The sequence below is a fragment of the Massilimicrobiota sp. An134 genome (assembly GCF_002160815.1).
In the GTDB taxonomy this organism is placed as follows: Bacteria; Bacillota_I; Bacilli_A; order Erysipelotrichales; family Coprobacillaceae; genus Allocoprobacillus; species Allocoprobacillus merdigallinarum.
The window spans coordinates 57,672-115,342 of sequence record NZ_NFLH01000005.1 but is presented as its reverse complement, the minus strand read 5'-3'; the positions used below and the strand labels follow the sequence as shown (position 1 = coordinate 115,342).

General features: G+C 29.5%; 60 protein-coding genes (2 of these 60 cut by a window edge). 5 read left to right on the top strand and 55 right to left on the bottom strand.

Annotation, left to right across the window (positions count from 1 at the left end; translation table 11 throughout):
- Nucleotides 1-210, top strand: partial view of a hypothetical protein gene (locus B5E79_RS03875; RefSeq protein ID WP_087297048.1) — the 3' portion only. 27 nt of this gene lie to the left of the window's left edge; 210 of the gene's 237 nt are visible here — the last part of the coding sequence; the start codon falls outside the window, past its left edge; the stop codon is at nucleotides 208-210.
- A gap of 127 nt (nucleotides 211-337) precedes the next feature.
- Here B5E79_RS03875 and deoC read toward each other — a convergent pair whose 3' ends face one another.
- The 26 genes from deoC to B5E79_RS03745 form a co-directional block, all read right to left on the bottom strand.
- A complete protein-coding gene (deoC, locus tag B5E79_RS03870) occupies nucleotides 338-1,006 on the bottom strand; it encodes a deoxyribose-phosphate aldolase (protein WP_087297047.1) in 669 nt (222 codons plus the stop codon).
- Nucleotides 975-1,646 (bottom strand): HAD family hydrolase, encoded by a 672-nt coding sequence (locus B5E79_RS03865; protein WP_087297046.1) that lies wholly within the window; start codon nucleotides 1,644-1,646, stop codon nucleotides 975-977. Before B5E79_RS03865 ends, deoC begins: the two co-directional genes overlap by 32 nt.
- Nucleotide 1,647: 1 nt before the next feature.
- Nucleotides 1,648-2,400 carry a GntR family transcriptional regulator gene (locus tag B5E79_RS03860; RefSeq protein WP_087297045.1) on the bottom strand — a complete coding sequence of 251 codons (753 nt, stop codon included), beginning with the start codon at nucleotides 2,398-2,400 and terminating at the stop codon, nucleotides 1,648-1,650.
- A gap of 119 nt (nucleotides 2,401-2,519) precedes the next feature.
- On the bottom strand, nucleotides 2,520-4,286 hold the full coding sequence (locus B5E79_RS03855; protein WP_087297044.1) for a class I mannose-6-phosphate isomerase: 1,767 nt from the start codon (nucleotides 4,284-4,286) through the stop codon (nucleotides 2,520-2,522).
- Nucleotides 4,287-4,295: 9 nt separating this feature from the next.
- Nucleotides 4,296-6,044: a class I mannose-6-phosphate isomerase gene (locus tag B5E79_RS03850; protein ID WP_087297043.1), complete on the bottom strand. Its 1,749-nt coding sequence runs from the start codon at nucleotides 6,042-6,044 to the stop codon at nucleotides 4,296-4,298.
- 24 nt (nucleotides 6,045-6,068) lie between these two features.
- Entirely contained in the window at nucleotides 6,069-7,031 is a 963-nt protein-coding gene (locus tag B5E79_RS03845; protein ID WP_087297042.1) for a class I mannose-6-phosphate isomerase, read from the bottom strand.
- Between the two features lie 14 nt (nucleotides 7,032-7,045).
- On the bottom strand, nucleotides 7,046-7,285 hold the full coding sequence (locus B5E79_RS03840) for a SemiSWEET transporter (RefSeq protein WP_087297041.1): 240 nt from the start codon (nucleotides 7,283-7,285) through the stop codon (nucleotides 7,046-7,048).
- Entirely contained in the window at nucleotides 7,282-8,091 is an 810-nt protein-coding gene (locus tag B5E79_RS03835) for a Cof-type HAD-IIB family hydrolase (protein ID WP_087297040.1), read from the bottom strand. The genes B5E79_RS03840 and B5E79_RS03835 overlap by 4 nt, the downstream gene beginning before the upstream one ends.
- Before the next feature lie 15 nt (nucleotides 8,092-8,106).
- The gene (locus B5E79_RS03830; RefSeq protein ID WP_087297039.1) at nucleotides 8,107-8,952 is read right to left on the bottom strand and encodes a PTS system mannose/fructose/sorbose family transporter subunit IID; all 846 of its coding nucleotides are present in this window, start codon (nucleotides 8,950-8,952) and stop codon (nucleotides 8,107-8,109) included.
- A complete protein-coding gene (locus B5E79_RS03825) occupies nucleotides 8,949-9,758 on the bottom strand; it encodes a PTS mannose/fructose/sorbose/N-acetylgalactosamine transporter subunit IIC (RefSeq protein WP_087297038.1) in 810 nt (269 codons plus the stop codon). The genes B5E79_RS03830 and B5E79_RS03825 overlap by 4 nt, the downstream gene beginning before the upstream one ends.
- 2 nt (nucleotides 9,759-9,760) lie before the next feature.
- Nucleotides 9,761-10,264 (bottom strand): PTS sugar transporter subunit IIB, encoded by a 504-nt coding sequence (locus tag B5E79_RS03820; protein WP_087297037.1) that lies wholly within the window; start codon nucleotides 10,262-10,264, stop codon nucleotides 9,761-9,763.
- 88 nt (nucleotides 10,265-10,352) lie between these two features.
- Nucleotides 10,353-10,745 carry a PTS sugar transporter subunit IIA gene (locus B5E79_RS03815; protein WP_087297036.1) on the bottom strand — a complete coding sequence of 131 codons (393 nt, stop codon included), beginning with the start codon at nucleotides 10,743-10,745 and terminating at the stop codon, nucleotides 10,353-10,355.
- 11 nt (nucleotides 10,746-10,756) lie between these two features.
- A complete protein-coding gene (locus B5E79_RS03810; RefSeq protein WP_087297035.1) occupies nucleotides 10,757-11,596 on the bottom strand; it encodes an aldo/keto reductase in 840 nt (279 codons plus the stop codon).
- Nucleotides 11,597-11,704: 108 nt separating this feature from the next.
- On the bottom strand, nucleotides 11,705-12,643 hold the full coding sequence (locus tag B5E79_RS03805) for a 3D domain-containing protein (RefSeq protein WP_087297034.1): 939 nt from the start codon (nucleotides 12,641-12,643) through the stop codon (nucleotides 11,705-11,707).
- Nucleotides 12,644-12,655: 12 nt separating this feature from the next.
- Nucleotides 12,656-13,414, bottom strand: coding sequence for a TatD family hydrolase (locus tag B5E79_RS03800; protein WP_087297033.1), 759 nt, complete (start codon nucleotides 13,412-13,414; stop codon nucleotides 12,656-12,658).
- A gap of 375 nt (nucleotides 13,415-13,789) precedes the next feature.
- Nucleotides 13,790-15,922, bottom strand: coding sequence for an Ig-like domain-containing protein (locus tag B5E79_RS03795; RefSeq protein WP_087297032.1), 2,133 nt, complete (start codon nucleotides 15,920-15,922; stop codon nucleotides 13,790-13,792).
- A gap of 205 nt (nucleotides 15,923-16,127) precedes the next feature.
- The gene (locus B5E79_RS13955) at nucleotides 16,128-17,315 is read right to left on the bottom strand and encodes a LuxR C-terminal-related transcriptional regulator (RefSeq protein ID WP_087297031.1); all 1,188 of its coding nucleotides are present in this window, start codon (nucleotides 17,313-17,315) and stop codon (nucleotides 16,128-16,130) included.
- Nucleotides 17,316-17,477: 162 nt separating this feature from the next.
- Nucleotides 17,478-18,434 (bottom strand): ribose-phosphate diphosphokinase, encoded by a 957-nt coding sequence (locus B5E79_RS03785; protein WP_087297030.1) that lies wholly within the window; start codon nucleotides 18,432-18,434, stop codon nucleotides 17,478-17,480.
- An 18-nt stretch (nucleotides 18,435-18,452) separates the two neighbouring features.
- On the bottom strand, nucleotides 18,453-19,853 hold the full coding sequence (gene glmU, locus B5E79_RS03780; protein ID WP_087297029.1) for a bifunctional UDP-N-acetylglucosamine diphosphorylase/glucosamine-1-phosphate N-acetyltransferase GlmU: 1,401 nt from the start codon (nucleotides 19,851-19,853) through the stop codon (nucleotides 18,453-18,455).
- Nucleotides 19,854-19,978: 125 nt separating this feature from the next.
- The gene (ispE, locus tag B5E79_RS03775; protein ID WP_087297052.1) at nucleotides 19,979-20,839 is read right to left on the bottom strand and encodes a 4-(cytidine 5'-diphospho)-2-C-methyl-D-erythritol kinase; all 861 of its coding nucleotides are present in this window, start codon (nucleotides 20,837-20,839) and stop codon (nucleotides 19,979-19,981) included.
- 5 nt (nucleotides 20,840-20,844) lie between these two features.
- The gene (locus B5E79_RS03770; protein ID WP_087297028.1) at nucleotides 20,845-21,591 is read right to left on the bottom strand and encodes a sporulation peptidase YabG; all 747 of its coding nucleotides are present in this window, start codon (nucleotides 21,589-21,591) and stop codon (nucleotides 20,845-20,847) included.
- Nucleotides 21,592-21,617: 26 nt separating this feature from the next.
- Entirely contained in the window at nucleotides 21,618-22,433 is an 816-nt protein-coding gene (rsmA, locus tag B5E79_RS03765) for a 16S rRNA (adenine(1518)-N(6)/adenine(1519)-N(6))-dimethyltransferase RsmA (RefSeq protein ID WP_087297027.1), read from the bottom strand.
- Nucleotides 22,434-22,564: 131 nt separating this feature from the next.
- Nucleotides 22,565-23,119, bottom strand: coding sequence for a DUF2812 domain-containing protein (locus B5E79_RS03760; RefSeq protein ID WP_087297026.1), 555 nt, complete (start codon nucleotides 23,117-23,119; stop codon nucleotides 22,565-22,567).
- A gap of 25 nt (nucleotides 23,120-23,144) precedes the next feature.
- Nucleotides 23,145-23,786: a LytR/AlgR family response regulator transcription factor gene (locus tag B5E79_RS03755; protein ID WP_087244639.1), complete on the bottom strand. Its 642-nt coding sequence runs from the start codon at nucleotides 23,784-23,786 to the stop codon at nucleotides 23,145-23,147.
- Nucleotides 23,783-24,370: a hypothetical protein gene (locus B5E79_RS03750; protein WP_087244640.1), complete on the bottom strand. Its 588-nt coding sequence runs from the start codon at nucleotides 24,368-24,370 to the stop codon at nucleotides 23,783-23,785. The genes B5E79_RS03755 and B5E79_RS03750 overlap by 4 nt, the downstream gene beginning before the upstream one ends.
- 26 nt (nucleotides 24,371-24,396) lie before the next feature.
- The gene (locus B5E79_RS03745) at nucleotides 24,397-24,690 is read right to left on the bottom strand and encodes a hypothetical protein (RefSeq protein WP_087297025.1); all 294 of its coding nucleotides are present in this window, start codon (nucleotides 24,688-24,690) and stop codon (nucleotides 24,397-24,399) included.
- A gap of 141 nt (nucleotides 24,691-24,831) precedes the next feature.
- Between B5E79_RS03745 and B5E79_RS03740 the strand changes: the two genes are divergently transcribed.
- Both B5E79_RS03740 and B5E79_RS03735 read left to right on the top strand, forming a co-directional pair.
- Nucleotides 24,832-25,341, top strand: coding sequence for a transcription repressor NadR (locus B5E79_RS03740; RefSeq protein WP_087297024.1), 510 nt, complete (start codon nucleotides 24,832-24,834; stop codon nucleotides 25,339-25,341).
- 93 nt (nucleotides 25,342-25,434) lie between these two features.
- Nucleotides 25,435-26,010 (top strand): hypothetical protein, encoded by a 576-nt coding sequence (locus B5E79_RS03735; protein ID WP_087297023.1) that lies wholly within the window; start codon nucleotides 25,435-25,437, stop codon nucleotides 26,008-26,010.
- A 223-nt stretch (nucleotides 26,011-26,233) separates the two neighbouring features.
- Here B5E79_RS03735 and rnmV read toward each other — a convergent pair whose 3' ends face one another.
- Entirely contained in the window at nucleotides 26,234-26,758 is a 525-nt protein-coding gene (gene rnmV / locus B5E79_RS03730; protein ID WP_087297022.1) for a ribonuclease M5, read from the bottom strand.
- 7 nt (nucleotides 26,759-26,765) lie between these two features.
- Nucleotides 26,766-27,659 (bottom strand): GGDEF domain-containing protein, encoded by an 894-nt coding sequence (locus B5E79_RS03725; protein WP_087297021.1) that lies wholly within the window; start codon nucleotides 27,657-27,659, stop codon nucleotides 26,766-26,768.
- Nucleotides 27,660-27,875: 216 nt separating this feature from the next.
- Here B5E79_RS03725 and B5E79_RS03720 point away from each other — a divergent pair, with 216 nt between their 5' ends.
- Nucleotides 27,876-28,559, top strand: a complete 684-nt coding sequence (locus tag B5E79_RS03720) for a YjjG family noncanonical pyrimidine nucleotidase (RefSeq protein WP_087297020.1) — start codon at nucleotides 27,876-27,878, stop codon at nucleotides 28,557-28,559.
- Between the two features lie 31 nt (nucleotides 28,560-28,590).
- On the opposite strand, the gene B5E79_RS03715 is transcribed toward B5E79_RS03720, so the two are convergent.
- From B5E79_RS03715 to B5E79_RS03695, 5 genes are read right to left on the bottom strand one after another with little or no spacing between them, the layout of a single operon-like run.
- On the bottom strand, nucleotides 28,591-29,376 hold the full coding sequence (locus tag B5E79_RS03715) for a CpsB/CapC family capsule biosynthesis tyrosine phosphatase (RefSeq protein ID WP_087297019.1): 786 nt from the start codon (nucleotides 29,374-29,376) through the stop codon (nucleotides 28,591-28,593).
- A 44-nt stretch (nucleotides 29,377-29,420) separates the two neighbouring features.
- Nucleotides 29,421-30,107 (bottom strand): hypothetical protein, encoded by a 687-nt coding sequence (locus B5E79_RS03710; RefSeq protein ID WP_087297018.1) that lies wholly within the window; start codon nucleotides 30,105-30,107, stop codon nucleotides 29,421-29,423.
- Nucleotides 30,104-31,078 carry an LCP family protein gene (locus tag B5E79_RS03705; RefSeq protein WP_158095463.1) on the bottom strand — a complete coding sequence of 325 codons (975 nt, stop codon included), beginning with the start codon at nucleotides 31,076-31,078 and terminating at the stop codon, nucleotides 30,104-30,106. Before B5E79_RS03705 ends, B5E79_RS03710 begins: the two co-directional genes overlap by 4 nt.
- The gene (locus B5E79_RS03700; protein ID WP_087297016.1) at nucleotides 31,062-31,736 is read right to left on the bottom strand and encodes a CpsD/CapB family tyrosine-protein kinase; all 675 of its coding nucleotides are present in this window, start codon (nucleotides 31,734-31,736) and stop codon (nucleotides 31,062-31,064) included. The genes B5E79_RS03705 and B5E79_RS03700 overlap by 17 nt, the downstream gene beginning before the upstream one ends.
- An 11-nt stretch (nucleotides 31,737-31,747) precedes the next feature.
- Nucleotides 31,748-32,470 carry a YveK family protein gene (locus tag B5E79_RS03695; protein WP_087297015.1) on the bottom strand — a complete coding sequence of 241 codons (723 nt, stop codon included), beginning with the start codon at nucleotides 32,468-32,470 and terminating at the stop codon, nucleotides 31,748-31,750.
- Between the two features lie 267 nt (nucleotides 32,471-32,737).
- Here B5E79_RS03695 and B5E79_RS03690 point away from each other — a divergent pair, with 267 nt between their 5' ends.
- A complete protein-coding gene (locus B5E79_RS03690) occupies nucleotides 32,738-34,015 on the top strand; it encodes an IS1380 family transposase (RefSeq protein WP_087297014.1) in 1,278 nt (425 codons plus the stop codon).
- Nucleotides 34,016-34,458: 443 nt separating this feature from the next.
- Here the strand turns inward: B5E79_RS03690 and B5E79_RS03685 are convergent, their stop codons facing one another.
- The 22 genes from B5E79_RS03685 to B5E79_RS03580 all read right to left on the bottom strand — a co-directional run.
- Nucleotides 34,459-35,028 (bottom strand): AbiH family protein, encoded by a 570-nt coding sequence (locus B5E79_RS03685; RefSeq protein ID WP_158095462.1) that lies wholly within the window; start codon nucleotides 35,026-35,028, stop codon nucleotides 34,459-34,461.
- Nucleotides 35,029-35,059: 31 nt separating this feature from the next.
- The gene (locus B5E79_RS03680; protein WP_087297012.1) at nucleotides 35,060-36,211 is read right to left on the bottom strand and encodes a ComEC/Rec2 family competence protein; all 1,152 of its coding nucleotides are present in this window, start codon (nucleotides 36,209-36,211) and stop codon (nucleotides 35,060-35,062) included.
- A 107-nt stretch (nucleotides 36,212-36,318) separates the two neighbouring features.
- Complete coding sequence (gene wecB, locus B5E79_RS03675) at nucleotides 36,319-37,503, bottom strand: non-hydrolyzing UDP-N-acetylglucosamine 2-epimerase (protein ID WP_087297011.1); 1,185 nt, start codon at nucleotides 37,501-37,503, stop codon at nucleotides 36,319-36,321.
- 1 nt (nucleotide 37,504) lies between these two features.
- Nucleotides 37,505-37,909 (bottom strand): hypothetical protein, encoded by a 405-nt coding sequence (locus tag B5E79_RS03670; RefSeq protein ID WP_087297010.1) that lies wholly within the window; start codon nucleotides 37,907-37,909, stop codon nucleotides 37,505-37,507.
- A gap of 3 nt (nucleotides 37,910-37,912) precedes the next feature.
- The gene (locus B5E79_RS03665) at nucleotides 37,913-39,058 is read right to left on the bottom strand and encodes a polysaccharide biosynthesis C-terminal domain-containing protein (protein ID WP_087297009.1); all 1,146 of its coding nucleotides are present in this window, start codon (nucleotides 39,056-39,058) and stop codon (nucleotides 37,913-37,915) included.
- Entirely contained in the window at nucleotides 39,055-39,693 is a 639-nt protein-coding gene (locus B5E79_RS03660; RefSeq protein ID WP_158095461.1) for a CatB-related O-acetyltransferase, read from the bottom strand. The genes B5E79_RS03665 and B5E79_RS03660 overlap by 4 nt, the downstream gene beginning before the upstream one ends.
- Nucleotides 39,686-40,864: a UDP-N-acetylglucosamine 2-epimerase gene (gene neuC / locus B5E79_RS03655; RefSeq protein ID WP_206393120.1), complete on the bottom strand. Its 1,179-nt coding sequence runs from the start codon at nucleotides 40,862-40,864 to the stop codon at nucleotides 39,686-39,688. The genes B5E79_RS03660 and neuC overlap by 8 nt, the downstream gene beginning before the upstream one ends.
- Entirely contained in the window at nucleotides 40,861-41,550 is a 690-nt protein-coding gene (locus B5E79_RS03650; RefSeq protein WP_087297007.1) for an acylneuraminate cytidylyltransferase family protein, read from the bottom strand. The genes neuC and B5E79_RS03650 overlap by 4 nt, the downstream gene beginning before the upstream one ends.
- Before the next feature lie 128 nt (nucleotides 41,551-41,678).
- Complete coding sequence (locus tag B5E79_RS03645; RefSeq protein WP_087297006.1) at nucleotides 41,679-42,662, bottom strand: hypothetical protein; 984 nt, start codon at nucleotides 42,660-42,662, stop codon at nucleotides 41,679-41,681.
- Nucleotides 42,663-42,665: 3 nt separating this feature from the next.
- On the bottom strand, nucleotides 42,666-43,646 hold the full coding sequence (locus tag B5E79_RS03640; RefSeq protein ID WP_087297005.1) for a GDSL-type esterase/lipase family protein: 981 nt from the start codon (nucleotides 43,644-43,646) through the stop codon (nucleotides 42,666-42,668).
- Between the two features lies 1 nt (nucleotide 43,647).
- Nucleotides 43,648-44,688, bottom strand: coding sequence for an N-acetylneuraminate synthase (gene neuB / locus B5E79_RS03635; protein WP_087297004.1), 1,041 nt, complete (start codon nucleotides 44,686-44,688; stop codon nucleotides 43,648-43,650).
- Nucleotides 44,685-45,317 carry an acetyltransferase gene (locus B5E79_RS03630; protein WP_087297003.1) on the bottom strand — a complete coding sequence of 211 codons (633 nt, stop codon included), beginning with the start codon at nucleotides 45,315-45,317 and terminating at the stop codon, nucleotides 44,685-44,687. Before B5E79_RS03630 ends, neuB begins: the two co-directional genes overlap by 4 nt.
- Nucleotides 45,314-46,717 carry a hypothetical protein gene (locus B5E79_RS03625; protein WP_087297002.1) on the bottom strand — a complete coding sequence of 468 codons (1,404 nt, stop codon included), beginning with the start codon at nucleotides 46,715-46,717 and terminating at the stop codon, nucleotides 45,314-45,316. The genes B5E79_RS03630 and B5E79_RS03625 overlap by 4 nt, the downstream gene beginning before the upstream one ends.
- Before the next feature lie 554 nt (nucleotides 46,718-47,271).
- Nucleotides 47,272-48,321 carry a glycosyltransferase gene (locus B5E79_RS03620; RefSeq protein ID WP_087297001.1) on the bottom strand — a complete coding sequence of 350 codons (1,050 nt, stop codon included), beginning with the start codon at nucleotides 48,319-48,321 and terminating at the stop codon, nucleotides 47,272-47,274.
- Between the two features lie 24 nt (nucleotides 48,322-48,345).
- The gene (locus B5E79_RS03615) at nucleotides 48,346-49,797 is read right to left on the bottom strand and encodes a flippase (protein ID WP_087297000.1); all 1,452 of its coding nucleotides are present in this window, start codon (nucleotides 49,795-49,797) and stop codon (nucleotides 48,346-48,348) included.
- On the bottom strand, nucleotides 49,794-50,984 hold the full coding sequence (locus B5E79_RS03610; RefSeq protein ID WP_087296999.1) for an O-antigen ligase family protein: 1,191 nt from the start codon (nucleotides 50,982-50,984) through the stop codon (nucleotides 49,794-49,796). Before B5E79_RS03610 ends, B5E79_RS03615 begins: the two co-directional genes overlap by 4 nt.
- Entirely contained in the window at nucleotides 50,977-52,074 is a 1,098-nt protein-coding gene (locus tag B5E79_RS03605; protein ID WP_158095460.1) for a glycosyltransferase family 4 protein, read from the bottom strand. The genes B5E79_RS03610 and B5E79_RS03605 overlap by 8 nt, the downstream gene beginning before the upstream one ends.
- 156 nt (nucleotides 52,075-52,230) lie before the next feature.
- Entirely contained in the window at nucleotides 52,231-53,301 is a 1,071-nt protein-coding gene (locus tag B5E79_RS03600) for a GNAT family N-acetyltransferase (RefSeq protein WP_087296997.1), read from the bottom strand.
- Nucleotides 53,301-54,449 carry a glycosyltransferase gene (locus B5E79_RS03595; RefSeq protein WP_087296996.1) on the bottom strand — a complete coding sequence of 383 codons (1,149 nt, stop codon included), beginning with the start codon at nucleotides 54,447-54,449 and terminating at the stop codon, nucleotides 53,301-53,303. Before B5E79_RS03595 ends, B5E79_RS03600 begins: the two co-directional genes overlap by 1 nt.
- A 13-nt stretch (nucleotides 54,450-54,462) precedes the next feature.
- Nucleotides 54,463-55,209 (bottom strand): polysaccharide deacetylase family protein, encoded by a 747-nt coding sequence (locus B5E79_RS03590; protein WP_087296995.1) that lies wholly within the window; start codon nucleotides 55,207-55,209, stop codon nucleotides 54,463-54,465.
- Complete coding sequence (locus B5E79_RS03585; RefSeq protein ID WP_087296994.1) at nucleotides 55,206-56,243, bottom strand: glycosyltransferase; 1,038 nt, start codon at nucleotides 56,241-56,243, stop codon at nucleotides 55,206-55,208. The genes B5E79_RS03590 and B5E79_RS03585 overlap by 4 nt, the downstream gene beginning before the upstream one ends.
- A gap of 925 nt (nucleotides 56,244-57,168) precedes the next feature.
- Nucleotides 57,169-57,671, bottom strand: partial view of a glycosyltransferase family 2 protein gene (locus tag B5E79_RS03580; RefSeq protein WP_087296993.1) — the 3' portion only. Its footprint extends 328 nt past the window's final position; the window shows 503 of its 831 coding nt (coding positions 329-831); the start codon falls outside the window, past its right edge — the gene reads right to left on this strand; the stop codon is at nucleotides 57,169-57,171.

Here is a 57,671-nt window from a genome sequence, read left to right as displayed (position 1 = left end):
CTGATTGTGGACAATCATGATGTAAGCATTATCAGCAGACAACGTCTGCTGGAAGACATACTATACAGACTCAATATGATATACGAATATGCAGATGAACTGGATGACTTGACTCAGGAAATCAATCTGAAGTTAGATAAACTGATAGAAAAAGCAGAAAAAAAGAACCATGACCCATCATCAGATTATGATTCTCCTATACAGTTTTAAAATTGTGGGAAGAACAGCCTTCCCACAATTTCTTATAATCCAAAACCCCACAACCCCGTGTTATTTTAGATTACCGAAAAAAATAAAAAAATGATTTCAAAATTGATTTGAAACCATCTTTTATACCTTACTCCTGTTGAAATTCTTCCAATATTTTTAATGAACTGCTTGTTCCTATACGACTGGCTCCTGCTTCAATCATAGCTTGACAAGTTTTCCAATCACGTATTCCTCCAGCAGCTTTGACTTTCACTTCATTACCTACTGTTTCTTTCATTAAACGCACATCTTCTACAGTTGCTCCTGAAGTGCCAAAACCTGTACTTGTTTTGATATAGTCTGGTTTAACCTCTTTAGCAATTTCAGCTATTTTTACAATCTCTTCTTTTGTTAAATAACAATTTTCAAAAATAACCTTACAAATCACCTGACTTTCATGACACAGTTCAACAATGCTTCTCATTTCCTGTTCAATATAATTCCAATCATGCATCTTTGCTTTACCTATGTTTATCACATAATCTATCTCATCTGCACCATCATCAATAGCCTGCTTTGTTTCAGCCAATTTGATATCTAGTGTTGTTTGTCCTAAAGGAAAAGAAATAGCTGCTCCCACATGAATATTTGTTCCTTGTAATAACTCTTTACATAACTTTACAGGTTCACTATTAATGGCTACCATTGCCGCCCCAATACTTTTTGCTTCATTACATAATTGAATAAAATCATCTCTTGAGGCATAAGCCTTTAAAAATGTATGATCAAATATACGCGCAAGTTCTTCTTTTGTCATGATTTTTTCCTCCCATTATGATATCTATAATTTGCAAATGATTCGTTATAATAAGATCACTTTCACTTTGATCATTTTGAAATTTTCCTGAATAATACGCTACTACTTTTAATCCTGCCTGCTTTGCAGCCTGTATTCCATAAGTACTATCTTCAACAACAAATAATGGTTTTTCCCCATTTTGATGTTTTAGAATAGATAAATAAATTTCTGGATTAGGTTTTGAATATTGAACATCTTCTCTTCCTACAAAATAAGATATATATGCATAAAGGTTTAATTCAATAAGCACTTTTTCTATAATTTCTCGAGGTGATGATGATGCAATAATTATATCAATATCTTTTTGAAAGATATTCTCAATACACTCTTGGACATGAGGGAATATAATTTGCTGATAATTTGGAATCTGTATTTGTGAAAGATACTTTTCAAAAAGATATTGAATTTTATCTTGATTTACAATATATTTTTCTAATTTCTTAAATGTATCTTTGGCATCTAAGCCCATCATTTCAATCAAATGGCTTTTTGGTATATCGTATCCTTGAGAATGTAGAAATTCTTTTAATTGATCCATATACCAACTTTCACTATCAATAATAACTCCATCCATATCAAAAATAATATATGGCTTCATTCTATCCTCTTTTAAAAGTTGCTGTCATATTAATAAAGGTCACATCTAAAGAAGAAATAGAATATTCTATAACTGTTCCATCTTCTGCATATCCAATATCTTGAACAAGCATTATTGGATTTTTTGAGCTAACCTCTAAAATTTTTCTGACTTCACTATCTGGTAAACTTGGAATTAATGTTTCACGAATAATAGATACTTTTAATCCTTTACTATCTAAATACTGATAAAAATGTTGTGCAGCTTCTTTTGCATCTTTATCAAAATCATCTAATAGTTTTTTATGAATATATGAACGTGAAAATGATGCTGCCTTTATCCCAGCATATCTGACTCTATCCATATACCATACTTGTTCACCTACATCTATTGATAAACGTTTAGCAATATCTGGAGTAGCTTCAACAGTCCCAACATTCATAAACTTCGTTTTACAAACATATCCATTTCTATTAATAACTTTATCTAATTTATATATTGTTGAGTTTATAATATCTTGTTGATCATTTATTTTCTTCGTTGATGAAACGAATGTTCCAACTCCTTTTCTTTTATATAAATATCCTTCCGTCACTAATTCATTTAATGCTTGTCTAACAGTTGTTCTACTTAATTGATATTTTTCAATTAATTCATGTTCTGTTGGAATAGTTTCATCTTCCTTATAAACACCATCATCAATTAAATTGATTATAATTTGTTTTAATTGATAATATAGTGGTAAAGGTATATTCTTATCAATAATATATTTCATTTTATTTCAACCCCTTCTGTTTTATTGTAACATTTTTTCCAAATCTTACCCATTTAATATTCTTATAAATTTGAAAAAAATAGGGTTAAATGCCCTATTTTTTTCAAAAAAGGGAGGTTTTATTGATAAGCATTTCCCATATCCATATAAATCTCTAAAACTGCTAAATCTTCATCACTTCTATTTTTAGGTTTAATTACATACTGACCTATACTAGCTGGAATAAAGACAGCTTCAGCATAATGCATTTCAATAGGTTCAAACTCATTGTTTGGACTTACAATCATAGCTTCTTCTCCTTCAACTAAAACATGAAGTTTTACATGATCTTTCGTTTCAAAAAAGATAGGTTTATTAAACCAATAACGATCGACTTTTAATAATTCATATTCCATCGTTCCACTATGTTCTTTTCTCCAACCTGTTCCTCTAGCAATTTCAGCTTTCTTTGAAATAAGGTGATCTTTTACAAATTGTGTTTGATATCTCTCTTGGATAACCTTTTCACCATGATCTATATTAATCGGTCTAGGTTTACCATCAGCATCAATACGTCCCCAATCCCACAACTTGAATGTTTGGAATCCAATCGGGTTAATTTCTAATACCAAAGTATCTTTACCAGATGCATGAATTGTTCCACTTGGTATATAAATATGATCATGGTTTTTCATAGGAAAATGATTAATCCATTTTTCATCATCAAATTTACCTGTTATTTGTGCATCTTTAAAAGCTTTTACTAAATCATCTTTTTTTACACCTTCTTTAATTCCTAGATAAACTTGTGAATTTTCAGATGTATCTAACATATAATAACTTTCATAATGTCCAAATGGGAAGTTAAATTCTTCTTGAGCATAGCTAATATCTGGATGAACCTGCAAACTAAGATTGCCACCACCCCAAGTATCTAAAAAGTCACATCCTACTGGACAATTATATCCAAACCAGAAATAATTTTGATTTCCTAGAAATTCAATAGGTTTGTATTGAACAATATCTCTACCAACAATTCTAAATTCATGATTTCCTAATTTTGCTAATGCATTTTGAAAATTCATCCATCCTGTCATACCCCAAGCAGTATTTTCTTTATCTAATCCTCCTTTCAAAACATCTTTACACCAATGTCCACCCCATACGCCTCTGTTAAAGAATGGCTCTAATTTGAAAGGATGTGAAGCAAAATAATTTAAAGTTTTTCTAAAATCATCTCCAGTTACCATAACAGGATTATCTATATCATCTCCATCAATGACATAATCCATATCATTAAAAAGATGTCGTTTATGATTATCAAAATATTTAGCTTCAACAAAATTGAAAATTTTTTCTTTTGTAAGTGGATCTTCATGAGGATTGTTCATTCCCCAATTTGACAATGATGAAAGATATCCATCTTTAACTCTTTGAATAGTTATATTATTATAAACAAGAATATCGCCTTTTGTAACCAATGCAGCTCCAATGCCATATACGACAATCATTCCTTGTGTAGTATTATGAATCAATTCTTGTGCTGTCTTTATTTTTTCACTATCAAAATATTCATCAATTTGTCCAATAGCAAATACACCATTAATGCGATCATTAGTGATGAACTTATCTAATCTCTCATGTAGTATATCATCATCTGCTCTCAGATCATCTGTACAAATAACTAATTGAGGTTTAATGTTATCTATGAAATACTCTCTTAATTCTTTATGATTAATATGATAATATGAGTCAATAACCAAAACACACTTCGATTCATATTTTTGCATTTCATGATCAATAATTTTGCTAATTTCTTGATATCCTTTCCATGATTGTGTTCCATCTATTGTAAAAACAGGATGTAAATCAAAGTTCGGTATTCTTTCATTTATTTTTTCGTACATAATAACCTCCTATATATCCATATAAATTTCTAATACTGCACATTCTTGAGATTTAGATTTTCCATATGGTTTAATAGTATATTGTCCTGCAGCTGGTGGTACAAACACTGCTTCTGCATAATGAATGACAACTGGTTCAAAACTATCATCTAAACTTTCAATAATAGCTTCTTCTCCTTCAACTAACACATGAATTACAATGCAATCATTAGGATCAAAATGTACTGATTTACTAAACCAGTATCTATTGACTTCCATAGGAGCTTCAAATGGCATTGTTCCACTTCTTTCTTTACGCCATCCATATCCTCTATCTACTTCTTGTTTTTTAGAAATAAATTGATCTTTAATCATTTGAGTTTGGAATTCTTCCTGAATAACATGTTTTCCATGATCTATATTAATTGGTCGTGGTTTTCCATCAAAATCTACACGTCCCCAATCCCATAACTTGAACGTCGTAAAACAAAACATATCAATTTCAAGTGTTAATGTATTTTTTCCAGCCGAATGAATTGTTCCACCTGGAATAAAGACATGATCATGTTTTTTCATTGGGAAATGATTTATCCATTTCTCATCATCAAATTCACCAGTTTCTTGTGCTGTTTCAAAAGCTTCTACTAAATCATCAAGTTTGACACCATCTTTTGTTCCTAAATAAACAGAACTTTCATCACAAGCATCTAACATATAATAGCTTTCATAATGTCCCCATGATGAATTAAATACTTCTTGAGCATATGCAAGTGTTGGGTGAACTTGTAAACTAAGATTTCCTCCACCCCAAGTATCCAAGAAATTGACATGTAAAGGACATCGGTTTCCATAAAGATACCAAATTTTTCTTCCTAATACTTCTTTAGGATTACATAAAATCAAATCAGTTGATGGAAACTCAAAAACTGCATTATTTAATTGTGCTGCTACAGCTTGACAATCCAAAAATCCAGTGATTCCCCAAGCAGTATTTTCTAAATCTTTTCCCGCATTTAAAACTTTTTGACACCAGTGACCACCCCATACTCCTTTCATAAAGATAGGAATAGGTTTAAATGGACTTGTTGAAAATTGAGATACAATCTTATCAAAGTCATTTTTTGTAACCATAACAAATTGATCATCTTTATTACAATCAATAACATAATCACATTTTTTATAAATCTCTCTTTTATGCTTGTCTTGAACTCTACTTTCTAAGAAATTAAATCTCTTTTCTTTTCTCAAATATTCTTCATCTTCATTATGTGCACCCCAATTTCCTAAACCTTGGTTATATCTATCTTTAATTGTTTGATAGCTAATTGAACCAGAAATAAGAATATCAGGATTACAAACAACTTGAGATGCAACACCATAAACTATAACTAAACCTTTGGTTCCTTGAATTTTATTTTGTATGTCTTTGATTTTATCAACATCAAAGAATTCTTCAATATTACCTACACTAAATACCCCATTAACACGATCTTCAGTAATAAACTTTCCAAACTTATTTTGAATCATTGATTCATCATATTTAGCAATATCAGAATGAATAATCAATTGTGGTTGTAGTGCTTTAGCAATATCTTCAAATAATATTTCATTAACACCATGATAATAATCAAAACAAACAACAATACAATCTTTTTGAATTGATTTTATCTTGTTATTAATTTCATCAATAATGTCTAAGATTCCTACTTTAGCATTAATATCTATTTTTTTCTTTGGATATAAATCAAAATTCGGTATTCTATTTTCTACTTCATACATATAATATATCTAACAATTTTAGAATTACCCATAATATGCTAAAACTGTCATTTCTCCTTTCCACATTAATTTTTTTACATTGGCACTAATTAAGAAAGAATCACCCGCTTGGAGTTTAACATCTTCTATTTGTCCTTGACCTTCAATGACAAAGGCTCCCAAATAAGGTTTAGGCATCGTTAATTCTCCGCTTCCATTTATAACATATTTATAAACCGAAAAATTCTTATTATCAGTTAATTTGATTTCTGTCACACCTTGATGATTTCGATAAGAATAATGTGTATCCTGACATTCAAATGGGACTAATATGTTATCTTTAGCCTTTTCAACATCAAGCTGTCTTGGTTTTCCTTGCTTATCTAATCGATCATAATCATAAAAACGGTATGTAACAGGACAAGGATTACACACTTCCATAAAAGTCGTTCCTTTTTGTATTGCATGTAATGTACCAGCTTGAATATTATAAAAAGCACCTGGAAAAATTGGATATCGTTTTAATAAACCATTCCAATCTTTATTTTGAATATACTCATCTAATTCCTGAATGGTTTTTGCATTATGTCCCATTACAATATCAGCATTGTGTGGACAATTGACAATATACCAACTCTCGCTTTTTCCATGACATCCTAAATTCTTTAATGCATACTCTTCAGTTGGATGAACTTGTATACTTAAATCAGTACATGCATGAGCTATTCCCATAGATACAGAGATATGCTCCCATCTTAAAGTGGATGGTGTTCCAAACATTTCTGGATGTTCATCATAAAGTTCATTGAGTTTTCGTCCTTTATATTTTCCATTCATAATTTCATTAGCGTCTTGTGGTAACCCACAAAATGCTCCTAAACCAGTAATTTCATCTATATTCATATCTTTTGGTACATATTTTTCAACATGATAATGATGAACTAATGAGCCATCACCCCAAATTGCAGTTGAAAATGTTGGTTTTAAAAATATATACTTTTCATCCATATCATTTATCACCTCTACTTATATTTCACTTTATAACACAATATAATTGAAGCTAATATAAACGTAATACAATTAGCCACTATAACTGCATAATCACCTATATATATTCCATGTATAAACCATAAGAAAACACCTATAACAAACATAGAATACATAATCAAAGAAATTCCTGATGTATCTTTTGTTTTAATAACCTGTATAGCTTGTGGTACAAAAGATAATGTTGTTAAACAAGCAGCTATCATTCCTATCATTCTTCTATCCTACTTTCTAAAATATCAATAGCTTCTTTTATGTTATCAACGACATATGTTGCTTTTTGTTTTGCTTCTTCATAACCATGTGTCATACAGAAACTTGTATGACAAAATTCAAACATTCCTATATCATTTAAACTATCACCAATAGCAATTGTATTATTTTTAGGTATATTATTGAGTTTTAAATATTGATTGATGCCTTGCTCTTTTGTAGCTTGTTTTTGAGTAATATCATAACTATAATCTGATGTTACTTTACATTGATATAGTTTTTCATGATCCAGAATATTTTTTTGATAATCTTCATAAAACTCTTTATGCAATTGTTGATTTGGAAAAATATAATTTATATGAATGATTGGTTTATAATCTGTGAGAATATACTCATTTATTGTTTGATGAATAACTTTGTTTGGATCTTTCTTAAACATATTTGCTGTATAAGATGATAATTTTCCATATATATATACATTATCTATATTTGTGACCTTAGCATAATCTTTATATTTATACATGCCTTTATATATATCTAAAAATTGTATGTTAGAAAAAGGATATAGACAAACAACTTTATGATCCATATATATTTCTGCACCATTCCAACCGATACAGTCAAAATCGTATTGTTTTAACTTTTGCGTTATATTATTTAAAAAAGTATGATGTCGGGCAGTACATAACACAAAACTATTCTTTTTAGCAATCCAATATTGAATTGCTTGAACATCTTCATTCAATATTTCTTTTGTTTCTGGTCTTAATAATGTATCATCTAAATCACAAAATATAACCTTATCCATACCCTTTACCTCATTTTATACAATACCTAAAACTCCTAAAACAATTGCAATAACTAAATAAACTCCAATAAGTTTAACAGCACTCATCTTTTTCTTTTTCAATAAGTAATATCCCAATAAAACTAAACACATTGGAATTAATTTTGGGAAAATACCATCTAAAATCTCTTGGAAATTAATCGTACTATATTCACTGACATATTGAGTTGTAATTGTTAAATTAACATAACTTGCAGTAATTGCTCCAACAACTGTTAATCCTAATACAGACATTGCATCTTGTATTTTAGTCATCTGCTTACCTAACAATTTTGAAACAGCTTCTCTACCAGATTTATATCCTTGCATATAGAACAATCGTGATAAAGCCATTTGTGATAAGTATAAACCTAAAACTGCAAATACTGCTCCTAATGGACTACCACCTGATGACAATCCAATTGCAATACTTAAAATAATTGGTGGGAGCGTTGCCTGTGTAACAGCATCTCCAATTCCAGCTAATGGACCCATTAAACCAACTTTTATACTGTTAATAAATTCATCAGTAATTTTAGCTCCATTTCCTCTTTCTACTTCCATTGAAGCGACAATTCCATTAACCATAGCACCAAATACAGGATTTGTATTATAGAAAACTGAATGACATTTCAAACGTGCAACCATCTTATCTGGATCTTTTGAATAAAATTTTTTCAAGATTGGTAACATAGATAAAGTAAATCCTGGAGCCTGTAATCTTTCATATCCAAATACAGTTAAGCAATATTTAAACCATATCCACCAGCTCTTATTAACTTCTTGCTTAGTTAACGTCACTTTATTATCTTCAGCTTTTACTGTTTCTACTTTTTCACTCATAACAATTCATCCTCCTCTACGTCATCATCATTTTGTTGAGTGGTCGATTCATTTTGACCACCAATAAACATATAATACATAACTGCTAAACACATACCCACTACTGCAGTGGCAACCATATTAAGTTCCAAGAAGGTAATACATACAATACCAATTAAGAAATAAATAATAAATTTAAAATCTTTTAATGTATAAGTGACAAGAATAGAAATACCTACTGCTGGTAAAATTCCTCCTAAAACACTTGCTATATGTAAAACTATCTCTGGAATTGCTGCTAATAAATCTGCTGCATACGCACTTCCAAGCATAACAATTGAGAAAGTGATACCAAATCTGATTACAAAACTTGTAAGAGGTGGTAAAACCATATATGTTAGTTTCATTTTCTTAATATCATTATTTGCAATGAATTTATCACCTAATGAATAGAAAACAGAACATAAAATTTCATATCCAGTGAAAACTGCTGCTCCTAAGACACCTACTGTTGCAGCCAATGTTACTGCTACTGTTGCATCCGCTCCCGCTAACATCGCTAATGCAATTGATGGATAAGATACAAATGCCATATCTGCTGTAGCAACTCCACCAATTAAAACTTGCCCTAGATACATAGCTTGAACTGCTGCTCCAATAGTAATACCTGTGGCTACATCACCTAAGATAAATCCTACAATCGTTCCACCTACGATTGGTCTTGATAATGCATCTGAAAAACCGATTCCTAATGGTTGTGCATTTTCACAACTTCCTAACCAACAAGCAATACCTATCAGTATAGCTTGCATAACTGTAATTTCCATAATTATTCTCCCTTCTTCAAATTATTTTTTACGGTTTCCCAACTTAATCCTTGTTCATCAGGAATAAGTTTAAATTGAATTTTTATTCCTTTTTGTGTCAACTCATCACAGTGTTGAATATCATCTTCTGATAAGTAAATATTATTGTAAACTTTTCTCGTTCCTTCGGCTTTACTAGCTGTACCAAAAATAATTTCATCTCCAAAATCAATACCATGTTTATTCAATTGATAAAGTTGTTCAATTTTCTTTGAAATAACATAGTAGTGTTTCTTTCCTGCTACTGCTTTTGGTATTTTCTCTAAAGCTTGATCCACTGTAAAAATATAAACTTTTTTTCCAATTGCATTCCCTGCATTTAAAAAGACTTCTTTTAAAAATGGATCACTTCCTAAAGCATCATCTACCAAAAGAATAATAGCGTCTCCCTGTCTTACCTTTGACCACATCAATACAACCTGACCGTGAATCAAACGATCATCTACTCTTACCAAACTTAATGACATAATTCCCTCGCCTCTCTTTGTTATGTTATCGTGTTGTCATGACATCTTTACATTAATATAATAGCATTACTTTAATAAAAATGCAATGCTATAAACTACAAATAGAAATTTTTCCTGTTTCTATTACTTGATCAACTAATTGTTTCATTTCCATATCCAAAGAACTCATCATTCCTAACTCTATGACCATCGCGAGATTCATGCCAGAAATCAGACATAAATGAGAGTCTTTATGACTTAATATATATCTGTAACATTCATTATATGGCGTAGCATTTGGGATGTCAGTTACAATAATAACTTCTTTATATTCTTTTTCTAATTTTTCTATAATTGCTGCTAAATGAACTCTAAAATTATCCACTCCTTCTTCTGTTAAAGAGCATGTATATAAATTTTCCTTTTGTCCTATAATCATTTCGCAACTTGCTTTTACTCCTTCACACATAGTAGAGTGTGTCACTAATAAAATAGCTTTCATGTTTTCCTCCTTTAAAAATCTGCCATATCTGGATGAGAACCAATCTTTCCATGATCATGACTAAGATTTTTTATTTCTTGAATATCCTTGGCTGTTAATTGAAAATCAAAAACTTCATGATTACTTTTTATTCTTTCAATAGTTATAGATTTTGGTAAAGGAATAATTTCATTATCTATGGCATAACGAATACAAATTTGTGCTGGTGTCTTATTATATTTGTTTGCTATTCTTTTGATGATAGGATCATTTAACACTTGACCTCTTCCCAATGGACTATACGCCTCTAAAACAATGTTGTGTTTTTGACAATATGCTATCGTCTCTTCATCATAATAATAAGGATGGAATTCTATTTGATTGACCATAATTGGAATTTCTATTTGACTGCTTAACTCCTCTAAATGATGCTTCAAAAAATTACTTACCCCAATAGCTTTTATCTTTCCATCTTTATACAATTTTTCCATTGCACGATAAATTTCGATATTTCTTTTTTGATAAAACGATCTACAATCTTTAGGGGCTGGCCAATGGATTAAATACAAATCAACATAATCAAGTTTTAATTTCTCTAAACTTTTGTTAAAGGCCTCTATAGCTTCTTCATAAGAACACGCTGTATTCCACAATTTCGTTGTTATAAATAGTTTATCTCTGGCTATATGACTTTGTTTTATAGCTTCACCAACAGCATCTTCATTACCATAGATACTTGCTGTATCAATATGTCTATATCCACATAAAATAGCAGATTTTACTGATTCAACAGCAATTTCATAATCATTCATTTTCCATGTTCCAAAACCAATGCAAGGTATATTTACACCATTATTTAATTTTAAATCCATTATCTCCCTCCTTTTGTTATAATGATGTCATGTCATCATTATATTAACACTTACATATTTTTTTGTCAACACAGTCATCATAAAATAAAAAAAGAGATAGTTTCATTCCTATCTCCAAAAATTAGCATTTCCACTACCAAGAGAAACAACTTCAAATTTGGTATTATATGAAGTTCCTCCACCAAAATATTTATTTCCAGAACCTTCACTACCATTAAAAATATCTATTTTATTTCCCTTAATAGCTCCACCACGATCCACAACAATTCCATAAATAGTTCCTTCTGTATTCAAATTATGATTTGAAATTTTAATCACAGTTCCAAATGGAATAGAACGATCTGCCGCTAAACAATAATATTTCTTTCCATTATAATATAAATATGGCGAATTTGTATTATTGACACCACTTGTAGGTGATAGCTTAACCCCTGATGACGAAGTACCTCCACATCCTGTACAATCTCCACCATATAGAGTTAAACGACCAGTAAATGTTGTTCCTTCAAGGATACCACCATATTGAATAATTTTATCCACTGGCTTTTCAATAATTTCTTCTTTAATCATTTGTTTATTTGTTTCTTTTCCATTGGCATAAGTGAAAAGATAAGTTCTTTTTGCTTTTCCATCTTTTCCTTCTTGAACAACTGTTTTTGTCCAGCTTCCACTACCTTTTGTTTTTGTTGAGTATGGTATTTTCTCTATTTTTTCTACTGTTTTTGTTTCAACTCTTGTGATTTCAATATAATCATCTTGTTGAACAATCTCTTCTTTATCTTTATTTAAAGTATCTTTTGTATCTAACTCAACATTCAATTCATTTAAGACATTTGATACTGTATCCTGCTTGACCAAATAATCCTTTTCTTCCTGCAATCCATCTTTTAATGTAATGTCTACAGTTGGAATAAAATTCGTAATCTGATTGACGGCTCCAGATGATACAGTTGCTAACATAATAACAACGTATACAACCGCCATTGCTAAAATTCCTTTTGTTCGGCTATCAGCCGAGACAATCGCCTCTTTAGCTTTGTTTAACATAAAATATCCTCCTTATTTAATCCCAAACATTTTTTTGGCATTAAATGTTGTGATTCTAGCAACGTCTTCTATCTCCATGTTCTTTAGCTTTGCTATTTCCTGGGCAATATACACAACATTTGCTGGCTCATTCAACTTTCCTCGAAATGGGTGAGGTGTTAAATAAGGGCAGTCCGTTTCAATCATCAAATGATTTATATCAATTGATTTCGCAACTTCCTTAGGGACTTTTGCATTCTTAAATGTCACGGGTCCAGCTAACGATATTTCAAAACCTATATCAACATATCGTTTTGCCATTTCAGCCGATCCACTATAACAATGCATAATGCCATAATGTGCAGTTTGTTTTAAGATATTGTAAGTATCTTCATAGGCATCTCTAGCATGAATCACAATGGGCTTTTGATATTTTTTAGCAATTTCAATTTGCTTTACAAAAATATCTTTTTGCTTTTCATGAGGGACTTCTTCCCAATAATAATCTAAACCTATTTCTCCTAAAGCCACTACACATGGGTCTTGAAGCAATTTTTCAATTTCATTTAAATCTTCATCAGTTGTATCCTTACAATCATTAGGACTTATTCCGACTGCTGCATAAATAAATGAATACTCATGAGCTATCTCAACAGCCTTCTTTGATGACTCTAAATCATATCCTACAACAACCATATTTTCGACTTGATGATCTAAAGCATTTTGAATAAATTGATCTCTATCAGGATACAATTGTTCACTATTTAAATGTGTATGTGTATTGAAATACATCTCCATCACCCTGAGGCATAATAACAAATATTTAAAGCTTTGTCAAATTTCTAAAAACACAAATATACAATTATTCCCATTTTATCGACATTTTTCTTATTTTAAAGTATCCTCATTTGTTAATATAACAAATAGATAAAACTTTACTTTTGAAATATTCCAAGTTATCAATTATGCTCTTATCATGTCAAAAAACGTTAAAATCACAGACATCATATTTATAGTATGTCTATTTCTCAATCATTTAATCATATTTTCATTATCATACAACATCTATTAAAAAAACAAAAAAAGCAGTCTTGATTTTGATGATGATATAAGACTGCTTCTTACCAATACTATAACTGGCAAATGATTCACTTCTATTAAAAATATCTATTCAGTTTTCTTTTTCTTATAAAATACAATTGCACCTATAAATGCTGAAACACTTAATAAGAAAAACCATCCTGTTAAATAAGTCATATCTCCTGTCTTTACTGACTTTATGGTATCATTATTGACAGTCGTCGTTGTCTGACTATCTTTATCATCAGATTGCATATTATCATCAATTGGTTTTGTGGTCCTTTGATAATTTGGATCTTCAGCTCCACACATTACACAACGACCATCACTATAATGATGAGCAAGCATATTTTGATCTGTAACTTCTTTAATATTCGTATAAGTTTGACCATCAAACACTACTGTTGCCTTGTACTGTGTGACTCCCATATTTGTGCATGTTGCTGGTACTTTTACGATAGAAGAAACAACTGCTTTTGCTGTTATACTATGAGATTTATCATTTGTACAAATCAAGGTTGCTGTACAGTTTTCATTATCCATCCAGTTCCATTTGACTTCTTTATAAGAATGTCCTAATGCAGTAACCACAGTATCCTCTAATTGTATCTCTGTTGTCCCATTGACATCACTAAAATACTGACCACAACTTTCACAAGTCCAATATTCTGTATTTCCATCTGCTGTGCAAGTAGGAGCATTTGCTGCAGTATAAGTCATATTGCCATGCATCACTGTTACTTCACAAGTATCCATAAAGTTACCATCTTCCGTTTTAACCGTAATTGTAGCCTTGCCTGCCTTCTTAGCAGTCACATTTCCACTCTTATCTACTGTAACAACATTTGAATCACTACTTTCCCATATCACATTTTTATTGGTAGCATTATCTGGTTTCACTGTGGCGATAAGAGTTTCATTTTTGCCTTCAGTAAGATTCAAAGTTTTCTTATCCAATGATACTCCAATAACAGCTATTTTACCAATAGTCAAGCTCAATTCTTTATCATCACTACCCCAATGATTGGTTGCTGTTATGGTAAATGTACTTGTACCTTCTGCAATAGGTGTTCCTGATATCTCACCAGTATTTTCATTCAATGTCAAACCATTTGGTAACTTACTACCATTAGCAAGACTCCAAGTAATCGAATCAGTCCCAGTAGCACTGAGAGTAACACTATAAGGTTGCCCTACAATACCATTTGACAGACTTGTAGTTATTATCGTTGGCGTATACTTCACACTGTCGCCCAAACTGTTCTTGATACTATCATCTACCGTGCCGCCGTCCACGATTACATTATGGTTATTTGCGTCCAACCTCGCATTATTATCAGCTAACTTTAGACTCTCACCATCACCAATAATCAAATCTTCCTGCAAGGTCACATCGCCGTACACAATACCTTCTTTACCGTCAAAGACGGTGCCGTCACCGGAAGGGAGCACTGGCTGGAGATTTGTAGTACTTCCGGCACCGATCCCACCCCCTCTTGCGTCCACGATGGCGCTGTCGCTGATGGTTAAGGCCGTAGTTTTAGGAACGGTACCACTGCCGATAGAATCATATAGAATCCCTGGAGACCCGCTGGCAGTCAGGCTGCCGCCATCCACAGTCAGAGCGGCGGTCGAACTATTGCTGGATTGCACATTAACACCATAGCCGGCGGTATTGGTCCCCGTTGTTTCAACCTTGGCGTTCTGGATAAACAAAGTGCCATTGCCGTTGTTGCTCTGAACCCAGATGCCAGTCTGACTGGCGCTGGCATCCAGACTGCCGTCGCCCGTGATGGTCAGGGTGGCGCCGCCAGTAGAATTGGCCAACACATAGATCCCCTTGCCGACCTCTGCGATTGTATTGGTGCCCTCCAATGTGATTGTCAACTCCGCAGCGCCGTTCTGATTGTGCACGCCAATGGCAGCGCCAGCGACATAAGTGCTGGTATTATAGGGTACTTCCTCTTTAATCGTGGCGTTGTGCAGGGTCAGAGTATTGGTGTCTGCGTCATAATGGATATAGTTGTCCGACGGTGTGCCTTCGCCTGTGTATGCGGTGACATTCCCTTCGCTGTCTGTTGTCCAGTAGCCGGTAGAAGAGATTTGCACACCACCTACATAAAGCACCTGTCCGTCTGGCGCGGCCGCCAGCGCTGTGGCGGGCAGCAAGCTTAAGCACAGGACCAAGATCATGCACAGGCTTAAAATTCTTTTTTTCATCTTGTTTCCTCCTTGTTTTATTGATGATTTTGCAATTATAAAAATGATACTAAACACTATGAATTATGTTTTTATTATTTGTGTTAGTTAGGAAATATTTTATGTATATCTTATACTTTTATTATACAAAAATAGATAAGATATATCTATCACCCGTTTATAGGGCTAAAACGGGTAATGCTCACCTGAATATAGGTGAGCATTTTTATTTAAGCATATATTGTTTTAGATCTTTTCTGTTTTCTACATGTAGCTTTTTTATAGCCTGTGAGATATGAGTTTTAACAGTGTTGGCTGAAATATTTAAATGTTTAGCTATTTCTGAATTTGTCCATCCTCTAGCAGCAAGCATTGCGACTGCAAATTCAGTGGTACTTAAATCATCTGCTACTTCATGACCCGTTACAGGGTTATGAATCTTTCTCCACCCAGCAGAAAATTCATAGGTAATAGAGATAATACGTTTAAAATCTTCTGGCCATTTTGGCTTAATGACGGCTTCTAGCATACCCCCTAAAAGTCCATGATGTTCACCGAATCCTTCAATCAAATCATCTGGGCGTGCGAGTTTCCAAGCAATCAAGAGATGGTTTTCTGCTTTTTCTAACTGCTTGAGGCTCATATAATCCATAACAGCTGCCAAATGCAGATAAATAGCAGGGATTGGATATTGATTGGCTCCCATTGCTAGTGCAGCTTCTATCATTCCGATACTTTTTTCATAGTTTTTTTGCAAATAAAGATAATGTGCTTCCACATATAGTGCAAATGATCTTAATCCAAATGGTAAAATCGGTATAAATTCTTGCATGGATGGTATATCTTCTGGAAGTGGTAAATGCAAAAGAACTGCTGCTGCCATCGCAATAAAAGCATCAATGACTTTGATTTGTTGAGCTCTCTCTTTATCCTCTTTTAATGTACTTTTAATCTTTTCTAACACTTGTTTGGCTTGTTCAATTTGTCCTATGGACAAATTTGAAAACGCATAAATCAGACAAGCTGATAGACGTAACTCTGTATTTGAACAAGTCAAATATTGCTTAGCCATTTGTGCTGCCATTTGAGGATTTCCACGAAAATAATAATATTCAGCATATGCAATATCTTTTCTAGCTCCTTCTTTCATACTATTCAGTCTTTTTTTACACTCCCCTGGTTGAAAAGGCGTATTCATGAGTGGCATGAGATTTTGAAAAGATGGTTTTTTATCAGTTTCATTGTCTTCTTCTTTTCTTCTTGGATCTGTTGGTTTTATTGCATGACATGGAATTTCCCAAACATTTCCTGATTTTCTTGCTCCTTTAATACGCCCATTTGAACAATATCTTTGAATGAGTCGTATTGATACATTCCATTTTTTAGCTGCTTCTTTTGCAGTCATATACACCATCTTTAATCATCTCCCTTACGACGAACAGTTTTATTTCTGTTCGCTTCCTTATATTCATTTATACGTCATTTTTTCTTGATTGACAAGTCCATTATTCTTTATAAATACATCTTTTATTTCTGTTAAATTCCACTTTTTAACAAAAAAAGAGGCTTATGCCTCTTATCCTTTAAAATCAAAATGTTGGAATACATCACTAACAGGTAAATCATTTTCAATACTTTCAATTGTATATGCTAATAATTCAGCTACACTGATTTGTACTAATTTATCAAAACGTTTTTCTTCTGGAATAGCAATTGTATCTGTAATAATAACTTCTTTTGCGACACAATCTTTTAATCTATCTACTGCTGGTCCTGATAATACACCATGAGTACAAGCAATATAAACATCTTTAGCACCTTTTTCTTTTAAGACTTGTGCTCCAGCCACAATTGTACCAGCTGTATCAATCATATCATCAATTAAGACACAGTTTTTACCTGCAACATCCCCAATAATACCCATAACTTCAGCAACGTTTGGTTTAGGACGTCTTTTGTCAATAATTGCAATTGGACAATCCAATGCTTCTGACATTTTTCTAGCACGCGTTGCTCCTCCATGATCTGGTGATACAACACATAAATCTTCAATATTTTTATTTTTAATATATCTACAAATAAGAGGTAAAGCTTCCATTTCATCAACTGGAATATCAAAGAATCCCTGAATTTGACGTGCATGTAAGTCTACTGTCACAACTCTATCAACCCCAGCTACTGTTAATAAGTCAGCAACTAAACGTGATGTAATTGGTTGTCTTGGCTTTGCCTTACGATCTTGTCTAGCATAACCAAAATATGGTATAACTGCTGTAATTTCTTTTGCTGATGCACGTTTTAAAGCATCAGTTAAAACCAAAATTTCCATTAAGTTTTCAGTCACTGGATTTGATGTTGATTGTACAATAAAGACATCTTTTCCACGTACTGATTCTTCAATTTCAACTAAGATTTCACCATCTGCAAAATGATGAACTTTACTTTTCCCAACTTCTGTCCCTAAAATATCAGCCATTGAATGTGCTAATTCCTGATTAGATGATAAAGCAAATATTGTTATGTTATTTTTCATTTTTACCCCATATTCTCCTTATTTTTTATTTTTATTTCGTCTTTCGTATTCTTTTTCACGTATTTCTTTTAATATCTTACTATAACCTTGTTTATTTTCTTGTCTAGCTCTCGCAATTGCCATCGCATCTTCATCAACTTCTTTAGTAATTGTTGATCCTGCTGCAATATAAGCATTCTTTCTCACTGTGACAGGAGCCACTAAATTGGTATTACATCCAATAAAGACATTATCTTCAATCTTTGTGAGTGATTTATTTTTACCATCATAGTTAGATGTAATTGTTCCACAACCAAAGTTAACATCTTGACCAACCTGGGCATCTCCTACATAAGTTAAATGTGAAGCCTTGCTTCCTGCACCAAAGTCAGCTTTTTTCATTTCTACAAAGTTACCTAAATGTGCATTCTCATGAATATGACAATTTGTTCTCAATCTTGCATATGGTCCAATATCTACACCACTTTCAATAATTGAATCACTTAAAACAGAGAATTTAATTTCAACATTATCTTTAATTTCCATATTTGTAAATTCACAATATGGTCCAATATGACAATGACTTCCAATCACTGTTTTCCCTTTAATAATACATCCTGGTTCAATAATTGTATCGTGTCCAATCACAACATCTCTACCAATATACGTATTAGATGGATCAACAATCGTCACTCCATTTAAAAGATGTTCACGATTAATACGATCTCTTAAAAACTGTGTTGACTGAGCTAATGCTACGCGATCATTAATACCACCAACTTCATCAAAATCATCAATCTTATAAGCATCTACTTTTAAACCTTGATGATTCATGATTCCAATAACATCAGTCAAATAATACTCATTTTGCGCATTATCATTTGTCACTTGACTTAATGCTTCAAATAATGCTTTATTGTCAAAACAATATTCTCCAGTATTCATTTCAGTAATATCTTTTTGACTTTCTAATAAATCTTTAAATTCCACAATTCCTGTGACTTGACCATTTTCTTTAATAATTCTTCCATAATGCGTACTTGGATCACAATCAGCACTCATAATTGTTGCCTGATTATGACATTCTTGATGATACGCAATAAATTCTTTTAATGTTTCTTTACGAATCAATGGTGCATCACCACATAAAACAAGAGTCATTCCATCTCGATTAGCCAAAATATCTTTAGCCTGCAATACAGCATGACCTGTACCAAGTTGTTCTGTTTGATCAACAAAAGTGACATCATCCACAATTGCTTTGACTTGATCAGCTTCGTGACCAACAATCACAATTGTTTCATCTACACCTAAAGCTTTTAATTCATCTACAACATGATTAATCATTGGCTTATATAATACTTCATGTACTACTTTTGGTTTATCAGACTTCATTCTTGTGCCTTTACCAGCAGCCAATACAATAGCATATACTTTCATTTTTTTCTCTCCTTATCGCCACTATTCTAACAAAAAAATATATAAAAAAAAAGAGGAAACAGGGAAATACTTTCGTTCATACCCATATTTTTCCATACTTTTTTACAAAAACAAAAGTTAGTTATTTATAACTTCAGTGAATCCTTATTTAAAATCTCTGTTTTTCTGACAAAAGCATATCTATTCAAAAAGAACTGATACCCTTTTTCTAACAACTCCTGATCTTGAGTTAAACCAAATACACAAGAACCACTTCCAGACATTAAAGCGCCATCAAACCCTAATTCTTTCATTTCTTCTTTAATTTTTAATATATCAGGGACTATCTTTAAAGATGGTTCTTCTAGAGTGTTTCCTAAACAATTGACAACCCCCTGATAGTCATTATTTTCAATAGCTTCTTTCATATCCATGATTGGAGGATGCTCAGCATTTTTTAAGTCTAACATACCAAATGATTTTTTTGTGGATACTCCTTTTTTAGGTTTAACCAATAGTACATAACAATGAAAATCCTTTGAAATAAATTCAAGCTTTTCTCCAATTCCTTTCACTAAAGCTGTTTTTTCATAAATACAAAATGGTATATCTGCTCCTACTTCTTTACCAATATCAGCCAATGTTTCCAATGATAGATTTAATTGAAAGATTTGGTTCATCGCTTTTAAAACAGCTGCACCATCCGCACTTCCTCCAGCGAGTCCTGCTTGTGTAGGAATATGTTTATAAATATGAATCTTGACTCCATAAGGAATTTGATAACGTTCTATGAGTAACTGTGCAACTTTATACATGATATTTCTTTGATCTGTTGGCATACGATTGGTATTTGCAGTGATTTGAATACCATGATCAATCTTTTCAATATAAATTAAATCATGTAATGTAATAGGTGCCATGATCATCTCTAAATCATGATACCCATCTTCTCTTTTTCTGACAACATCTAATGCTAAATTGACCTTTGCATAAGCTCTTATTTTCATTTCTCTCATCCTCTCGTTGGATATATTTTTCTTGCGACACCTCTTGTATCAATACCACCCATACCACTTTGTTTATGCGATGTATGATTGATAATATCTTCAATATCACAATAATTTCTCACACTCTCATTAGCAACCAGACTGGCAATATAAACAGGATCTAAAGCATGAATATTCATACGTTTAGGACTGGAAGCAAAGTTAGCTCCACTCGCCAGTAACATTTCATAATACGATTGACATGCTCCAGCAATAATAATTAAGGCATCTTTATCTCCCTGATACTGTCGTGCTTTTTTCACTGCTGCCATATAATCTAATGAATGTTGATAATTCTGTCCAATACTTTTATCAGCATTTTTTCTTAACGCATCATGTCCAGTAATGACTAAAATCTGAGGCTTGTGTTTTTCTAATAATTCTATCACTCGATCAGGCATCTCACTTTCTTTCATATAATAACAATCAGCCCTAATCTTTAATTCCTCATATTTCTTTTGACACATCTTCAAATATTTTTCATCACCATCAAGATGTAAAACTTTTCCTCTGATCACAGGATGTCTTTCCATCACAAAACCATCTTCTAGCTGTGGCTGAACTTCACTCAACTCTAAATCATCCAACTCACTATCTGCAATCAACCTCAGTTCTACACCTCTTAAATAATAAATATTATCTTTAATATCAAAAATCTCAAATAATATATCGCGATTATATTTTTTCCTGACAACATAATCTCCAATTTTCATAAACCTCACCCATATATCATATGAATTTATAAATAATGTGTGAGTTTTATATAATCTTCAATCGTTAATTGTTCTGGTCTTGTTTTTAAATCAATACCACATTCATTTAATATTTTTTCTGTATCCTCTAAAAACAAATCTTTTAAATTATTATAGATTGTTTTTCTTTTTTGTGTAAAAGCCTGTTTTAAAATCTGTGTTAAAAGTGGGTTATATGTCTTTTCCATCATAATAGATAAAATTGCACTATCTACTCTTGGAGCAGGTGAAAATACATTTTTAGAAACTGTCATATCTAAAGAAGCTTGACCAATACTTTCTATCATAAAAGTCAATGGACTATGATAAGAAGCATCTGTTAATTTCAGTGCCACTTCTTTTTGAACCATAACATGTACACTATCAATATCTGCCTGAGAAGTGATAATATGTTCTAAAATATCTGATGTAATATAGTATGGTAGATTTGCTACAATACAAATCTTTGAATATTGTTGTCTATAATGATTAACTATTTGTTTTAAATCAACTGTTAAAAAATCTTGAAAAATAATCTCTACATTTAAACATTCATTTAATGATTCTTCTAAAACAGCTTTTAATCTTGTATCAATTTCATAGCTCACAACATGAACAGCCTGATAAGACAATTGTTCTGTTAAAGCTCCTATTCCTGGACCAATTTCAATAACACAAGTTTGTTGATCAATAGGCGTACAAGCCACAATTTTTTGAATGACATTTAAATCTATTAAGAAATTTTGTCCAAACTTCTTTGTGGCTTTCATATTGTATTTTTCTAATAAATACATTGTATTCGCTTTTTTTGCAATATCTTTCATTCTCTCACCTAAAACTTATTATAATCTAATTTCATCCAAAAGAAAAGCAACCTGTTTCAGGCAATAAAAAAAGTATCAATCTTAACCCAAAGTTTTGAATGATACTTTTTGAAACTGACCTCAACTCCACATTATTTGAGGACTGATTTTTTGATTAAAATATATTTAATAGATGCATATAGGATTGTCGCTAATGCTATAATCAAAAAGAAATAATGAGATACAAATCCTAGAAAAGTATTTGTATAATTTGAAAGGGGAAAGATTGAAAAAAAGATAACAAATAAACAAGCTAAAATACAACCATGTTGAAATTGTAATTGTGCATCTCTTATCAAATCTTCTCTTGTGACTTTGATCTGTGATATTAATGAAGCTTGATCTGTATAAAAAATAAATTCACCGTTATTTCTAAAACTGACAGGCACATTTGTAAATAATGTCCATCCCTGATCTTTCATATCTTGAATATATGTCTTTTCTAAAGAATCATCTTCGAATCTTTGATATTCAACAAGATATCCAATCTGTTTTTTATCTGATTTTTTAAAAGTAAACACCAGAAAATGTAATGGTGGAAATAATATAAATGGAACGATTGATTTTAAACAATAGCCTTTTGTCGCTTTTTTATTGATATATCTTTGAATGGCAGTCATGCCCATATCACTCTTTACACTTAGCATAATAACGCCTCCCTGTCTTTATGATTTATAATAATTGAATATGACTTTTATAAGCTCTACCAATTTGTAATGTTTCAGCATTCTTTAATAAAACATGATCAGAAAAAATATTTTGGATCCATTGTTTATTGACAATAAATGATTTATGAATTTGGATAAACTGTGATGATTGAATTGTATCTAGAAAAGCTTTTAAGTTTTTTCTTTCTACCATTGTCCCATTAATAGAATGAATGATAATCTGATGTCTTAATGATTCTACATAATAGATATGCGATAAACGAATCTGAGATACAATACCATTTCTCTGGTATTGATAGTATTGAAATTTATCCTGAATATCATGAAGCATAGTCACTTCATACTTTTTGAAGTCTTCTGTTAATGACTCTTTTGAAAAATAAAGATTCACTTTTAATCTCATACATTCACTAATCAAATCATAGTCTTTAGGACCAATGACATAGTACAATGCATAATCAAAATGTGGTTGTTCTTCAATCAGTTTTAAATCTTCCCTTTGGTGGATTTCAAAAATGTAAATATCCTGATGCGTATTTTTTGAATAAGAAACAATTTGATATTCTAACTGTTCTTTTTGAAAGAACTTTTCAAATAATTGTTGAATCACTTGATTATTTTTTGAAGAAATGCTAACTCTAATCATTTTGACTGCTCCTTATCTATTCTTTCTAAGTAATAAGAAAGATGTTCATGAGAATGTAATGCATCCAAGATATGATAACCATCTTTAAAATGAATACCTTGTTCCTTCATGAAATCAACAGCCTGATTAAAATCTTTTCTGCCTGATAATGTTAAAGCTATAAAACTATATATAGAGCCATCATACATATGCACATGAAACCAGACATCATAACCAATGGCTCCATAAGGTAAACGTGGAACTTTCGCATATGTGATGGCAATATAATCAATCTGACTGAGTTCTATTGTCATTTGATATTCTATACGATGTGTATGCAAAAGATGTTTAAAGAAAGACGAAATCTTCATCAGCATATTATCATGATAAGTGTATTGTAAAACATTTTGATCAACTTTCCACATCAACTCACAATAACTGATACCTGGAAAAACAATCAATATTCCTACCAAAATAATCAGTATACCTACAATTTGCATTCCTTCCCATGCATCAGCAATAAATATACTGACTCCAAAAGCACAAATAAACAAAACATATGTGAAAGCTGTTTTGATTTTAGGTCTACCTACAATATATTTCATTAATGATTCCTCCTTTTTATATAACTTTAAAATCTCATTCTAAATAATTCATTATGAGCATTGAAAACTTCAAATTCATCATCTTTACAGTTCAAATGCTCCACAACAAATGCTTTGATTTGTTCTTTAGATAAAGAGGACCACCCTCTCACTGATTTTTGACCATAATGAGTCCATCTTCCCATTTGATTGAATACTTTCAAAGAAATATTATCTGCATTTTTAAAAACAATAAAATAATCGAATTCTGTGTTTTCATCTAAATGCAATTGAAAAGTGCCAAGAAACGGTTTTAATTTGGATAGAAATGTTTTTTTCATATTTCCTCTCTCCTTTCACTTTTTCATTTTATGCCTTTTTATACCATTGTAAATAGATATGACACCAACGACATCTTATAGACTTATTCTACTTTATTTTATGGTTGAAATCATTTATAATTTGTTGTGAGGTAAAACATTATGGATAGAAAAGAAAAAATTATTGAAGAAATCAAAAAAAGCGATAAGCCTGTATCAGCATCTACACTGGCAAAAAAACTTGGCGTTTCCAGACAAATCATTGTCGGTGATGTGGCATTAATACGTGCCAGTGGAACCAATATTATTGCGACACCAAGAGGTTATATATTAGATTCTAAACAACAAAATCAAACTTATACCATTGCGGTCAATCACTCTCAAGAACAAATGGCTGATGAATTATATACGATTGTGGATTTGGGTGGATGTGCTATTGATGTTATTGTGGATCATCCTGTCTATGGACAACTCACTGGTAAATTACATTTATCATCTCGTTATGATGTTGATCAATTTATAAAAAAAGTCAATAACAATCAGGCTAAACCTTTAAGTCAATTAACTGATGGTTTGCATTTACACACGATTCAATGTCCAAATGAAGACACATATCAACGTATTGTCAGTGCATTAGATGAAAAAGGATATTTATTTAAGAAGGAGATTTAATTCTTCTTTTTTTTATTGACACATTTTCTTTTTTGAATATAATAAGTCATAACATGTGTCTTGACACATTAATTGACAAGGAGATGTAGAAATATGAAATCACATAAACATATGCAAATACTCGTTTTAGCTTCATTATTAATTGCTGTAGGAACAGTCATTCCTATGTTAATGCCCAAAATTATTGTTGGACCAATGTCTTTTACCTTAGCTTCACATGTTGCTGTCATGATAGCCATCTTTATTAGTCCAGCTGTAGCCATTGCTGTTGCTTTAGGAACAACACTTGGTTTCTTTATGGCAGGTTTCCCATTTGTTGTTGTCATGAGAGCTCTTACTCATGTCATTTGGGCTTATCTAGGAGCAAAATACGCTCAGAAAAAACCTCAAATTTTTGAAAAGCCTCTTAAAACATTACAATTCAATCTTATGATTGCGCTTATTCATGCATTAAGTGAAATGATCATTGTCATTCCATTCTATTATGGCAACGGTATGGATTTACAGACATTTGTTTATATGGTCTTTGGTCTTGTAGGTTTAGGAACAATGATCCATAGCTCTATTGATTTTTGTATTACTCTTCCTGTATGGAAAGCCTTGAGTCAAAGCAGAGTCATAAATGGTATTTCTCAAATCAAGAAAATCAATTTAATTAAAAATGCTTAACTGCTTATACAAAATTTAAACTATACAACAAAATCGCCACTGTCTACTTGACTTAGGCGATTTTTTTAAACATGTATCATTTAAGTACAATGATGATAAAAAGCTTGTTTGATCATTTCATAAATAATTTAGCTATTAATATCGATTATAAAAAACGATATTAATAAGGTGTATCTTAAAAGTAACATTCATGTCTTCTTATCAACAAAGTATAAAAACGATTTTATTTATTTAATTTTTCTAAAATATCCTTTTTTTCAATTCCAGCCATATTTAATCTTTTAAATAATGTTTTCGCATTTCCATAACCTAGATGAAACAAATCATAGATAGCTAATCTTTTTTGTTTATCACCAATAATATCTAAAGAAATAAATTCTTCCCATGTCAATGACTGACTTTCTTTAGAAAAGCTCACAACATTTTCTAATGCCTGTATAATGGCTTCTTCTCTTGCTTCAGCAATCCCCAATTTCTTTTTCCCAATAGCATCTTTTTTATCTACAAAAGCCTGCTTAACATGAGGAACTCTTTCCATAATCATATTTCGAATACGCATACCAGGATAATCAGGATCGGTCAAGATAATAACTCCTCTTGTTTTTTCTAATTCCTCAATCAAGTCCAATGTTGCTTCATCTAAAGCTAAACCATGTGTTTCTATTGTATCTGCATCAAATAATTTTTGAATCACTGCTGTGTCTGTTTTTCCTTCTACAACAATAACTTCTTTTAATTTCTTTTTCATTTTTACTCTACATGTCCTTACAATCACCATAAAGCTTAAAACAAATTGATTCTTTATCATGTTTTACTTTATAAAGCAATTTATCAAGATTTTCTATAAGGCTTTTTTGTGGTTGTTTTTGACAATAAATACTACCAATACTGATTGACAAATCAATATCAGGATAGTTTTCTATCTTAATTTGTTTTACAGCATCTCGAATCTGATATAAACGTTTTTTAAATGCTGTTTCACTAATATCTCTAAAAACAACTAAAAATTCATCCCCACCATAACGAACAACTGAATCACATTTTCTTGTCATTGACAATACAACTTTTGTTAATTCTTTTAAAACAACATCTCCAGCTAAATGACCATATGTATCATTAATCATTTTAAATTTATCTACATCAAACATCATAACACCATCATATTGTGATAAAATTCCTTTTGCTTGTTCATCATAATAGGCACGATTATAGACTTTTGTAAGAGAATCTGTATATATTCTTGAATTTAACTTCGTTATTATTTTGGCCATTTTATTTTGACCTTGTGCAGCATAAAAAGTTTCATCATTAGATTGAGAAATCATTTCCAATATAAACGCTTTTTCTTCTACTTCAATATATTTTGAAATAATAAAATATATATGGCTGTCAATAAATTCATATTTACATACTTGACCTTTGGTTGTAAAAGCTTTAGCTGAACTACAATTCTGACATTTTTTTTCTTTATTCCAAAATTCAAAACACTGGTGTGGTTCAACACATAAGACCTTTTCTTCATCCAAGTAATAAATTTGGTTTGTTTTAACGTCTACAAGTCTTACCTGATCAAATATTTTCTCCTGCAATGTAATAAATCTTTTTAACTCCTCTTTTGTTAAAAAAATCATTACTTCCTGGTTATTCATCTCCGTTCCTCCTCTATTATCAAAACTACATTTTAGATATAAAATTAAAGGTACTTAGCAATTTTCATTTTAATCATAATTTCATAGAAAATCAAGAATAAATAGATATTAAACATTATATCATTTAAATTAAATCAATTTTACACATATTCATCTATATTTTAATATCATTTTTTATATTTTTCAGTATAATAAATTAGCAAGGAGTTGAATATAATGAAAAAATATAAATATTTGTTATTTGATGTTGATGGAACCTTATTAGATTTTGATAAAGCAGAACAACATGCCCTCGAATACACTTTTCGCCATTATGATATACCACTCACTTATGAAATCAATCAAAGATATGAAGAAATAAACAAAAAATTATGGAAAGATTTTGAAAATGGTTTAATTGATAAAAAAACAGTTGTTTATTCACGTTTTGTACTTTTGTTTAAAGAATTTAATATTCCTGTAGATGGTATTGCTTTTGAAGATGATTATCAAAAGGCATTAGGTCAAGGATATTTTGTTTTACCTCATACAATTGAAGTCTTAAGCGCACTTTATCAAAAATATCCACTTTATGTAGTGACTAATGGTGTTTCACAAACACAATATAGTCGATTAGAAGGAACAGATATCAAAAAATATTTTCAGAATATATTTGTTTCTGAAGATATTGGACACCAGAAACCTTCTAAAGAATATTTTGATTATTGTTTTAAAAATATAGATAAAATTGATTTAAGTAAAACACTCATTATAGGTGATTCTTTATCAAGTGATATCCAAGGTGGTATCAATGCTGGTATTAATACTTGCTGGTTTAATCCAAATCATCTTGATAAACCTGAAGCAATGCCTATCAATTATGAAATTCACGACTTAAGAGAGTTATTACAATTATTATAATAGAAAAAAATATCTCATTTCATGAGATATTTTACTTTAAAAACGAAAATAATTTTTTTGTACTATGAAAATGAGGTGTAAGCAATGTACGGTTATTAACAACACGTTTTGGATTTTCGTTCATCAATAAATGAATATATCTTTCCTGATAACCTTTTTTCAATAAGTAATCATAACATTCTTTCATATTAGGTACACGAGTTCCTTCGGCTTGATGTGTATCAGTAGCGATGATATGAATCAATTGAGAATCAATCAGTTTTAATGCATTTTTATGGTGCTGAGCATGAGATAATCCTAAGATACTTGTTGTATTCACTTGAATATAACATCCCATGTCTATTAAATATCTTATAAACTCTAGATCAATATCATCATGGAAATAGCGTTCAACATGCGCGACAATTGGCTTATATCCAGCGTATATAACTTCTTTAAGATAGATATCAAATACTTCTATAAAATCCGGTTCCTTTTTTCTGACATCGTCTTCACAAAGAAGATAAGGTGTTTTTCCTATAGGAATAAATAAATCTTCTGCCAATGTGTCCTTAATCTTTTGATTTAACATGAGTTCACAACCAAAAGTAACATCGATAGAATAACGCTGAGCCAATTTTTTAAAACTTTCCATCCTTTTCATTAAAATTGCTCGATTATCTTGATCTATTTTTCCACAGCACATATGTGGGGTTGCTACTATATGACTGATGCCTTGCTGTGAAGCAATTCTTAGTGCTTTCACTGTTTCTGGCATTGTTTGGATCCCATCATCAATATCCCAAGCATAATGACCATGTATATCTGTAAATTTCATAAATTCTCTCCATATAAAAAAGAGGGGAAATCCCCCTTTTTATCTTATTTTTGTTTTTTAGTTCTATATGTTAAACCAACAATTGCAACTAATGCAACCACTGCAACACCAGCATATAATGCGATATTTGATTGGTCAGATGTTTGTACACTAGAACTATCATCTTTATCTCCAGCTGGTTGTGAAGTAGATGGTACATAAACTACACCAACAGGTGATAAGTCAGCAAAAGTCGCAGTAATTGTTTTGTTAGAGAAATCTACTTGATCTGGTTTAATGATTTCCCATACATTTCTTACTGTACTATAATGAATAACATAAACATCACCTAATCCACTTGTTAAATTAGGAACTTCCCATGTTACTTTTACATTTTTGGCATCTTTCACTAAATTTCCATTTGCATCTTTAACTACTAAATCCTGAATTTGTGTTAATAACTTCAATGAGCTAACATCTAATCCTTCAGGTGCTTGAACAGAAGCAGTATCTAATACTTCAGTGATAGCTGTACCTGCATTTAATTGTGAAATTTTTGTTTGTTCACTTTGTGAAACATCTTCATATGAAGATTCAAATAAAACCTTTGTTCCTTCAATCACTTCTCCATTAATTGTCACTTCACCAACGACACCACCATTAGCAGTAGCACTTGGTAAAGCAAATGTTGTAGAAAGTGTTAAAGCAAATACAGCACTAGCCGCTAATAAAATACTCATTAATTTTTTCATTGTTTTTCCTCCTCAATATAAAACAACTTTTTGACCAGAGCAAGCAATGCTTCCTGATCAACATTGTACTCATCATGATAATTCCCTACAATATTTTTCCCTTCTAATGTATAGCAATTTGAATTTGCATCAAAATGATATTCGAGAACCATATTTGCAAAATCTTCCATATCTGAAAAAGAGATATTGCTTGTTAAATTATTAATTATATCATACACCTTCGTCACAGTGTTGTCAAAATCTTTTTCTAATTCTTTTTTAAAGGCTTCAAAGTAAGCAATAAGGTATGCTTTTTGTCTTTCCATTCGATCTTGATTTGAAAAATCCTGATCTGTATCTCGAGCTCTTAAAAATGTTTCCACATTATCTGAAGTTAACGTAATCGTTTGTCCTTCTCTCCAACTTGAATGATAAGAAACTAGAGAATTGTTAGGAACTTTTACATCTAATTTTCCTACAACATTGTGTACTCTTTCTAACATTGAAATACTAAGTGCTGCATATCTTGTAATAGGTACGTTTTTCAATAAACGAGAAACAGCCTGTGATGTATACATGCACCCAGATTCAGGAGTGCTGCCATATGCATAAGCTAAATTTAAATGTTGTTCTTGCCAGCCCAAATCATTGCCTTCCACATCAAATAATCGAATATCTGTCATTGTATCACGTGGAATTGACAACAAATAAATTTCTTTGTGCTCTCTATCCAACAATAATAATTCGATAGCGTCTGCCTGTCCTCTTTCATCAATGTTTTCAACATCTAATCCCAATAATAGAATGGACACGATAGATGTATTATATTCATAAGATTTTCCATCTACAACAAGTGTATGATAATCTTGGCTTTCTGTGTTATCAACATCTTTGATAAACATTTTTTGCGAAAAGACTATGGTTATGATCAAAACAATAACCAGCCCAATAATTGTGACCAATATTGCTTTAGACTTAGTAGTATTTTTCATAACCATAACCACTATATTCTATCTGATTTTTCTTAACACGATTTAAAACAGCACCAACAATACGTACACCATTTCTTTCTAATTCTTGTTTTGCGCGTTTTAATAATTTTTTCTTAATAAATTCATTACGAATGACCATCAGTGTTCCATCACAAACTCTTCCTACAATCACTGCATCCATTGCGACCGTTGTAGGTGGTGTATCAATAATAATGTAATCAAAACTTTCTTTTAATTGTTCAATAAGTTTTTCAAAAGAAGGACTTGATAAAAGTTCTGATGGATTTGGTGGTCTTTTTCCAGCCAATATGACGAATAAATTATCAATATTTGTTGGTTTAATATATTGGCGAGACTGTTTTGTTAAACCCTCTGTTAAACCTATTGATTTACGTGAAATAACCAAATAGTCATTTAAAGAACTTCTTCTTAAATCGCAGTCAATAAGTAATACTTTTTTATCCATTTGTGCAAAACTGTTAGCCAACTGAAAAGCAACGACAGTTTTTCCTTCATCAGGAACAGTACTAGTCACGGAAATAACCTGAAGATTCTCAGTATACATTAAATTTGTTCTTAATGTTTTAAATGATTCCATTAAACCAAATTTTTTATTTATATTTTTTATTTCTATAACATCTCTTGTGTCTTTTTCCATCGAGTTTCCTCCTATTTCCCTGTCGAATACTTTTTCTTAGTATAATTTAAAGCTTTGTCTTCTACGACTACAGCTAAAACAGGAACACCAATTGTATTTTCGATATCGTCAACAGACTGTACGTTATCACTTAAGACAAATTTAATAAAAATTGCTCCCATTGCTATAACTAGGCCAGCCAACGCTCCTAAAACCGTCATCTTTAATGTTGAACTTCCATTTGGATATGAACTTGCAATTGCTTTTTCAACCATATAAGGTTCCTGAGAATCAATCTCACGAATATCATCCATACCTTGTTCAACAGCACTGTTGGCTATATCTCTTGAAAGTTCAGGATCAGTAGAAGTGACTGAAACTTGCAAGATACGAGTATCAGAAATATTACTGATGTTTATCATTCCTTTGAGTTGTTCTGGTGTCATTTCTAAATTGAGTTCATTGATAACTTTTTGCATATTATCTCTTCTTTTAAAAAGTACAAGATAATCATTAGATAAAGCTGTACTTAATTGTAAATCTGAAACAGAAACACTTTTAGAACTTCCACGCAAATAAATTTGTGCAGTTGATGTATATGTTGGTGTTTTTAAAAAGACTGAATATAAAGTCATAACGATAGCTCCGATCAGAACTCCCATGACTAAAATATACCATAAAGCCTTCATTTTTAAAAATAGGGCCTTTAAATCTATCTCAACTTCCTGATCTTCATTTATTATTTCTTTATTCAACCAAAAAACCTCCTTTATCACTATGAAATCCACTTTAATATATCACAATGAATATACAAAATTCAACAGTTTTATAAAGTATTTCTATTAAAACCTTAATTATTCATGAGATTATAATATAATCATGAAATATCCTTATTTCATAGGCATTTTCTGCTTTTATTTATTCTTTTTCTATTCACCCGTTGGGTGAATAGTTTTTCTTTATATATAATAAAAGCTCCTGTATAATGTAAGTGACCAAACTACAATACAAGGAGCACTTATATGATACAATCTATTTTCAATTTTGACAACATAAATTTTAACGGTGGCAACATTTCCTGTGATGGTGGCAGCATCTTGCTTCTTTCATTTCTTAAAAAGTACAATCTGCTATCTTCATTAGATGACATTCCTTTCAATGATACAAGAAGATTGCCTAAGTATTCCAATTCTGACATTGTCACTCAAATTGTTTTACGTAACCTTTTAGGCTACTTCAATCAGGCTGATCAAATGACACTTATTGATGATCCACTTTTATCACAATGCATCAATGCCTGTTCACAGCCTACTTTATCAAGATTCTTTGATAGAATCAACATGAAAACCAACATGACCATTAAGGAACATATTCAAAGATTAGATTGCGACTATGTCAATAGGCATGTTGAGAATATCATTCTTGACGTCGATTCAACAAAAACACAAACTCATGGACATCAGGAAGCTTCTGCATATATCTACCATTATGGTGTCAATGGATACCATCCAATGATGATTAATGAATATAATACCAAACTGTTGTTAAGTTCCAACTTTAGAACAGGAGCAGCATACTCATCTAATGGATTCATCAATGAACTCAAGGAAGTACTGGCACATCTTGATAGAAAAGGCAAGACTGTTTCCATGAGGGGTGACAGTGCATTCTACAATACTGAATTCATGGATTATATGCATCATGAAGATATTCAATACTACATTAGAGCCAAAAGCTATGAAAAGATTCAAAATATGATCATTGAACATCTGGAAGACAATGGAATTGATTATTTGAATTACACAAATCAGGAACCCTATTATGGAGAGATAGAATACTCACCTAAAAGTCTATCCACACCATGCCGATATGTTTTTAAGGTATTTCCAGCACAGGACAAACAGTTGACAATGTTCCCAGTTATCTATTGCATCATAACAAATGACATGAAAAGATCATGCGAAGACATCTGTGACTTCTATGAGGAGAGAGGAAACTCAGAGAACTTCACAAAGGAACTGAAAGATGATTTCGATGGAGATAATGTAGGACATCATGATTTTGAAAAGAACTGTTTCCAGTTCATGATATCATCACTGTGTTATAACTTCTATCATCTATTTAGGATTCTTGTATTAGAAGGCAAAGATCAGAAGATACGAATGAATACATTTAGAAACAAGTATCAAAAGATAGCAGTAAAGGTCATACGACATGCAAGAAGAATCATATTGTCATTTAGCAGTGCATATAGATATAAGAAGAAATTCTTAAAATACTATCAAAAACTGCAGAATTAAAACATAAAATCCATAGTTTATTGAAAGTAGTTGAAAAACTACACTTTTTTAGCTACGGTTATTCACAATTTTACGGTGGATAACATTTTTTAAGCTAGAAAATAGACATGATTTATAAATTTTTCATCACAAATTTGCTTTCATGAATAATTTGGGTATTATTTATCATATTATATCATTAAAACAAAAAAGAGTGTGTAATCTATTAAGAAATATTATAATCAAAAAAGTTAGATATATTTAAAATACATCAATAGGATTATTGTAAATGTGAACATTAAGTTTTTAAATATTGTTATAGTTATTATATATAACAGATGAAAAAACTGATACTATACGTAAATATAAAGAATAACTTTCTATAAATAAATTCGTTATTTCAAAGTGATGCTTAAACTATAAAAATAATTGATTTTAATTAGGGTATGCCATTGTATGATTGTTTAAATTCTTTTTGTTTTTGTATGATTTAAAAACTTTGATAAATAACAACCAAGCAACCATGTTAAATCATGAAGATCCAATAATAATTTATCTTTTATTTCACCAATAGCTAATCGTAAACTGTCTTTTTTTGAATGATTAACAATATAAAAAAACATATCTACAATTTCATTATTCTCTTCTTGACGCTCTATAGAACTCATACGTCTATTTTTATAATGTTTAGATATATACACTATTTTTGCAATTTCCTGGGCAATAATTCCTTCAATATCACACCAATGAGGATCCTTTAAAGACTGCCTATTTTGAATACAATTTAACCAATAATTATTCTTACAAATATCAATCATTTTTCTCAATAATTCATCCCTAATAATATTTTCTTTTAAAATCACATTCACTGCAGATTTTTTAAATCCACAATCAATAAATTCATGATAAATACGTTTTCTAAAAGATCCATCAATATCCTCAACATCTTTGTTATGAAATACCATACAAAAATTATAAAAATCAATATACTTTGTATATAATCCATGTGCCATATCAAACCCATTACCAATCATTAATATCCTCTTCATCTTTATTCCCTATCCATTATTTTATTTCTATATAACTATCACTGCAATGATTTTTCCTTTTCATGATTATTTTTCCATTCTTTATCACATCATTTGTAATAAGTATCTTTGTATTTCTTTTCATCAACATATCCAATATTTCTTGATTTGGAAGAGAGTCTTTCGCTTTACCAAAGCGACCATTATTATGTGAAATAATAGCAACCTTCGGATTAATATATGATAATATTTTATTCGTAAGATTTTTCTTACTGCCATGATGAGGAACTTTTAAATACTGAGAATATATTAGTTCATCGCTACATATCAAACGCTTGAATACTTTCTCACTGGCATCCCCCGTTAATAAGAAACTAAAATTCTTTTCTTCATATCGAAGCACAAGACATGTATCATGACAAGTTTTCATATATTGACGATATATCTTAGACAAACGTTTTCTTGTTGGTTTATGATCAAAAGCCATTAATAACTTTCTGTTTCTCATAATAAAATCGACTACATAATTTCTTCTTGATATATGATTATTTTTATCCTTATTATATCTATTCTCATACATCATTCGATCTTCTTCATTGTCTATATGAGAATATCTATAAACATATTCAATCAATTCTTCTGCAAACTCACTTTCAAATAAAGTATTAAACAACTCTTTCATTTCATTTTCATCACATTCTTCAATCCATTTATATACATCAAGATATTGAGGGGGATTTAAACATTTCATACTACCGTAAAAAGTATCACCTTGATGACAAACCTGTATATGTCTACTTTCTGATAAACTTTCCAAAAAATTATAGTTATCAACAATATCATTTAATTCATTAATAAATTCTAAACAGTCTTTTGCGCTCTTAATTCCTTTTAAATTCAAAATAGCTTTTGCGATGAAAGTCAGTTCATTTAGATAATCAGGAACATAGATATTTTTAATACGATAAAACTTGTTACCAATAAAATATCTTAAACCACCCATATGATCATGATGATGATGAGTTAAAAATATATCAATTTCATCATCCTTTGCTTCTTTTGTTATATCTACATTTCCAGGACCTAAATCAACATATACAGTCTTTTGTTTCCCTACACATTTATCATACAAATCATTAAAAACAACACAATCTCCCTGTCCAACATTCAACACTTTAATATTACTCATATTATCACTCCAATCCCATAAAACATTATGTATACGCTTACATTATACTATAAAAAATATATGTATCAAAGAGTATTATTTTGATACATATATTTAGTATTTTCAATTTAATATTTTCTCCAAACCATTTTATTGACTACACCAGTATAAGATTGAATTAACTTAACAACCTTAGTACTTACATTTTCATCAACATAATCAGGTACTGGAATACCAAAATCTTGATCTAATGTCATTTGTACTGCTGTATCCACAGCTTGTAACAATGAATTTTCATCGATACCAGCAAGTACAAAGCACGCTTTATCTAATGCTTCAGGTCTTTCTGTACTTGTACGAATACATACAGCTGGGAACGATAAACCTCTCGATGTAAAGAAACTACTTTCTTCTGGTAAAGTACCACTGTCACTGACTACAGCAAATGCATTCATTTGTAAATTATTGTAGTCATGGAAACCTAGAGGCTCATGCATAACTACTCGAGGATCTAATTTAAAATTCGATGTTTCTAATCTCTTCTTACTTCTTGGGTGACATGAGTATAAAATAGGCATATCATATTTTTCTGCCATTTTATTGATTGCTGTAAATAAAGAAATAAAGTTTTTATCAGTATCAATATTTTCTTCTCTATGTGCGCTTAATAAAATATATCCTTTTGATTTTAGATTTAATTTTTCTAAAATATGAGATGCTTTGATTTCATCTAAATTGTTATTTAAAACTTCTGCCATAGGGCTTCCTGTAACATATACACGTTCTTTAGGTAAACCACATTCATGTAGATATTTTCTTGCATGTTCACTATATGCTAGATTGACATCAGAAATAATATCTACAATTCTTCTATTTGTTTCTTCTGGTAAACATTCATCTTTACATCTATTTCCTGCTTCCATATGGAAAATAGGAATATGTAATCTTTTTGCACTAATTGCACTCAAACAGCTGTTTGTATCACCTAAGATTAATAATGCATCTGGTTTAATCTGATTCATTAATTTATATGAACAATTAATAATATTACCAACTGTAGCACCTAAATCATCACCTACAGCATTCATATATATTTCAGGATCATCTAATTTTAAATCATGAAAAAAGATACCGTTTAGATTATAATCATAATTTTGTCCAGTATGTGCTAATATACAATCAAAGTATTTTCTACATTTTGTAATAACTGCCGACAAGCGAATAATCTCAGGACGTGTACCTACAATAATTAATAATTTTAATTTCCCATTATTTTTCCATTGAACATTTGAATAATCAGTTGTAATTTCCACTTTAATTCTCCTTATCAAATTCTATATTAAATATTCTCTCTAATGATTTTCTTTTACCATTAGGCAACTCATTGGTTAAAGCTCTAAACTTATTTTTTGATGTAAAAGAACTTTTTAATGAAATTCTCTGTCTACATACATACTCCAATTCAATTCTAAAACAACTTTTAGGCGTTTTAAATAAACAGTCGTCTTTCTTTTCAGATAATTCGTAGGATACAACTTTACATTTTATAACACTTAATAGCTTGTCTGTTTTATCAAATGGATAATATGTACATAAAAAAAGATAATCACCCACCTTAATGTCCTGATACAAATATGAAATAAAAAATCTTTCACCTATATTTATATGAGTAAAGATGTCTTTACTATTATTTTTATTTAATACTACAGCATAATTCACTACTTACACCTCTTCGTAATATGTATCAGGATGTTCAGGATCAAATGCTTCATTAGCCCACATGATTGTTACCATATCATTGTCACCAGTATTGATGATATTATGAGTGTATCCTGTTGGAATATCAATGACTTCCAGTTTATCACCACTGACTTTGTATTCAATAACTTCATCACTGTAAATATTTCTAAACTGAATCAGGCCCTGTCCACTGACAACTATGAATTTTTCATTTTTGCTGTGATGCCAATGTTGCCCTTTTGTAATCCCTGGTTTAGAAATATTGATACTGACCTGTCCATATTCCTTTGTCTTTAGAAATTCTGTAAACGATCCTCTTTGATCAATATTCATCTTTAATGGATAAGAAAACTGATCTTTTGGCAGATAACTTAGGTATGTACTATACAGTTTCTTTTCCAAAGAATCAGGTTCCATTTTAGGAGTCATTAGCGTTGCTCTTGATTCCTTGAAAGACTGAATTAAGTCAGCCAATTTTCCCAACGTAATATCATGAATGGGATGAACTTCGTAGATTCCTTCAACACATTTTGTAGGATGCCCAATAAGAGCATTTAAAAATTCATCAACAACATCATCAATATAGCATAATGGCAGTTCTACACTAGAATCGCTGATTTGAATGTCTAGACCATGAGCAATATTGTAACACCATGTCGCAACCACACTGTTGTAGTTAGGACGACACCATTTACCAAACAGATTAACAAGGCGATAAATATAGATTTTTGAATTCATGGTCTTACCATGATTTAAAAGATAATCTTCACCTTCTTTTTTGCTTTTACCATAGTCATTGTCTCTTCCTACCTGAATAGAAGAACTAATCAGAATTGGACAATGATTATCATATTCTTTTAATAATGAACACAATGTTTCAGTAAACGAAGCATTACCTTCATAAAACTCACTGGCTTCTTTTGGACGGTTGACACCAGCCAGATGAAACACAAAATCACAAACTTGTGTATATTTCATTAAATCTTCAATAGTACTATCAATATCATAAGTATATATATCTTCAATATAAATATTACGTGTTCTATCTTTACCAGTTTTAATATTTTTTAATGTACTAACTAAGTTTTTTCCAATAAAACCATTAGCACCAGTTACTAAGATTTTCATCTAAACTGTTCTCCCAACTTATAAAAATTTTTTTCATCGTACATGTGACACAACTGCATTTTTATTTTTTCCTTATCCCAACTACACCAATCAATACTAAGTAAAAAATCAATAGTATCATTATCAAATCTTTTTTTTATTTGTTTTGCAGGAATACCACCCCAAACAGTATATGGTGGCACATTTTTAGTTACAACAGCTCCTGCAGCAATGACCGAGCCTTTTCCCACTGTGATTCCTGGAAGTATAATTGCATTACTTCCAATCCAAACATCATCTTGTATAATAACTTTAGGAATATTTACAAATTCATCAATATTTTTATTTATAAATCCTCTGTTCTTGTAATATAGAAATGGATGAGTTGATAAATAATTTAATGGATGATTCATTAATCCTATTTTTACTCCAGGTGCTATTGAACAAAATTTACCAATTTTTGTACCAGATTGAATTAGTGTATTCTTACTATCAAAACCATATGTATATTTTCCAATCTCAATATTAAAACATTTTTTGTAGTATTCTCTTAACAAAAATGATTCATCATTATCAAAACGTAATACAATTTTCCAAAATATTTTTCGTTTATAAAAAATACTTATCGCTTTTTCTAACAAAATATTTTTATTCATAGTATTCCTCCCCAAAATCATTTTTAATTATGTCAAAAAAAACTTTTGGATACTTTGTATCTTTTTCAATATTTGTAATAACTGTCTTTGTTTTTTCATAATAACATAATGCAGTATTTTCCTTATAGTATGGATTTGTTATTTTCTGATTGCCATCTATATTTAAAACCATATTTACAGCTTTTACAATTTCTTCTTCAAAACATTTTACATCAATAACACTATTACCACGAACCCGTCCTTTTTGACGATCACCAATATTAACTGTTAAAATATCCAAGCTTGGTGCCTCGATGATTCCTGAAGAAGAATTACCAATTAAACAAATACTATTTTTTAATAAATAGTGGTATGCATTAGTGTGTAAATTTTCAAAATATACAACATTTTCATTTTCTTCTACAAATTTCTTGACTTTACTTCTAATCACATTTGAATCAGTATCAGCGTTACTTCCAAGAAATACAATGCTATAGTTATTAAAACAAGAAATAGCCGCTAACAATTCATTTATTTGATTCAATGTACTTTGTTTGGTAAGCGTTTCTGGATGAAAAAGTACAACAAAATAGTTTTTTTGGGGTAATTTTTTTACTGTCTCAGGAACATTTCCATCATTAATATACATGCAATTTTCAGCACCAAGGGCACCTAGATAAAAAACCTTGTTTGGATCTTCACCAAGTTGTATTACTCTTCGTCTGTATTCCTCTGTTGCAGTAAAATGATATAAACTCATTTTAGTAATTGCATGTCTAATAAATTCATCATAGTTTCCATAAGTGGCTTCTCCACCATGAATATGCAAAATTGGAATTCGATGCATTGCTGCTGCTGTCGCTACTGATAACATTTCATATCTGTCTCCTAAAATAATGAGAAGATCATATCTATTTTTTGAAAAATGTTCAGCAAAGTCATCTAAAGTTTCAGCCATAGTATGCAGAACTGCCCTATTAGACGATGAATCTAAATCAACTTTTATTTCCGCTGCAATATCAAAACCATCTTGATATATCAATTTAACCTGATTCCCATATTCCTCACTAAGAAGGGCTCCCGTAACTAATATTTTTAAATTAATATCTTCATCATTATTTAATAATTCAAGATACCTACGCATAATTCCGTAATCAGCTCTTGATCCTGTTACAAAGGCTATTTTTTTCATATCGTATTCTCCTGTAATTTTTTTTTCATACAAAAACATGCAAATTCATAGTCTAATGCAGTATCAATATCAATCGAATCAAAATTCTTCATTTTATAGGCTATACTTTTAGCACCAAAAAAATGTTTTTTCTTTAAATATTCATCAGGTTTTCCAATAAAAATTGCACCATTTGGTGAATATTCTTTATATACTTGCCTACGATAATTTGAAAAATCTGTATCAAAATACTTTAAACTTTGATCATCATCAATAGGTTTTACAAGAATCCCACTATGTTCAGCTTCCTTTACTGAAACAAGAAAATCATATTTATTTATAACATTTTCAAAAATATTACAAGCTTCTTTTATATGAGCTTCATCTCTCATTGGTGATGTAGGTTGTAATAATACAAAATAATCAACTTTATCTATTCTTGATAATAAATCTTCTATTACCATATATGTTGTTGCATTATCGTCAGATAATGATTCCCCACGATAAAATACCTCAGCACCATATTCTTCAGCAATACTACCATATAATTTAGAATCAGTAGAAACAATAATTCTAGAAAAAATTTTACTTTTTACTGCTGCTTCTATCGAATATGCTATTAGTGGCTTACCACAGATATCAATTATATTTTTATCCTTGAGCCCCTTTGAACCAGCTCTTGCTGGAATTATTGCAATTTTTTCCACTACATAGCTACCTCCTCTTCAATAATATTTTTAAATATCTCATATCCTTTTTTTGATAAATGCAATCCATCTGTTGTATACTCTGCTTTTAAATTTCCAAATTCATCGTCCAAATCACTCATATCAATTCAATTAATTGTTTTTAAATTCAATTTTAAATAGTCATTCAAATAATCAATATATTTGTTGCTTCGATCAAGTCTACCATTTACATGCAAGCATTTCAAAAAGTATATTTTACTATTTGGTTTTATATTTCTTATGTATTCTATTGTATTATTAATACTTACAAATATTTGCTCGAAAGTATAATCATACACAATATCGTTAGTACCATGCATTACAATATAAATATCTTCCACACATGATAATAGCTTACTTTTTAAAATGTATTCTGTATATTCAAAACTAGAAATCCCACAAATACCACAGTTTCGAACCTTATAAGAATTAATATTATTAATGTCCCAATTATCAATTTGTGAATGTCCTATTAAACAAATTCCATTTTCTATTCCTTCATTTTGAAAAGTTTTTTCTTTTTCTTTTATTCGTTCTAAAATCTTTTTCTTTAATAAAACAAGATTATTCTCTTTTTTCTTTAAAACCAATGCAAGTTCGAAATCTTGCCTAGTATTGATAACCAATGATTCTTTTAAAGAAAGATTAAATGTCCGTTTTATTGAATCTCGACCGTCAGTAACTAAAAACGTGTTTACAGTCTCCATTTCACATCCTTGTAAAAAAGATATATTTTCTTTAAAATTAAGAAAATCAATAGTATTTCGTTTCGTTGTAGAATATAAATTTCCTTTTTCATAATAATTGATAACTGTTTCTATAGTAGCACTTGTTAAAAATACTGCTCTTCCTGACAATAGAAAAATAGGGTATTCAGTAGGAATTATATCCACTATCTTTATTTCATAACATAATTTACTACATAATTTCCTAATTTCATCAGAATTCGTCACTACATAAACAGATTTACATTGTCTTACTTTAAAAAGTTCTTCTATTACATATAAAAAGACGGGTTTTCCCCATAAATTTAAAGTTAAAAAATTATTTTCTAATTTTTCGTCTACCCTACAATCTACACAATAAAGCATTTTTTACTCCTTTAATTTTTCTTCCAATAACTTTTTAAGCACTAAATAACCAGTTTCATTTAAATGCAAACCATCACTTGTATATTTATAATCAAGATTTCCAAATGGATCATCAAATTTTTTTGTATTAATCCATATAATATTTTTTCGTATATTACACTTGACAAGACTATTTAACATATCAATTTGTTCATTACTTCGATCTAATCTGCCATTTACGTGTAATGTCTCAATATAATATATAGGTACATTAAATTTCATGCTTATTTTATCAATAAGATTAGTAATAGAATTGGCTATATCTTTAATTGCTAAAGGTAACATAATATCATTTGCGCCAATTAAAATAAATATTCTTCCTCTAATATTTTTTATCAATTGCTTTTCAAAAATATCTTCCAAATATTCTTTTGCTGTAATGCCACTGATACCAAAATTATAAACTGAACATCCCATTAATGATGAAATATTCCATTGATCAAATTGTGAATGTCCAATTAAACACACTTCATTTTCTTCTACAACATGAGAAAATAAACTCATTTTTATTTGAATACGTTCTAAAATTTTTTTTCGTAACCAAATATGTTTTTCTCTTTTTCTAATTAAAGCAAGAGATAATTCAAAACTATTAACATCTTTAACAATAATACTCTCTTCAGGATTTAAAATAGTATTCTCTAGACTAAACATCAATGACTCATTCATATTTTTTGCAATTTCTTCCAGTGTATTAGTAGAAATATTAACAGCTTCCCCATTTATTAATAAACCATTTTTAGGAAAAATATTTGTAATGATTATCTCATTCTCAAATAACTCTATAACAATATATCGAACATACTCACTCTCCGTAACAACAATGATATTTAAAAAAAGTTTACTGTCTAGGGCGGTACGAATTGGATAATAAACTACTGGTTTTCCCCATAAACCTAAAGTTAAATATTTTTCATCCTTTGTTGCATCAATAATGCAATTCATTTTATATTTCCTGCCAATCAAAACCAGACACAGTTATTAATTCATCTTCATCAAAATCATGTTCTGCCGTTTTTCCTAAAACATCAAACCAGTATAAAGGACTAATACCATTACCAGGACGTTTGCAAGTTATATTATTTTCAGTAAAAACTTCCCCAGCTGATATTTTAGTTAGTGCAACTATTGATTTTCTAGCTACAACTTTATTTTTTCTTTCCGATTCTGTTACAATTTTTGCACCATTTCCTGCCATTTTTTCAATCCTACGAACATTTTCAACTAGAGCTTTTAATTCTTCGGGATTTGCAGATGCTTTATGATCAGGCCCTTCATAATTTTTGTTAAGAGTAAAATGTTTCTCAATAAGCTCAATTCCCAAAACAGTTGCACCAACGGCAGCAATATATCCCACAGAGTGATCAGAAAAACCAGTTTTTACGTTTGGGAAATTTTTTTTCAAATCATTTATTGCCAGAATATTTACATCGCGGTCAGGTGTAGGATATTCTGTATTGCAGTGAAGAAGAATAATATCTTTTTCATCTGTACCAGCATCTACTAAGATTTTAATACAATTTTTAATTTCATCAATAGTTGCCATCCCTGAAGAAAGTATTATTTTCTTTCCTTCTCTTTTAATAGATCCTATTTTCATCAGATAAGGAAGATTTGTAATTTCTCCTGATGGTATTTTCCAGAAACTTTGACCTATTGAATCTAAAAATTCAACAGATCCTATGTCAAATGGTGTAGAAAACACTATCAATCCTAAACTTTCTGCATACTTTTTTAATTCGATAAAATCATCATGAGAAAGTTCAAGTTTTGCAGTCATTTCTAATTGTGAATCATCTGTACCAGTTGTAGCTTTTTGATAATCTGCTTTAGGCGCATAACACGAAATTAAATCTTTTGCTTTAAATGTTTGGAATTTAACAGCATCCACACCACATTTTTTTGCTTCTTCCACCATTTTTCTCGCTAACTCTTTGTTTCCATTATGATTGCACCCAATCTCAGCAACAATAAATACCTTTTTCATCCTAACATAGCTCCTTTATTAATTTCTTTAGCAGGAACACCAGCTACAGTCGTTCCATTTCCAACATTTCTTATTACAACAGCACCTGCTCCAATGGTAGACCATTTACCAATACTTAATTGACCAATGGTCACAGAACACGAGCCTATAAAACTTCCTTCTCCAATAGAAACATCTCCATTAATCACACTATTTGTTGACATATTTACATGATTACCCAAAGAACAGCCATGTTCTATCAGTGCTTTTGTATTAACAATACAATTATCTCCTATACTAGAATTACTATTAATAATTGCCATTTTACCAACAAAACAACCTTTCCCTATCTTAGCTTTAGTAGATATAATTGCAGTTGAATCAATAATATTTATTATTTCTAAATGATATTTTTCTAATTGTTTATACCATCTTAATCTGTTAAGGTTATTTCCCACTGTTATAAAATAAACATATTTATTTTTATCTTTTATTTGTTCTAAAGATTGCGCTACTATCGGATAACCTAAATGTTTTTTTTCTTTCTTAAATTCATCAATAAACCCCACAATATTATATATTTCGAAATCAATTGAATCTATAACAGATTTTGCATATCCACCTGCTCCTATTAATATTAATTGTTTCATATTCCCATAAACTCCTTAGTAATTTTTTGTAATTCAATTAAATAATCATCATATTTTGTTTCTAGGCTATTAAAACATTCCTTTAATTCTTCAATATTAGATACTTCAATTACTTGTTGACCAAATATTTCTTTATTTTTAAATTCTCCATATTTTATTGTGATTGTGGGACACTTAAATTGTGTTGCTTCGTACAAACAAGTAGAATTAACTGTTATATGTAAATATGATTTAGCCAACAAATCATACAATTCTGCATCATTTCCATAATAAACAACATCTTTTCCAAGATGCTGTTTATAGAGATTGATAATATCATTTCCTTCTCTAGGATGTAATTTGACTCCCAACTTATATTTTATATAAAATTTATTCTTGTTTAAAATATTTAATATTTCATTAAGATATGGAATTATACTATTATAATAGTTATTGCAAATACCATCTTGTTCAAATGGTTGTGATGTAAACAATATTAAACTTTTATTTTCTATTTTCATATATTTAGAATTCAGGTACATCTTAATTCTAGGATTCCCTATAATTTGAATTTGAGAATCTTCAAAAACTGAATAATTACATAAGATATTTTTCGAAGATTCTCCATAAACCAATATTTTTCTATCAAATAAATAACATGAATTTTTTTTAACAAACTCTGGATAGATATAGCCTGTATGTTCCTTTGTTAATATTCCATGTTGTAATTCGATTAACTTAGGATTATTCATGAAAACTGGATAAATATTTTCTCGAGCCGATCCAAAAAAATCAACAATCATATTGGGATAATAGTTTTTAAATATCTTAGAAAATATAATATGAGATATTCCTGTGTTTGCGTAAGAATTACACATATTTTTTTTCAAATAATCTATCCAATTAAAAAAATCATTGTCCTTTTTTTTAAAAATATCTTCTAATAAATTCAAACAGTCATTATGCAAACGATTATATTCTTTTCTGTAAACAAAAGAATATAATTTTGATAGCACAAGATAATAGTCAATAGGTATTATATCTCTTTCTTTTTCATATTCCAAATCTTGTCTTCTATTATGATTTGGCCATTCAAATACAATACTATCGGGATACATCTCTTGTAAATATTCAACACCAAAATTATGCAAATAATCCCTTCTATATGACGAAGAAGAAAAAATTAAAACTTTCGCACTCCTATGCTTGTGTATTCCTATAAAAGAATCTACAATTCTTCGAAAAGATATATATTTTTTGTTTTGATTAATATTTATTACTTCATTTATATCTATTTTACAAGCATCTATACCATATAATGCCTGTCTCATAACAGTATATACCGGGAATCCATTTATTTCTATATCATAAAGACCTGGGTATTTTTTTTCAAATTCAATTAATTTATCAAATTGACTCATATTTTTCTGTCCTTTTCATATTTTTATAAACTGAGATAAAATAAATCTCCTAATCTTTTATAAGATTTATCCAATAGTATTTGTATATAGTATATGTGTAAAAAGTATTCTTTGATAATGATAGATATTTCTTATTATTAGTTACTAGAAAACAAATTTTTTAATTTGTTACTTTCTACTACGTACAATAAAGATCACAAAAGTATTTACTTGAATTTAGTTCCATTTCTATCTTCTCAGAACTCGTAAAATTCCTTGTATCTATTAAATTTATAATATTCAGATAAGTAAATTTCTCATAAGCTGTGATAATTGAAGAATGCAATTACAATACAAACATGAAACTCATATTTATAATCATAAACATGACTATTATCTTAAATTCAAAACAACCATGTATTCCGGTAAAACAAAAAATTTCTCACTAAAAATACTAATAAAAATCATTATATATAGTCTGTTCATACTTGAAAGCTTATCCTTATTTCCTTTTTCTCTATATTTAGCTTAACATCTAACTACTGCATTACTATATTATGATTTACTTATATTTATCAATAAAATTTATTAATTTTATATACCTTTTCAAAATATTCTTCATAACGTTTAATTATTTTTTCCCATGTGTATAGCTGAATACTTTTATAAGCTGCATTTGACATTTTTATATATATATTTGGATTATCTAATAGAAATTGTAATTTCTTCTGCATAGTTTCTAAATCTGAAACTGCATATCCATTGATCCCATTTTCAATAAAATCAACAGTATAATTTTCATTAATATAAATACATGGTAATCTCATCTGTGCCGCTTCTTGTATGACTTTGGGAAGGCCCTCATACTTAGATGTCATCACTAACAAATCACATTCTTCCATTTCTTGATACACCTGACTATTGGGAATGCGACCACAGAATTCTATATTGTTTATATTTTTATTTACACAAATATTTTTTATTTCCTTTAACATATCTCCATCCCCTATCATTTTAAATTGTAGTTTAGGAAATGTTTTGGCAATTTGTATTAGATATTGTGGCCTTTTATTTGATTTTATGTTTCCTACCCAAATTACCTTTTTTACTTTATTTTTTTTTTTAATTTGACAGCTAATAGGAACTGTACCTAGTGGAATCACATCGCTGTTTATACCCCAATATTTATTTATACTATTTGCAATACAATGGCTAATTGAAAAAAAGCTAGACATATTTTTTATATAATAAGATTTAAATTCTTCTGTATTGTTAGTTTGTTGAGTGATTACTCCCTCAACTGACGCAACACATATTTTACTTTTGTTTTTTTTCGCAAATATTCTGTCAACACCCTCCATTTTTGGCAAATAATAAATATCATAATTTCCAATCAACATTACCAAATACTTTGACCACCACCATATAAAACGATGATGAATCAACTTGTGTAAATGAATTCCCATATCTTGATACATTTTTTTATCGATTTTCATTTTACTCGTATACATTGTATGTACTTCAAATTTATCTTTATCCAAATATTTTGCAATATTATCGCAATTAACATTTTGTGCATTTGGAAAATTCACATATGCTCCTAAAAATATTTTTATTTTTTTCACTTTCTATTCATACCTCTCAATTTGTTATCTAAATTTTTTTATCATTTCGATATATTCTAAAGCAATCTCATTCTTACCAATCACTAGAAATATAATATAAATAAAACCACCACCTATAACTTTCAATAGTAATTTAAGAACAAAGATTGTTATACTTTTTTCTATTATTAAACAGAATACAGACATTGCTATACATGATACAAATACAGACAAAATAACATTACTTATTTTTTCCAATTTTACTAACCCTTTACATTGTCTCCCGTTAATAATCAGTACTACAAGTTCTGCTACAACAATTGCTAATGCAGTACCATCCTGTTTCATAAATGGTATACATAATAAATTAACTATAACATTAATTATTGCTGCAGAAATTGTTCCAAACAAAACTTTCTTTTCTTGTTTTGATGTTATTAATATACATCCAGCAATTGATGCTAAAATCGACCATAATATACCTATAGATAAATAACGCAATGCACTGACAGATTGCATAAATCCGCTACCAGCTACGATTATGATAACTTCTTCTGCAACTAGATTAATTCCAATCACAACAGGAAATAACATTACAATTATTGTTTTAATTAACTTTGAGACGGTATGATTATATTCATCTTGCATGTTATTGTATTTATAATACGCAAGTCTAGCTGTTGTGACATTTAATACCGCTATAATCAAACTTTTAATCATTACATAAATTTTTATTGCAACAGCAAGAAGTCCAACTGCTACATCTCCAGACATTAATCCAAGCAGTGTATTTCCAATATTACTATATATTGATGATGCTATACTGCTAGCAAAAAACACAATTGAATATCTTAAATGAATAAAAATATTTTTGTTAAATTTTAATTTCAAACTTATATATTTTCTAACATGAATAAAATTGAATATATTCCCTCCAACACTAGCAATAACATTAATTGCTGCATACCAATAAAAATCATTTATATCTCGCACAAATATAAACATTAAAATTAATGATAAAATTTGCATTGCAATACTTCTTAATGTGATATATAGATAATCTTCAAATATGGTGTAAACCCATTCCATGCCTAAAGTAGAAAAAATAATAGTAATACTGTAAATGATTAAAAGACCTGTATATGGATGCAAACTTGGCACCATTACTAAAATGATTCCAAATATAATATAAGCAAAAACTGTTGTACAAAGATTTAGTGATAATAATTCTGCACAAAAATTACTTAACTTAATTTTATCATTTCTAAATCCTGCACCTTCTCTTGCCGCATAACTTGTTAATCCTAATACTGCTATAAGAGAGAAGTAACTTAGTATAGAACTTGCAAAATTTACTTTTCCCAAATTTTCTGCCATTAAAACACGTGTAACATAAGGATATGTAATCATTGGAAAAATAATAGACATAACACTTCTAATAGAGTTCAATATTGCATTTAAACGGATATTAGGTTTTTTTTGATTTAATAATCTCATATATTTTCTCCTAAACTATCTCCATAATATACATATACATAAAGCCACATCAATAATCCCCAAAACAGAAATCCTTCTGTACTTCCTAAAGATGTCATTGCAGAACTACCTATAAAGCAGAAAAACATATTGATACAAATCCAAATTACAGTAAATATAGTAATATTTTTTGTTTTTATATAATTTTTTAATCCCTTTAACATAATAAGAACATAGTGCATCAATACAATAAATAAACCTACAATTCCAATTTCTATGATTGTAGACAAATAAGAATTATGAAATGAAAATCCATAGTCAGTATATCCTGGAATATAACCAAGATATTCAATAGAATTTAACTCCTGATTAACTCCATATCCCCATCCAAATATTGGTTTTTGTTTCCATAATGATATCCCTGCTTCCCAAATCGCACCTCTACTTCCACCTTGTTCAATAAGTCTTTCAACTCCGGGTAAGTGATACAATAAATCTAAAACCGATGTTATGTCAATACATATGAATAAAATTACAGCTATCAGTACTAAATATTTTATTTTACTTTGAAACATTACTATAAAAAAAATTGAGATATTTAATAAAATACATATCGTATATGTTCGAGATCCAGATGCTATAGCTGTATACACTGACATCAGTGCTATAGCAACATATAGATACTTTATTTTTAAATTTTTTTCTTTTTTTATATAGTAAACAGAAAAAATAAATGCTACATTTGACCATATTCCTAATGAATTTGCATTTCCTGTTATGCCTGTTGCTCTAACCCCTCCGCCTATAATCGTTGAAATAAAATTAGCCACTTCATAAACAATAAATCCTTTTCCCAAATAATACGGTATATTTATAAGAGTATGGTTATTACTTTGATATCGATAAAACATAAAAAAGAAAAGTGTCATAATCAAATAAGAATATACTCTTCCAAATGAGTAACTAACATTAATACTATATAATGATGAAACTATAAACATCACAGCTATAGCCACCCATAATGAACCTTTTGGATATAAAATCTTCTTCGTTTTTTTTAAAATAAGTAACATCAAGAATACTGGATATATCCATCTTAAAATATGGGCATATGGAATATTAAAAAATGCAGAATCTAACGATATAAAAATAAGTACGAGAAAAATAAAATGGATTTTATATGCGATTCCTTTTTTTACATTAATCACTGCACACCTCCTGCAATACTTGTTCCCAAATTTTCATATAAGTACGATGATTCCATCTTTCATTAATATCAAAATCTTTTTCACATGTTCTATGGTTTAACCAAAATTCTAATTTTTCTATTAATTCTTGAACATTGCCTGCCTCAAATACTTCACCATTTAATCCATTTTGTATTAAATCATCAACAGAACCTACTTTATCACTAGCAATAACTGGGGTAAAACAGGCTAGTGATTCATTTACAACTAACCCCCATGGCTCAAAATCAGATGGAAGTACAAACACATCCGCTAAACAATAATATTCAGCCAAGTCTGGCAATAGTTTATAATTTTCAAAATAAACATTATTTATTCTTTTTTCTTCACATTGTTGTTGCAACTTAGATTGTAATGTTCCTTTTCCAATTAATAAGCAAGAAACATCAGAATTTTTTTTACTTATTTCATGAAAAGCTGATAGTAAAAGTTGTACATTCTTAACACTTTCAAATCTCCCAACATAAAGAATCACTCTTTTATTTTCAAAACCATATTTTTCTTTATAATAACTTTTATCATGTTTTTTTGCTACAGATAAAAATTGTTGCAAATCTACTGTCATAGGCAAAACATGTATATTATCTTTCAACATTCCATAATATTCAAATAAATATTTTTGCCTTGTTCCACCAGCAAAACCATATGCGTGTTTGCCATGAAATATATATTTAAGGTACATATATTTTAATAATCTTTTTATCAAATTATTTGGTATTAATAATTGAGTATCGGTTTCAATTGCATATGCAATTTTATTAAGTTTGGCATATTGTATTAAAAAAAACCTAAGGCTGTCAGCATATCCATTTATTTCAATAAAATCATATTTTTTTGATCGAAGTATCGATACCAGTTGCCTTAATTTATTTACCGTATTTCCAGATAAAATTCTAGCATTCACCGGTAATGTTTCTCTAGTTTTATGTCCACTAATACTCTCATTACAGTACACATAATCGCAAGAAATGTCTTCGTGTTTTTCATAGACATTTCTGATTCGTGCTATATTATAAGAAGTAATTTCAACAAATAAAATAAGTACTTTCATTTTTCCCTCCATTCCCATCCGTCTTCATTATCCAAACACAGACATGTATTGTGATTTTATTTTATTATTAATTAAAAAAACTGAATATTAATATACATTTTATTATAAATGATACAATATATAACTTCTTTATCATCTAATCGATTACTTATATTTTTATTTACTATGTCGTCTATAAAATCTATGAAGAATATCGTTGTTATACACTACATCTCTTATCGTCTTTCTTACTTTTTTGTATGTTATATACTTCATTTTTCTATACTGTGACATAAAGACTCTTACTTCGTAATTTCTTGAAACATTACAATCCCATTGTTTCTTATAATCATAAGCACCACGCATCATATCAACCACATCTATTCCTTCTTTATAAGCCCTTTTAATGAGACAATACCTCACATAGTGACCTAATTGTAATTTCTTAGTTTTCTTAAATGCAGTCAACCAAATATAGTTATTATTATTGAATTCAAAGAAAATTAAGAATGCTACCCTTTTGTTTTCATACATAAGAGTACTAATTTTTAATATTCCTCTTTCATGTAACTCTTTTACTATTGATTTTGCCCATTCTAAAGTAGAAACTCCTATTCTATCACCTTGCCTATCATCATATATATCACTAATATCTTTCCACAAATCATCACTATAATTTTCGATTTGAAAAACAATATTTGCCTTTAAACAAGGTTTTATAGCTTTTTTTCGTAGACTACTACTTATTGCTTTGAAATACCCCTCAAAATTTTTATATTCGAATAAATTTAAATTCGCTGTATCAACCTGTTCTCTAACTAAAGAATTAGGGATATCTTTTAAAATTTCTCTAATTATACCCAATTGATCTCCTTTTTCTGAAAAACAATTTAAAGTAATACCTAATCTACTTTCTTGAGAGATTTTATATATATATTTAATAAACAATTGAATTATTTCTCTTTTTCTTTCTGCGCATATAAAAGATCCATAATCAAAATGCTTGTCTCCAATAAACTCAATAGAATTATTTTTTATTACAAGAGGCGCGTATCCAAATATTTCTCTATCTTCAAAGGCTTCTAAAATCAATAAGTTACACTCTTTATTTTCAACCAACAACCACCAATTGTAATTCCAATCCCAACTTTGAAATGGTGTCTTTATTTTCATATTATTTACAATCTTATTCCAATTTTCTCTTGCGTCATAAAATTTTTCTTCTTTATCTATTAATCTAATTTCCATTAACAATTCCTCACTACATCCTGATAAATATCATATAATTTTCTTGCAGAATCCAGCCATGTATACTGTTTTTCTACTGTTTTTCTTGCATTTTTTGACACCTCAGAATAAATATTATGTTCAATCATTAATAATTTATTGTAAATTTCACAATAATGTTTTCCATGTACCAAAAATCCATTTACACCATCTGTTATTATTTCATCAATACCATTATCATAACAACCTATAGTTGGTATTCCGCAAGCCATTGCTTCTAAATATACACATCCCAATGCTTCATACCAAGATGGCAAACAAAATAAAAATGCATTTCTCATTAATTCTGCAATTTTTTCATATGGCACATATCCTAAAAAATCCACATATTTAGAAATACCAAGTTCCACAGTTAATCTTTTAAGTTCTAATTCTAATGGACCCCTACCTGCAATTTTTAGTCGTATATTTGTCACTCCACTATTTACTAATTTAGCAAAAGCATTAATAGTATCATCATGACCCTTTATTGATATTAAATTACCTACTGCTAAAATGTACTTTTCTTTTGTAATTTTATCAGTTGGATAAAATTTATTTACATCAACCCCATTAAAAACAACATAACTTTTTTTTTGGATATCCATACGTTCTTGAATACAATTTATTACTTTTTGACTAACTCCAACAATTGCATCTGCTCCTTCATATACTTTCATGCAACATTCAATAATTTTCTGACAATTAGGAGCGTTTTTATAACTGACATCAAAAAAAACATCAAGACCGTGACCATGTACTATAAATGGTATTTGATACTTTTTAGATAATCTTAATGCAGCATCACCTGCTGGTAATGGTGCATCTGCATGAATAACATCATATTTCTTAAAATTAATTCCAGATAATATTAATGAAAAGTATAAGAATTTACCAATATTTTCATATCTTTTTACTCCGGGTAATTTAAAAAAACGAATATATTTAATTTTTACTCCTTCATAATCCCAAACTTTTTGTTTAACCTCTTTATCATAAATTGTTATTGGAACAATAACATCGACATCTACATTTACCTGTTTTAAAGCTTTTACCTGCTCATGACAAAAAATACCTTTTTGAGGATATACTGGTGTTGGATACATCCCCGAAATATATAATACTTTCATATATTAATATTAATCAATCAATGTCATATTGATTAATCCTTTCTCCTTTCCAATTTTCGATTTCAAGTCTTAGCTTTTGAATAATTCCTTTCCAATTTAATTTTCCTTGTAATTTTTTTTCAAAAACTTCTAAAGTATCATCATTTGAAATTCCTATTCTAGGTAGTAATTTATTATCTAAATTTCTTACCTTAGCATGCCCATAAAAAGAAGCAAAAATAAATTTATATTTTTTATTTTTTTTCAATTTTTTTATACTTTTATAATCATATTTACCATAAGGCATACAAAAGGCATTTACATGAACATTTAATCTTTTTTCAAATAAATACTCACTTTTTATTATTTCTTCATTCATTGATTTATCGTCCAAAGTTCGTATGTCCACATGTTCATGTGTATGTGCTGCAACGGAAAAATTTTTAGTATCACATAATTTTTTTATTACATCCCATGACATAAAATATGGATTTTTCTCCTCTAGATACTTTGTAGGTAAAAATATATTACCTTTAATATTATATTTTTCCATGATTGGTACGGCATTTTCATAAACCGACTTAAATCCATCATCAAATGTAACTAAAACGGCTTTATTTGGTAAAGGTTTTTCCATATCTTCAAATAATATGGATTGATACCCATTATCATTCAAATATTTCATTTGACTTTCAAAATGTTCTTTTTCTACTTTTTGATAACTATATCCTTTTCCACTTTCTACAATATCATGATAATATATAATAATTAGTTTTTTCATCTATTCCCTCTCAATTCAAAAATATCTCTATATCCAGTATTCTCTTTTGATTGTTTAACTTTATCTTTAGCTAATTTTATTGCTTCATCTATGATTTTATTTTTCTCTTTGTCACTTAAATTCATATAATCTAATAAAGCTAATTCAAATGACTCTATTGTACGTGATACAACATAACCAGCATCTTTAGTTTTTATAATATTCCAAGGAGTTTTATCACTAATAATAGGAATACATCCTACTGATAATGCTTCAAATATTACATGTCCATAGTTCTCACTTTTTGTAGGAAGCATTAAAACATCTTGAGTAGAAAGTATATTTTGGACATTATCAGATTGGACATCACCTTTATATGCCCATATAAGATTTAAATGATTTAATTTTTTCAGACAATCATTCCAATAATTTGAATCTTGAATTGGACCAAAAATTGAAAATTCTATATTTTTGTCTTCAATTCTAGAAAGTACCTCTATGACAATATCTAACCCTTTATGTTCACAAATTCTTGACAGAAAGCAAACTTTTAAAACTTTATCATTTTTTTTTATTCTTCCAGGAACACTGGTTCTTGGAAGATCTTCTGCTATAATATATATAGACTTCTTTCCTATAATTTTTTTTAAATCTTCCGCTTCTAACACAGATGTTACTGACCATGTAATATTTTTAAACAGCCTCAATAGTTTACATCCTGTAATAAATATTTTCTTTTTTAAAGATTTATGAGCAAGTGCTTCTTTAGAGAAAATTCCCATAGATGCAATAACTACCGGACATGAAATTTTATTTAGTTTTTTTAAATATAGTGTTTTATATCCATATTCTTCATAAAAACTTGTCAAATAAATAAGATTTTTATCTTTCGATAAGCTTAAAATCATCTTATTCGTAAACTTATTTGGTTGAACATACCAAACCTTTGCCTTTCCAACACTATTCCATTCATTGTTAATTATATTTTTATATGGCTCTATATCTCCATGATCTCTATCATAACACGCTATATAAAATTCATAATCATCGCCCAAAGCATTGGTTAAATTTATTAAAGTTCTTAATGGTCCACCATCTTTATGTCCTGGTAAATAACGTCCTGTTAGAATTAAAATTTTTCTTTTTTCGATTTTAATCGCCTCCCACTATAATCAAACTTGTTACTATATTTTCTATAAAACTAAAAAAATAAAATAAATAATAATGTAAGAATAACCTTCAAGATTAATCTAAAATTATCCCGTTCCAAACAAGCTTATTAAAACTTTATAATGTACCAAATAGATAAAAAAACAAATTTTGCCTACATACTTAATTATACTATTTTCTATTTTTAGAAAAACATCCAAGTATATCAATATTATGATAAAAAAATGCTAGCAAAAATTCTCATTATTATTTGATAAAATCTCGGATCTTTTCTACCCTGTACTCCATATATAAAAGTAAAAAAACAATATTAATATGGTATAATTATTTTTTTATTTTTAGACCAAAAATAGCCTTTTCTTTTTTATAAAAAATAAATACTATTAGTAAAAGTATTTTATTATTAGTAGCAGTATATTTAAATATAAAATAAAATACTATGTATTAAACTATATATACCACATTGTTGTATCAAATGCTAATATATCTATAATATGTAATAAGTTAAAATTTTGTAGTATCTTAACACCAATTAACAAATATAAGATGTCTACTAACCAAAATAGAATTAAAATTTTAACCAATGTTAAAAAAATCATTTAAATAATTTACTTTTTTGATACAATTCTGTTAAACCATATCCTGATAAAAACATAAAAATTAGCACATCTATAAAACCTAAACAAAAATATTCAATCCATTTAAAACTTAAGAATAATGATAAAAAAAATAGCTAAAGCTTTTAATATTAATATCTCTTCCTTAGATATATATAGATTTTTATATGAAGTTATATTATTTATAAGTCTATTAGTCAATTTTTTTCTCCTGTTCTAAAATTTTTGCATCTACTAAAAATCTATACCAATACGCTTGCATAAAAGCAAAGATTTTACCTTCTTTTCCATCTAGAAATCCTAATTTAAAGTAATATCTATATAAAAAATATAAATGTGCTCTTGTTCCTAATGGCAATTTATAATAGATACTCATTTTCACAAATCTTTTAATTTTTGCTGATTTGTTAAGCTTTTTGCTTTCAATATTGTTATTATTAAAGTAATCCTCAACTTCTCTAGATGAATATTTATTATGTTTATCAATCCATGAAAACAAATCTTTATAATCTTTATGAAATGAATCGTTTTTTAATTCAATCGATTTGCCCTCACTAAGAATGATATGTTCATCCATAGCTCTATCTTCCATATATCCTTTATCTTTTTTATAAACAATCATTTTTTTAAATGGATATATACCACCATGTTTTAGAGACTTCCCTAAAAAATTAACCTCAAATCTAACAACTATCC

Bases quoted from the DNA above. Each gene is read 5' to 3' on its own strand.
- B5E79_RS03760 (WP_087297026.1), bottom strand. From the start codon at position 23,119: ATGCTAAGTGTAAAGAGTGATATGGGCATGACTGCCATTCAAAGATAT.
- B5E79_RS03600 (WP_087296997.1), bottom strand. From the start codon at position 53,301: ATGGAAATTAGATTAATAGATAAAGAAGAAAAATTTTATGACGCAAGA.
- B5E79_RS03685 (WP_158095462.1), bottom strand. From the start codon at position 35,028: ATGATTGGTAATGGGTTTGATATGGCACATGGATTATATACAAAGTAT.
- B5E79_RS03705 (WP_158095463.1), bottom strand. From the start codon at position 31,078: ATGAAAAATACTACTAAGTCTAAAGCAATATTGGTCACAATTATTGGG.
- B5E79_RS03660 (WP_158095461.1), bottom strand. From the start codon at position 39,693: ATGAATAAAAATATTTTGTTAGAAAAAGCGATAAGTATTTTTTATAAA.
- B5E79_RS03810 (WP_087297035.1), bottom strand. From the start codon at position 11,596: ATGGATTTAAAATTAAATAATGGTGTAAATATACCTTGCATTGGTTTT.
- B5E79_RS03755 (WP_087244639.1), bottom strand. From the start codon at position 23,786: ATGATTAGAGTTAGCATTTCTTCAAAAAATAATCAAGTGATTCAACAA.
- B5E79_RS03835 (WP_087297040.1), bottom strand. From the start codon at position 8,091: ATGGATAAGGTTATATTTTGTGATTTAGATGATACATTATTAAGACCA.
- B5E79_RS03700 (WP_087297016.1), bottom strand. From the start codon at position 31,736: ATGGAAAAAGACACAAGAGATGTTATAGAAATAAAAAATATAAATAAA.
- B5E79_RS03720 (WP_087297020.1), top strand. From the start codon at position 27,876: ATGAAAAAATATAAATATTTGTTATTTGATGTTGATGGAACCTTATTA.
- B5E79_RS03595 (WP_087296996.1), bottom strand. From the start codon at position 54,449: ATGAAAGTATTATATATTTCGGGGATGTATCCAACACCAGTATATCCT.
- B5E79_RS03815 (WP_087297036.1), bottom strand. From the start codon at position 10,745: ATGAAAGCTATTTTATTAGTGACACACTCTACTATGTGTGAAGGAGTA.
- B5E79_RS03630 (WP_087297003.1), bottom strand. From the start codon at position 45,317: ATGAAACAATTAATATTAATAGGAGCAGGTGGATATGCAAAATCTGTT.
- B5E79_RS03795 (WP_087297032.1), bottom strand. From the start codon at position 15,922: ATGAAAAAAAGAATTTTAAGCCTGTGCATGATCTTGGTCCTGTGCTTA.
- B5E79_RS03605 (WP_158095460.1), bottom strand. From the start codon at position 52,074: ATGAAAGTACTTATTTTATTTGTTGAAATTACTTCTTATAATATAGCA.
- neuB (WP_087297004.1), bottom strand. From the start codon at position 44,688: ATGAAAAAGGTATTTATTGTTGCTGAGATTGGGTGCAATCATAATGGA.
- rnmV (WP_087297022.1), bottom strand. From the start codon at position 26,758: ATGAAAAAGAAATTAAAAGAAGTTATTGTTGTAGAAGGAAAAACAGAC.
- B5E79_RS03750 (WP_087244640.1), bottom strand. From the start codon at position 24,370: ATGAAATATATTGTAGGTAGACCTAAAATCAAAACAGCTTTCACATAT.
- B5E79_RS03640 (WP_087297005.1), bottom strand. From the start codon at position 43,646: ATGAATTGCATTATTGATGCAACAAAGGATGAAAAATATTTAACTTTA.
- glmU (WP_087297029.1), bottom strand. From the start codon at position 19,853: ATGAAAGTATATGCTATTGTATTGGCTGCTGGTAAAGGCACAAGAATG.
- B5E79_RS03615 (WP_087297000.1), bottom strand. From the start codon at position 49,797: ATGAGATTATTAAATCAAAAAAAACCTAATATCCGTTTAAATGCAATA.
- B5E79_RS03735 (WP_087297023.1), top strand. From the start codon at position 25,435: ATGAAATCACATAAACATATGCAAATACTCGTTTTAGCTTCATTATTA.
- deoC (WP_087297047.1), bottom strand. From the start codon at position 1,006: ATGACAAAAGAAGAACTTGCGCGTATATTTGATCATACATTTTTAAAG.
- B5E79_RS03770 (WP_087297028.1), bottom strand. From the start codon at position 21,591: ATGAAAATTGGAGATTATGTTGTCAGGAAAAAATATAATCGCGATATA.
- B5E79_RS03740 (WP_087297024.1), top strand. From the start codon at position 24,832: ATGGATAGAAAAGAAAAAATTATTGAAGAAATCAAAAAAAGCGATAAG.
- B5E79_RS03855 (WP_087297044.1), bottom strand. From the start codon at position 4,286: ATGTACGAAAAAATAAATGAAAGAATACCGAACTTTGATTTACATCCT.
- B5E79_RS03820 (WP_087297037.1), bottom strand. From the start codon at position 10,264: ATGTCATTAAGTTTGGTAAGAGTAGATGATCGTTTGATTCACGGTCAG.
- B5E79_RS03680 (WP_087297012.1), bottom strand. From the start codon at position 36,211: ATGAGTAATATTAAAGTGTTGAATGTTGGACAGGGAGATTGTGTTGTT.
- B5E79_RS03840 (WP_087297041.1), bottom strand. From the start codon at position 7,285: ATGATAGGAATGATAGCTGCTTGTTTAACAACATTATCTTTTGTACCA.
- B5E79_RS03665 (WP_087297009.1), bottom strand. From the start codon at position 39,058: ATGAAAATCTTAGTAACTGGTGCTAATGGTTTTATTGGAAAAAACTTA.
- neuC (WP_206393120.1), bottom strand. From the start codon at position 40,864: ATGAAAAAAATAGCCTTTGTAACAGGATCAAGAGCTGATTACGGAATT.
- B5E79_RS03745 (WP_087297025.1), bottom strand. From the start codon at position 24,690: ATGAAAAAAACATTTCTATCCAAATTAAAACCGTTTCTTGGCACTTTT.
- B5E79_RS03725 (WP_087297021.1), bottom strand. From the start codon at position 27,659: ATGAATAACCAGGAAGTAATGATTTTTTTAACAAAAGAGGAGTTAAAA.
- B5E79_RS03830 (WP_087297039.1), bottom strand. From the start codon at position 8,952: ATGAGTGAAAAAGTAGAAACAGTAAAAGCTGAAGATAATAAAGTGACG.
- B5E79_RS03785 (WP_087297030.1), bottom strand. From the start codon at position 18,434: ATGAAAAATAACATAACAATATTTGCTTTATCATCTAATCAGGAATTA.
- B5E79_RS03715 (WP_087297019.1), bottom strand. From the start codon at position 29,376: ATGAAATTTACAGATATACATGGTCATTATGCTTGGGATATTGATGAT.
- ispE (WP_087297052.1), bottom strand. From the start codon at position 20,839: ATGAAAATAAGAGCTTATGCAAAGGTCAATTTAGCATTAGATGTTGTC.
- B5E79_RS03845 (WP_087297042.1), bottom strand. From the start codon at position 7,031: ATGGATGAAAAGTATATATTTTTAAAACCAACATTTTCAACTGCAATT.
- B5E79_RS03865 (WP_087297046.1), bottom strand. From the start codon at position 1,646: ATGAAGCCATATATTATTTTTGATATGGATGGAGTTATTATTGATAGT.
- B5E79_RS03825 (WP_087297038.1), bottom strand. From the start codon at position 9,758: ATGGAAATTACAGTTATGCAAGCTATACTGATAGGTATTGCTTGTTGG.
- B5E79_RS03860 (WP_087297045.1), bottom strand. From the start codon at position 2,400: ATGAAATATATTATTGATAAGAATATACCTTTACCACTATATTATCAA.
- B5E79_RS03590 (WP_087296995.1), bottom strand. From the start codon at position 55,209: ATGAAAAAACTAATTATTATATATTATCATGATATTGTAGAAAGTGGA.
- B5E79_RS03645 (WP_087297006.1), bottom strand. From the start codon at position 42,662: ATGCTTTATTGTGTAGATTGTAGGGTAGACGAAAAATTAGAAAATAAT.
- B5E79_RS03850 (WP_087297043.1), bottom strand. From the start codon at position 6,044: ATGTATGAAGTAGAAAATAGAATACCGAATTTTGATTTATATCCAAAG.
- B5E79_RS03690 (WP_087297014.1), top strand. From the start codon at position 32,738: ATGATACAATCTATTTTCAATTTTGACAACATAAATTTTAACGGTGGC.
- B5E79_RS03710 (WP_087297018.1), bottom strand. From the start codon at position 30,107: ATGAAAAAATTAATGAGTATTTTATTAGCGGCTAGTGCTGTATTTGCT.
- B5E79_RS03805 (WP_087297034.1), bottom strand. From the start codon at position 12,643: ATGTTAAACAAAGCTAAAGAGGCGATTGTCTCGGCTGATAGCCGAACA.
- B5E79_RS03800 (WP_087297033.1), bottom strand. From the start codon at position 13,414: ATGTATTTCAATACACATACACATTTAAATAGTGAACAATTGTATCCT.
- B5E79_RS03625 (WP_087297002.1), bottom strand. From the start codon at position 46,717: ATGAGTCAATTTGATAAATTAATTGAATTTGAAAAAAAATACCCAGGT.
- rsmA (WP_087297027.1), bottom strand. From the start codon at position 22,433: ATGAAAGATATTGCAAAAAAAGCGAATACAATGTATTTATTAGAAAAA.
- B5E79_RS13955 (WP_087297031.1), bottom strand. From the start codon at position 17,315: ATGGTGTATATGACTGCAAAAGAAGCAGCTAAAAAATGGAATGTATCA.